Below are 56,040 nucleotides of genomic sequence, written 5' to 3'. Positions count from 1 at the left end.
ATTGCCGCGTCGAGCGCGTCCAGCCAACCTGGCGCCTCGGGTGTGATGATCGCATGGGTCATCATGCGCTTCGATCCGGCCTGGCCGTTCACCGTCTCGCGCGCCTTGGCCATTTGCGCATTGGTGAGGAACCAGTCGTCCGGAATGTCCGAAGGGGCGGAGGAGATGAGCGCGATCTTGGTGTCGCTGTCGAGGAAGACTTCCTTGAAATAATTGCCGAACTTGAGGCTCTCCAGCGTCTGCGGGCCGGCAGCGCTGAGCTGCGGGTTCCAGCCTTGCGCCGCGACGCCCTCGCGCATCTTCACGAAGCCGGTGAGCTTGGTGTCGTCGCGCAGGAAATGCGTGTGCATGTCCATGATGAACTGGCCGGAGAGCGCTTTGGCACGCTCGTCGGCCGCTTCGGGCGTCTGCGCTTCGGCGCGGCCGATTTCGAACAGATCGCCGAACGTGCCGTTGAGCGCGGCGAAGCCGGCGGCCATGCCGGCCGAGGTCTGGAAGAAGCGGCGGCGCGTCAGGCCGAGCTTCGGCGCGATCCCGTCCGCCAGCGCATAAAGCCGTGCCTCGGTCTCCCGCTGGCGCGCCGTCTGGGGAATCGGCAGATATTCCTCGCTGGCCACCATGCGCACCGGCAGCGGCGTGCGCGGCTCGGCCTCCTCCGCGGGCGTGAGGCCAGTGCGATCGCTCTCTCCAAACAAGGCCATGGCATGTCTCCGCCAAGCATCTGATTTTGGGCTGAGATCAGCATGACAGGACTGCGCGGCGGGGCAAGCGGATTTCGTGCGAAATGCCGGTAGTCAGCCCGGCAACGCATTAAGCATCATTAGGGTGGACAGGGGCATACGCTCTTGCCTATAGCGCTCGCCTTCGCCCGGTCCTCCGCGGCGCCAGACCCGTGCCCGGGTAGCTCAGTTGGTAGAGCATGCGACTGAAAATCGCAGTGTCGGCGGTTCGACTCCGTCCCCGGGCACCATTAACCCGTCCATCGCAGTCCATCTGATCCTTTACAAATGGCAGAAATCTGCCATATTTGGCCGGCCTTCATCTTGCTGCATCCACACGTGAACATCGACAGCCGGAAATTTTGGGGGCCAGATTAGGGGCCATTTTGATCGTGGCCCCCTGCTAGAGGGAAAGTGGCCCCCAAATGGCATTAACGGATGTCTCTGTTCGGAAAGCGAAGCCACGCGAAAAGCCCTATAAAATGGGCGATACTGGGGGCCTTTTTCTTCTGGTGCAGCCAAGCGGCGGGAAGCTCTGGCGGCTCAAATACCGCGTGGACGGCAAGGAGAAGAAGCTCGGCATCGGCACATATCCCGAGGTCAGCCTCGCCGCGGCGCGATCTGCACGGGACGTGGCTCGCAGGTTGCTTGTTACCGGCGCCGACCCCTCACTGGAAAAGCAGCGGGCAAAGTCGCTGGCAAAGTCGAGCGTCAGCTCCAAGTTCGGGGATGTCGCGAAGGAGTTCGTTGCGAAGCGGACACGCGAAGGCTGGTCCGCATCCACCATCGCCAAGGCGAACTGGCTGCTCGAGCATTTCGACGGCAACATCGGCAAGTTTCCGGTCTCGGAGATTCGGCCCGCCGATGTGTTGGCGATCCTGCGCCGCGTCGAAGCCAAGGGCAATCTCGAGACAGCACGACGTCTCCTGCAGCTGGCCGGCAATGTGTTTCGCTACGCGGTTGCGACCGCGCGGCTCGAAGCTGATCCGACGCGCGATCTTCGCGGGGCCATCACAGCGCCGCGATCCAAGCATCTTGCGGCGATCGTCGATTCGAAGGGGGTGGGGGCGTTGCTTCGCGCGATCGACGGTTATGAAGGCAATTATCTGACCAAATATGCCCTGCAGCTCTCGCCGCACGTCTTTTTGCGTCCCGGCGAACTGCGCATGTCGACTTGGGACGAGATCGATTTCGCCGCAGCGGTCTGGTCCGTCCCGGCCACGCGGATGAAAATGCGTCGACCGCATCACGTGCCGCTGTCGCGGCAGGCGATCGAAATCCTTCAGCGGCTGCATGAACTTCGGGTCGGTCCCGCAGGTCTCATCTTCCCTTCCATTCGTTCGACCGCCCGACCGATGAGCGAGAACTCCTGGAAGCGCAGGCTAATCGCGACGGCCAAGCCGGGATCATCGTGTTCGACGCCTCGCTCGTCGATAACAGCATCCTGGTTGCGGTGCAGGATCTGAAGTTTTTGCCCGGTGTCGGTCTGATCGCGATCATCGATTCCCAGAAGGGTGATTATCGCAACCTTGCCATCGCCTACATGCTCGCGCGCGACATCGCTCTCAATGCGAAGACGATGGAGCTCGACACCGACGTGCTCAAGATCATCGTCAATCGACTGATCAAGGATGCCCGCGACATGGCGCTGGTGAAGACTCTCATCACTGCCAATATCGACAATATGAAGCAGATTCTCGCGCAGATCGAGAAAAGCATCCTCCTCGCCGAATTCAATCAGCGCTATCTCATCAAGTTCCTCGCCGAGGGAACTCTCACTAAAGAAGACATGCTCGCTTTTTACGCGGGTGAGGAGATCAAGGAGCGTTTCCGGCTCGTCGAACGCGAGATCGGCGACCTTTGTTCATGAGTGGCCTAAATGCCGCCCCTGCAGGCCGCCTTCCGCAAGTTAGCACCTTAAAACTGCAAGTAATTGTCAGTGAAATTTCTGTCACCTGTTGACGCCGGTTAGACAACCCCGATTGTCGGCTCCTGATAACAGCGGCCATTCGACCTTACGCTTCGGAGCGACAGGTTTGTCGCAGTTCGCGCCCTTCTGAGTGGAATGAACGGACGGCCGCTTCCGGGCAGTTGAAACTTGATCATGAATGTCCGGGTTCGGGGCGAGAGCTGTTACGGCTTGCCAGCCTTCTATCGTTCAGCCTCCGACCAGTGGGGATATGTCACATAGGCGGTCTGGGCCCCCTCTGCGTGCGAGCGGATGACCACCGAATTGCCTTTTGGCATGTAGATTATCTCGCCAGGGCCGGCAGTCAGTATCTCGCCGTGCGCTTCCACGGAGACCTTCCCCTTGAGAACCACCATTACGTCATCGACGACGATGTCGGTCTCGAGAACCTGATCAGGTCCGTATCGACCGTAGCCAATCGTCATTGGGCCTCCATGGCGCTGATCGGCGAGATTTCCGGCGAAGATGTCGGCATCCTGTCCGGGCGAACGTTCGAATTTTGCGTCGGTCTGATCGTATTTGCGGACTTTCATGTCGTTCCTTTCCAATCATGCGAGGATGGGGGACCCTAGCTCTCTGCGGGCCCGGCTCCTGCATCCGATCAAGCGGCGATCAGTCGTCAGAGGCATTCAGTTGCTCGATCCATGCGGACCTCATGTTGTAGCAGTGGAATGCCTTCACCTTTCCATTTTTGACGACAAGCACGTCGCAGCAGGGCACGTCGAACTTTTTTCCGGAAGCGGGCAGCATGCCGCCGCCCGGAATCGGGAAGTCGCCCTGTTGGGTGCCCTGCAGCCTGAGTTCGACCACGACCACGCCGTCGGCGGCGGAATGAATATTCAGCAGCTCGCGATGGAAGTCGGGGAACGGCTTTTCAAGGCCCTCCATCGGCTGGCGGACATCCGCTCCGATCCACTTCATGCCAGAGGCCATGTCGAGGAAGTAGCCGTCATCCCCGAAGAGGGAGGCGAACTTGTCGAGATCCAGGTTCCTGGCTTCGGCAGCCGCGTAAACCTCTCTCACTATTTCTTCGTTGGTGGGCACTTTGGTTCTCCATCTGGATCTTGTTATCGAGCGCGCGCATGGCGATTTGGTTGCTCGACGCAGACCGAGGTTCCGCGCATGGCGCCCTCCGCGTCGATCAACCGCGTAGCCTTCTGGGGGTCGACACGCCCTCCCACCCCAGCTAGGAGGACGGTGGATTTTGTTCCAGTACTGACTATTTTGTAAGTGCCTGAATGGGCGGTCGGAAATGAGCGAAGCGCGCTTCAACTGCGGGTTGGAAGCGGTTCTCACGATCCTCGGAGGGAAGTGGAAGCCGCTTATCGTCTATCATCTGACCGGCGGTCCGAAGCGCACCGGGCAGTTGCGCAGGCTCGTCACCAAAGTGAGCGAGAAAATGCTCATCCAGCACCTGAAGGAACTGACGGACGACGGTGTCATCCGTCGGATCGACTTCCGGGAAGTCCCACCGCATGTCGAGTACGAGCTGACCGACTTCGGGCGCAGCCTGGCTCTGACGCTGGCGCCGATGTGCGAATGGGGAACGCATCACGACGGCCAAATTGCGGCGCTCGTCTGTAAGCGAGCGAGCGCCGGACAAGCTTGAGGGCTGCCTAACCTCGTTACGCCAAACCTAATGTGAACCAGCGGCAGCTATCGGAGAGCTGACTTGAACTGCTGAACGACGACTATGAAGGCAGAACGACCATTATTGAAGTTACAGCGGCGGGCTGAAGTTGCTGCGCGCCTGCGAAACCCGGTCCCTGACTACACAGCCCATAGCGTGATCATTGACCAGTCCCATCGCCTGCATAAAGGCGTATGCGGTGGTAGGTCCTACGAATGACCAGCCGCGCTTTTTAAGATCTTTGGACAGCGCCACCGACACAGAGGATGTTGAGACAGTCTGCGGCACGGCGTCTGCTTCCGGCACTTGCTCAAACCGCCAGAAGAAAGCAGCTAGCGAACCTTCGCTTTTCACCATTTCTACCGCGCGCCTGGCGTTGTTGATGGCAGCTTCGATCTTGCGGCGATGACGCACAATCCCCTGATCGCGCAACAGGCGCTCGACATCACCCTGATCAAAGGCGGCAATGCGATGGAAGTCGAAGCCGTGAAAGGCCGTCCGAAAATTCTCCCGCTTGGTCAAGATCGTGCGCCAGCTAAGCCCGGACTGAAAGCCTTCCAGCGTCAGTTTCTCGAACAAGCGTCGATCATCTGCTACGGGAAACCCCCATTCGGTGTCGTGATAGGCCATATAGTCCGGCGTGGCGGCACACCATCGGCAGCGGGGAAGGCCGTCAGGGCCAGAGATCGTGACGCTCATCCCTCAGTCATTCAGAAAGGCGAAACGGGTGTCGGTGCGGGTAGGGGTGATGTCGAGGATCTCGGCGGTGACAACGCCTTCAGCCACGAAGGGGTCTTGGGCGACGAAGGCCTCGATTGCATCCCGCGTGACCCCATGCGCAAGGAGCGCGCCGCCGGCCGCAGGCTGAACCGTTCCCGCCAACAGCAGCAGGCCATCCTCAAAGCCGCGTTGAAGCCAGGCATTGTGCCCGGCCATCAGCGATGGAGCCTTTGCCTTGTCGGCAAATTTGAGGAGTATGACAAACATGGCGGGTCTCCGATTATAGCTTGGGATGGGACAGCCATGCGGCCAGGGCGTCAACCTCGCGGGCAATGAAAGCCTCGTCGCGAAAAGCAGTCGCAAGGCTGGCAATGCCCTGACTGCGCATCAACACATGCATGGCCAGCGCATCGGCGTTATCAGCACGGCCGAGTGCCACAAACTGGCGGGTCAGCCAGTCGCGAAACAGGGTGAAGATCGTGGCCGCCTCGTCTTGGGCGCCATGTTCCAGCTTGGCCAGTTCCGCGCAGAGCGTGCCGACAGGACAACCATGCGCCATGATCTTCGCGCGATTGGTGATGAGGATGTTGGCAAAGGCCAGCATTCGGTCCGCAGGTTCAGGAGTCTCGCTTTCCCAAACCGTCAGCATTTCGCGTGTCCGGGCCATCCTCAGCGAAATCACGGCTGCAAGGATCTCGTCCTTGCTTTTGAAATGATAATAGAAGTTTCCGCGCGAAAGACCGGTGTCGGTGGCGATATCGGCAAAGGACGTTGCCTCGAAACCCCGCTCGTAAAACAGTCGATCAGCCACTTCGACGATACGGGAACGAACTGAGGAAGGTGAGCGAATCTCCGCCATCAACTAGCCATAGGACAATTGACCTATATGCGTCTAGGTCAATTGTCCTATGGTGTCCGATCGCCTGCCGCCGTGCCATGAACGGACGGCAGGTTGCGAAGCCGCTTTCGAGCGGCGGGAGCGGCCGCTTTGTTGGCGGCAGCGGGTTGCCAATGCAAAGATGAGCGGCACAGTCGCGAAGCCGGTGCACTCATCATTGAAGCCACCACGGCGAGATCTTGCCCTTCTTATGCCAGAATAGTCGCGGCACCTATCTGTGAAGCTCGCTCGCGGCTTCGCCTTGAAAGGTCCAGCCTGAACTGACCATTTTTCGTCGGGTTTAACCGCGGCAATTGTATAGCGGGCGTGGTCGGACATGCAGAAAGGCGCTGCGACCCGCAGCCTCTGTAACCAACAAGGCCTGTCGCGAGAACCTGCTCCCGGCGATTGATCGCCGAGATCATGGGAGAGTGGAGATGCGTAGATTTATATCTTTAGCGGCACTGATGGGAGCTGGCCTGCTCGTGGCCGGCACCGGGGCGAATGCTCAAAATGTAAAACTGACGGTGAAAGTCGAAAATCTCGCGCCGACGAACAGCGTATCTTTCGCCCCGCTTCATTTCGGCATTCACAACGGGACGTTCGACGCTTTCAATTCCGGAAGCGTCGGCGGCGCAGCGATCATTTCCATCGCCGAGGGAGGCTCGGGATCGGCCTGGCTGCCGGCGTTCGCTTCTGCCGATCCAACGGCCGTCATTTCGACGATCGGTGGTGCTCTGACCCCGGGAGCCTCCCATATGAGTTCGCCCCTCCTGGTCGATTCGACAATCAATCGCTACTTCACATTCGCCAGCATGGTCATTCCGAGCAACGACCTTTTCATTGGCAACGACAATCCCGCGATGTTTCAGATATTCGATATGGCCGGCAATCTGCTGATCAACCAGATTACCCTCACTGCGAACCGGATCTGGGATGCCAATTCCGAAGTCGCCGATCCGGCGAATGCCGCTTTTGTCGTCGGCGGCAATAATGATTTGCGCACGCCTGAGAATGGCACGGTTGCTTTCGATCGTTCAGAACTCGCAGTCTTCAACGGGCTGACCACAGCGGCCGGATATACGTTCAGCGATGCCGGCCTCTCTGACTCGACGCCGATCTATCGGATCAGCTTCACGGCGAATGCAGTGCCTGAGCCTGCGACCTGGGCTATGATGATCGGCGGTTTCGCACTCGCGGGAAGTGCGCTGCGCCATCGCAGGGCCGCCGCAGTCCTGGCCTGACATTCATGCGTTGGCGGGCGAGCGTGCCGCCCGCCGATTCAACACAGGCGGAACAGTTGAGAGCAGCTCTCGTGAAATCAAGTTTCGGCGGGAATGAGGCAGATTTGTTGAACGAAGGCGACCCTGTTTCGATTGCGCGCAGCAACACATGATTGCCGACGAGGCGTCCTTGGCCCGTCTCATGAAGCAGGCGCAGGGCGGTGATGCATCGACCTATGCGGCGCTGTTGAAGGAATGCGCCAAGTGGTTGCGCCGATATTATTATCGGCGGCTGCCGCCGCAGCAGATCGACGATCTTGTGCAGGACACACTGCTGTCACTCCATAGCAAACTGGCTAGCTACGATCCCGCAAGGCCTTTTCTGCCTTGGCTCGCGGCCATCGCCCGCTATCGCTGGGTCGATCATCTCAGCCGGGCCTACCGCGCTCAGGATCTGAAAATCGCGGAGCAGGTCGATGACGGTTCGATCGAGGATGATGTCATGGCGAGGGTCAGCCTTGACCGTCTGCTGGCGGAACTCCCGGTTGCCCAGTCTCGAGCGATCATACTGGTCAAGATTGACGGCCGAAGCGTCACCGAGGCGGCGAGGATCAGCGGGCAGAGCGAGTCACTGGTCAAGGTGAACATTCATCGAGGTTTGAAAAAACTGACTGCCCTGATCGAGAAAGCACAATGACAGTAAGCCCCGATACGGATCGACTGATCGAAAACCTGGCCGCAGGCCTCAAGCCTGTGTCACCAATGACGTTCCGTAAGGGTATGGTTCGCGTCATGGGGGCTGCAACGATCAACGTAGCAATCGTTGCAGCCGCCACGGGCCTGCGACCGGATCTGTTGGCTGGCTTGTTGTCGATCAACTTCATCGTCTCGAACGGCGTGCTTCTTGTTCTCGCGCTGGCAGCAGCGTCGACTGCGGTCGGCATGGCCAGCCCTCAGGTCGGGAATCAGCACGAGGGCTGGAAGTGGGCTCTGGCCATGGCGGGCCTTCTCCCGCTTGCTGCAGTCGTAACGGCTAGCCGCGACTGGCCAGCATCACGGATATATTTTGGCTTGGATGACACGGTCTGCGCCTTGGTCGGGACATGCGCAGGCCTGTTGACCGCCATCGTTCTGATAGCCTGGCTCAGGCGCGGCGCTCCGGTGCATCCGGCGCGTGCCGGATTGCTGGTAGGAATAGCCGCCGGCGCAATCGGCATTTTCGGCTATGGTCTTCATTGCCCCATAAATTCGATCGTGCATTTTGGAGTCTGGCACGCTGTTCCGGTCGCCGTTTGTGGGGCCGTTGGGCGCCTGCTCATTCCGCGCATCTTGCGTTGGTAGGAACATGATCGGCGCGCGCTGTCGCCCACATGATCGCGCCCCAAATTCGCGCATAGCGTCACGATCTGGACGAACGGGTTTCGGGAAGACTCGAAAGCTATCGAATGTCTAAGACCCGGCGGCAGCTGCCCCAGAGAGCAGCGCACAAAAGCCTTAGCCGGATATCCTCGCCAGGTCTTTGCCAATCTGCCCACCACGGTTGGCCGGGCGCCTTGGATGGCAACTCACTCCCGCATGAAGCTCTCGGGCGGTGTCCATGTTCCGGGGATATGTTGGTTAGCCCAACGGCACATGTCGCGCAGCATTGGATGGAGCGCTCGCCCCATCTCGGTCAGGCGATAGTCGTTGCGGATTGGGCGCTGCTGGTACGGCGATCGCGCTACCAAGCCGGCGGCTTCCATCTTCTCGAGCCGGTCGGCGAGGACATTGGTTGTGATCCGCTCGGGCGAGGTCAGAAACTGCGAATAGCGTGATTTGCCCGTTAGCAGATCGCGCAAGATGACGAGTGTCCAGCGATCGCCCACGATGTCGAGCGTGGTGGCGATCGGGCAAGGCGAACGGTATATAGTCATGGAGTCCCTTGTAACTTGCAATCTTAAAGTTACTATCCGCCGGGGCGCCGATCGAATCAAGGGGAGTTGAACGATGAGCGAAGTTTTGGAGGGTGGCTGCCTGTGCGGGTCGGTCCGCTATCGGGTGACGACGCTGCCGATGATGGTAGGAAACTGCTACTGTATCGACTGCCGCAGGAGCAGTGGCACAAGCCATTGCACTCATGCGCTGGTGCCTGACGCAGCTTTCTTTGTTACCGGCGAGATCAGAATTCATGACCGGGCCGCGGACAGCGGCGCCATGGTCAGCCGTGGCTTCTGCCCAGAATGCGGCTCGGCGATCCTTTCGCGCAACGCGGGGATGCCCGGGATGACATTCCTCCGTGTGTCAAGCCTCGACAACCCCGATGAGGTTGAGCCCCAAATGACCGTATATGCCAGCCGGGCGCCGACCTGGGCGCCACTCGACCGCAGCAAGCCCGTGTTCGACACGATGCCCGACGGCGGTCCGCAGGCGGTGGTCGCGGAGCTCTGAACCATGGCCGTTGACGAGGCCGTAACTCTGCGGATGCGCGCGGCCCTTGGCGACGGGCCCGGCATTTCCGAAAAGCGAATGATGGGCGGCGTCTGCTTTTTCTTGAACCGCAACATGGTGTGCGGCGCCGACCGGTCGAAGGAGGGTGAGCCCCGCTTCATGTTCCGCGTCGGCAAGGGCAATGATGCCGCATCGGTTCTGCCCGAGGGTGTACCGATGGTTCTCGGCGACCGGCCAATGCGGGGCTTCTATTTTGTCGACGCTGAGCGCTGCGACGATGCGTTGCTACGGCGCTGGCTCGATGTCGCCCTGGCCCATGCGCGAAGCCTGCCGCCCAAATGACGCTGTTGACCTGCGACACGATCGACTTCCTCGCCGGGCTGCGCGCTAACAACGACAGAGGATGTTCGAGGCGCACAAGGCCGACTACGAAGACCATCTCAAATATCCGGCTGAGTGCTTTGCCCAGGCGCTTGCCGGCGAATTGGAATCAGCCACCGGCGAACCGCACACTTATCGCATCTTCCGTGTCCATCGCGACATACGCTTCGCCAAGAACAAGACGCCCTATAACGCTCATCTGCACATATCCCTGTCGCCAGGAGGAGGATGCAGGGACGGCGGCCCTGCGTGGATGTTCGGGCTCGATCCAGATAGACTGACGCTTGGTGTGGGCATCTTCGCCTTCTCCATGGCGCAACTGGCAGCATGGCGCGAGCGAGTGGCAGGCGATGAGGGCGAAGCGACTGCGCAAATGCTCAGTCAGCTCGACGCTACAGGCGTCCGCATAGGCGAACCGGATCTCAAGCGCATGCCCGCGCCCTACGCTGCAGACCACCCTCGAGCGCCCCTGCTTCGCCGCAAGGGGCTCACGGCCTGGATCGACAGTGCGGACACCAAGGCCGCGCTTGGCGCCGATGGCCCCGATCAGTGCGCGGGGGAGCTACTAAAGCTGCGCAGTCTGTTTGATCTCCTCCGCAGCTTGTGAACGTGGCGGCCGGCAGCTGTCAGCTAGTCAAAACGGCATTTTGGATGCCCAAGGTAGGCAGAGACCTATATTTGCCCGTTGATGGCGACTAGATTCAGTCAATGAGATCGCTGACCAGACCGTCCGCTAACCACTGACCCAACCAAGCCCCCGCAAGTGTCACGCCCTCGGCTTCGCCGACGTCTTCGACAAGGTCCGCGCACAGTCGCGCGAACGTCATACCGCCCCGCATGAGCAGGATCGCGCGCTCCTCCATTGCCTCGATCGCACGGAACCGCGGTGTTTCGCCGTCGCGCCAGACCAACAGTGCACCAGCTGTTGGTAATAATGCACTCATCGGAGGCGAAGCCTCCTCGGCAAGTGCAGTCCAGATCGCAGCAGCGTTGGTCGTCATCGGGAGGAGATCAAGCATGGGTACAAAGAGCAAAGTTACGCAGTCCCAGTCTGCCGACGCGATCTGCTCGGCCGCGAGCCTGTTCACATCTGGTCCGACAAAGGCGTCCGCCAGTGCCAGTTCGAGCGCTGCAAGTTCCGCGACTTCAGGGTCGATAGGATAGAGCATTGCCAGGGTTGCGGGGAAGTCGCGGGGATAGGCGTCGAGGGTCCAGCTGCTCGGCGGCACGCGCTCGACATGGTGAACGATGGCTTCATGAAACGCCTCGCCGCCGATCCATTGCCGAGTCTTGTCGAAGCTGTCTTCCAGACAGGTGGCAAGCTGGGCGCGGAAGTTGTTCTGATAGATGGCGAGGCCAAGCCGCGCTCGCTCGCCAAACGGCGCAGCGTCGGCTGGCTTGTCCGCCTGCAGCCATGTGCTGAATTCGCGCTGGAGCCGGGCGAGGTTCATGCCGCCAGGCGACCGGTCTGGGCGTTGATCGCGCGCGCCTGGCCAAGTTCGGCAAGCAGTTCATGCAGCGGCGGAATGGCGTCATCGCGCTCGATCATCGTCGCGACCGGGCCGAGGCGTGGCAGGATATGGCGGTAGAGATCCCACACCGAAGCGGCCACCGGACTGTCATGCGTGTCGATAAGCATAGTCTCGCCTTGAGCGTGGCCGGCGAGATGGATCTGGCGCACGCGCTCATGTGGGACGCCGTCCAGATTGGCGACAGGATCGAAGCCATGGTTGGTGGCACTGACGAACACATTGTTAACATCGAGCAACAGGCCGCAGCCGGTGCGCGCGCAGACCGCGTCGAGAAAGGCCCATTCGCTCATCATGTCGTTCTCGAAAGAAATGTAGCTCGATGGGTTCTCGATCAGCATCTCGCGACCGAGCGCATCCTGGGCGATGGAAATATTCGCGCAGACGATATCGAGCGCTTCCTGCGTGTAGGGCAGCGGGAGCAGGTCGTGCGAGTTAAAGCCGCCAGATTGCGTCCAGCAGAGATGGTCGGAGACAAACAGGGGCTCGATCTCTTCGACGAGCGCGCGAAGCCGCACGAGATAGGCACGGTCCACGCCGTCTGCCGAACCGACGGACATCGAAACGCCATGCAGTGCTACGGGATAGCGCTCGCGCACCTCCCGCAGGATGCGCCGGGGCCGCCCGCCATCGACCATGAAATTCTCCGAGATCACCTCGACGAAATCAACGGCGACGCGGTGCTCGAGAAACTCTGCGTAATGTTGCTTGCGCAAACCGAGGCCGAAGCCGGCAAAGGAAGGGATCATTGCGGGTCTCGCATCGAAGAAGGGTGGCCCGGCGGGCGGGTTCGGGAGGGGGATGCCCGCCGAGCCGAGGGGGTTACTTCGCTTCGGTCGTGGTGCCGCCAGCGGCCGAGCACTGCTTCACCGACATTTCCTTGAAACCGGTGCCCTTGCAGTCATTCATGCCCTTGCAGTCGTGCTTCGACGTCTTGCAGTCCGAAGTACCCTTGCAGGTGTTGACGCCGTAACAATGGATCTTGGTCGCCCCCTTGGCGACTGCGGCCGTCGGCACGGCGGCGGCGCTGATGGCGATGAGGGCGGCGGAAGCGGCGAAGCTGACGCCGGTACGGAAGCTGTTCATGAAGGTATCTCCGAATGATTGTGCCGGGTTGGCATCTCTTGTTCGGAGCAACGCGGCCGCCGGTTACATCACCAGCGCAAAAGACGCGGGCCGACCAGCGCGCCAAGGCTGGCGGCGAGCAATATGCCGAGCGTGTACCAGGTCAGCACGAAGATCGCCGAGACCTCGGGGCAATGTAGGCAATAGACGGTCGCGGCGAACGCACCCGCCGCCAGCCCAGCTGCGGCGCCCGCCGCGCGCAGCCGCGTCGGCGCCAGCCGGCGGAACGACCAGAGCAGCCCGATGAAGATCGGCATGGCGAGCCCGAACACATACCAGGGACATTTGCTCCAGCTGCTGCCGAGCCACATGGCGAGCCATTCGCCCGGCGGTGTATGCGCGAGTTCCAGCACGCCCACGCCCGCAAGAAGGGTCACAGGAATGGCGATCAGCCAGAGAACCCGCAAATTGCCCGGATTGGGTCGCGCCAACTGCGCCGTCGCGTAGACCGCGATGGCAGAGAGCGAAAGCGTGTAGGTCCACTTCATCCAGAAGGCGAAGCCATTCATGGCGCTTGCCAGATCCGGGCGTGCGCCAAGGAGCATGATAACGAGAGCTGCGGAGACGAGCGCGCCGATCAGCATGCCGAACCCGAGCCGCGCGCCAAGCGCGCTCCGGCGAACCGGCTTCACGTCACTCGCGAGACTGTCGATGAGCTGGTCGGTATTCATGTTTCGCTGCCTCGGATGCGCGCCGCCAATGCTTTGAGGCCGCGATGGATCGAGACCTTCACGTCTGACTCGCCATAGCCGCTGGCAGCGGCCGCCTCGGCGACGGTGGCGCCGTCTATGTGTGTTGCGCGGATCATCCGCGCTTGTTTGGCCGGCAGGGTGCCGAGCAGATCTTCGATGTCGAGTCGTGCACCGCTGCTGGCCTCGAAGCCTTCGACCATCAGTATGTCTTCCAGTTCCTCGATGGGCACGACGGAGCGGCTGCGGCGGAAATGATCGATCATCTTGTAGCGCGCGATGGAAAACAGCCAGGCGGTGAAGGCGCGATCCCGGTCATAGGTTGCGCGGCGGCTATGCACGGCGATAAGCGTTTCCTGCACCAGATCCTCGATATCGTCCGATGCGAACACGCGCCGGCTGTAGAAAGCGGACAGAATGGGCACGAGTGCGCGCAACAGGCAGGCATGGTCGGCCGCGACGCCGTCCAGTCCTCCCACCATCCAGGCCCGCAACTGATCCTCGTTCGCCCGCATTCATGCTCCTGTGACAGGTGCATTCGTCTCTGACGCTCGAAGGTTACATGTCGGGCGCATCGAACGATGAAAATATTTGTCCAGCGCCCTGCGTAACCGGCGCGTCGCCCTCCGCGAACTCCGGGGCATGTCCGGCGATTGCCCGGACACCCCTTTCAAGGAGACAGAAAATGATCAAGACCCACGCCACCCTCGCCGCGACCCTCGCTCTCGCCATTGCTGCCACCGCGACCTCGGCATCCGCCGCCGACAAGACCCCGATGGAGAAATGCTATGGCGTGTCGCTCGCCGGCAAGAATGACTGCAAGGCCGGCGCCGGCACCAGCTGCGCAGGCACCTCCAAGGTTAATTATCAGGGCAATGCCTGGAAGCTGGTCAAGGCCGGCACCTGCACGACCATCAAGACGCCCAAGGGCAATGGCTCGCTGACTCCCAAGGCCTGAAGCGGGGGGCCGGGAGGCGTTGGTCCTCCCGGCAAACGCGCCATTCGAGGATCTTCGTTATGACAACGCCCCTTGCGGCCGGCACTCTCGCCGTCCAGCGCCTGACCGCCCGCGTGCCTGATGCCCTGCCGCTTCTGGTTGCGCGCCTCGGCATCGCAGCCGTCTTTTTCCAGTCCGGCCGGACGAAAGTGGATGGGCTGCTCCACATTACGGATGGCACATATGAGCTATTCCGCACAGAATATGCGCTGCCGCTGGTGCCGCCGGAAATCGCCGCACATGCCGCGACCTACTCGGAGCATTTCTTCCCGATCCTGCTGGTGCTGGGATTGTTCACGCGAGGCGCGGCGCTCGCTTTGCTCGGCATGACAGCGGTCATTGAGATCTTCGTCTATCCCGATGCATGGGCAACCCATTTGAGTTGGGCGGGACTTTTGCTTCCCCTTATCCTGCGCGGCGGCGGAGCCTGGTCGCTCGACTGGGCGATCTTCAGGTAGCCGCTCACTATCCCGAACAAACCGAACGGCTTGTCGTGTTAATCGAAGTGGAGGAAGATGTGGCGCCGAAGGACTGTGAGATCTCATGCCCAAGCACCTCAAGATCGACTTCATTTCCGATATCGCCTGTCCGTTTTGTGCGATCGGCCTGAAGGGCCTGGATGAAGCGCTTGCCAGCCTCGCCGACGAGGTCGATGCAGACCTCATCTTCCACCCCTTCGAGATTAACCCCGACCTTCCGCCGGAGGGCCAGAATGTTGGCGAGAATCTCCGGGAAAAATATGGCGAAGCCGCCAGCCATTTGCCCTCGGACCAGCCTAGCCTGAGCGACCGGGCCAAGGAAGTCGGCGTGGATGTCGCGCTCGCCCATGATGACCGCTTCTACAACACCTTCGACGCCCATCGGCTGCTGCATTGGGCGAAGCTCGAGGGCAAACAACGGGAATTGAAACAGGCCCTGTTCACTGCCTACCTGTCCGAAAAGCGCGACGTGAGCGACCATGCAGTCCTTGCCGACATCGCGCAAAACGTGGGCCTCGAACGCGAAGGCGCTGCGGAAGTGCTCCAATCAGGGAAATTTTCGCGATATGTCCGGATGTCGGAAGAAGTTTCGATGTCACGAGGGATCAATGCCGTCCCGGCGATCATCGTGAACGACCAATATCTTATTTCGGGCGGCCAGCCTGCCGCCGTTTTCGCACATATCCTGAGACAAATCGCGGCCAAGATAGAATGACCGGCATATCAATTTGAGGCAGGCAATCTGATCACATTGCTTGTCGCTTCAAAAGCCGCGTCAATTGCCCCAAGCAATTCAGTCTGGCGGATCGGCTTGCGAAGCTTGTTGATCCCGTCGGGCACATCGGCCTCCGAGCCGGCGTACCCCGTGATCAATAGGATGGGCAGATAGGGGTGACTGTCGCGCAGTTTCAGCGCCAATGCACCACCGGTCATGCCAGGCATGAGATGATCGGTGAGAATGAGGTCAAAAGCGGCACAGTCATCAACCAGGGACAGTGCTTCGCGTGCACTTTCAACTTCCACGATTTCATGACCAGCCTCTCGCAACATCTCGGCCAGGCCAGCGCGGACCAGGGGTTCGTCATCCACCAGAAGAATCCGGAGATTCTGCGAGACGGAAATTTGACGCTCCTCGGCCAGTTCCGGTTCCGCAATCTGCTCATCAGTCGGCGGGAACCAGAGCTCTGCGCGTGTTCCCACACCCAGCATGCTGGACAAGACCAATCTACCGCCCGATTGCGCTGCCAATCCGTGGACCATCGACAGGCCCAGTCCCGTGCCCTGGCCCGTTTTCTTCGTGGTGAAAAATGGTTCGGTCGCTCGCTGGAGTGTTGCCTCGTCCATGCCTGTCCCCGTGTCGACCACCGATATTCTGATCTGGTCTATGCTTGCTGGATCATCGCTCGACACATCCGCCTGCGCACTAATCGTCAATGTCCCGCCGTTGGGCATTGCGTCTCGCGCGTTCACCGCCAGGTTCAGCAGGGCCAGCTCAAGTTGGTTCGGGTCAACACGGATCGCCGGCAAATCATGAGGCAGGTCCATCACCAGCCTTGTTGTCGGCCCGATCGAACGCTGGAGGAGATCAGAGAGGTCGATCAGCAACGAGGTGACGTTGACAGCGCGGGGTTGCAAGAGTTGGCGACGTCCAAAGGCAAGCATTCGGTTAACGAGCGTGCTCGCTTTCTCGGCGGCAGCGAGCGCTCCCGCTATCAGTCTTTGCGATCGCGCAGCAGGCACATCACGACTGTTGAGCAGGTCGAGCGTTCCGATAATTGGTGTGAGAAGATTGTTGAAGTCATGGGCGATTCCGCCGGTTAATTGACCAATTGTTTCAGCTTTCCTCGTTTCATGAAGCTGCTGAAGAGCCATTTCACGCTCGACAACGGTGCTGGCTACCCTTGCTTCAAGTTCGCGAGCGAGACCTTCAAGCTGGTCCGAGTTCTGAGAGAGCGCCAAAGTGATGATCGCGCTTCGCTGCAGGCTCAGTCTTAGAATATGGCCCACGATTATGATCGACCCGGCCGTCACGGCAAAAAGGCTCAGGTTCAATATGCTCGTGTGCGTGAACAACAGGCTCCCCTTGGGTGGCAGCCAAAAATAAGTCACAATAATCCCAGACCCCACGAGCGTTACGACCCCGGGCCCTGCCCCGCAACACACAGCGGAAATTAGCACGGCGGGATAAAATAGGGCGAAGGGCACGATACCGGGATCAACGGAATCGAGACTTAAGCGAAGAAGTGTGGCCGATGCCGTTACGATCAGCGCCAACGGATACGTGGCCCAAGGAGGAAGGAACAACCAACGGGTAGAAACCCTCGGCGTCTTAGCTGTGGGGCTTACCACGCTATTCATTGTCGGGCAGCCGCAGCGATGCGCCGGACATTCGTCCCGATCTGGTCATCCCGAACCCCCAATTGGCCTCGACGGTTTTGCTTTCGAAATTCCGTAGTCCGGCGGTCAGACCGGCACGGCCTGAACCAGACCAGAACGCGGGATGCTGCAGTTCGTTCCTAACAATGAGTGCGATAGTGCACGGAGCATAGCCAGAGCCTGCACGCAGATGTCGCTGCCCAAGTGCGGGGCGTCTGGATCCGGGCCGATTGATGTTCCAGGACAATTCAGATGTGTGTCGCCTTGAGCCGGAATAGGAGCCGCTTCGCGAACTCCGGAAAGCCTTCGACCGCTTGAGTGCGTACTACCCCCAAGCCCCGTCAGTTATGATTGGGGGCCGTCGACGCGTGCGAAAAGGCCTTGGCCAAGCCGTGATAGAGGCGCTCACGACAAACAATAGCGCTGACGAAGTCGGCGATCAGCGCCGTTGCGAACAAGGGGATAATCATGCCCCGGCTCGCGGTTGTCTCAGTGATGATGATGACGGCCGTCAGCGGCGCTCTTACCACGCCAACAAAATACCCAATCATACCGAGCAGAACGATCGCCCCGCGCGGATCGTCGGGGAAGATGGCCGTGAGCAGATCTCCCAGTCCGGCGCCGACTGCCAGTGATGGCGCGAAAATGCCGCCCGGAGCGCCGCTCAGAGCCGTTGCCAGTGTCGCGATGAATTTGGCGGGCCCAAACCAGAGCGAGCCATCCTTGGCCTCTACCAGGTTGCGCGTCGCCTCATACCCCGTTCCCCATGTTGCCCCCGCACTGGAGATCCCAAGGAGCGCAACGACCAGGCCGCACACTGTCGCCAAAAGGATCGGCCGCCGCTTGAGAGCGGCGAGCCAGGTGCGCCCGGGATTGGCAAAGGCGAGCAAGGCGCGGGAAAACAAGCCGCCCGTCAACCCACCGGCGATTCCGGCGACAGGTGCGACGAGCAAGACGCCGCGCAGATCGAGCGTCTGTCGCATCGCGCCGAAGTAAATATAGTCGCCCGCGATGCCCAAGCTGACGAGACCGGCGATCATCACCGCCGCCATGACAAGCACGGCGACCCGCTGCTCATAGGCGGCCGCCAGTTCTTCGATTGCGAATGCGACGCCGGCAAGCGGCGTGTTGAACGCAGCGGCCACGCCTGCCGCGCCACCTGCGATCAGAACACCGGCTGTGATCGGAACACGCAGGAAACGATGAATGGCGACCATGACGGCCGCACTGGTCTGGACAGTGGGGCCCTCGCGGCCGACCGAGGCACCGGCACCCAGCATGACTATCGTCATGACAAGTTTCAGCGACGCGGTTTTGATCGATACCAGCGGTCCCAGCGCCTCACTGCCCGGATTGCGCGAAGCGGCGATAACCTGGGGAATGCCCGATCCGCGAGCCACTGGCGCCCATCGCTGTGTAAGAAAGACCGCACCGGCAAAGATCGCCGGAGTCAGGAAGACGGATCCTAAGGGCGACGCGCTGGTAAAGCTCAGAAACAGCGTCTGGGCAAGATCGCCCAGCTTGGCAAAGGCAATAGCCAGGAGGCCGAGAAGCACGGCGCCGACGCCAGTCGCGATGCGACGGCGGAAGATTGCCAACGCGTCCTGGGTGGATGATGGCTCATCTGACGAGAAGAGTGCCTTCAGATAGGCACTCGCCTTCGCGAAAGGAGCGTTCGGTCTCACGGACGTGCATCCTCGGAGGGTGCAAATCGCAAGACAAGAAAACCGAAAATTGCAGATCCGATCGAACCCAGCAGCACTCCGAGCTTTGCGGCGTCGTTCTGGTGAGACCCATCACCAAATGCCAGGCCGCCGATGAAGAGACTCATCGTGAAACCGATGCCGCACAACAAGGCGACGCCATAAATTTGAAGCCATCCAGCATCGCGCGGCCGATCCGACCACTTCAAACGGACCAACAACCAAACCGAACCGAAGATACCGATCTGTTTTCCCACGAACAGGCCAAGTGCCACGCCGAGCGGGACCGAAGCGACCATGTCACCGCTCGCGAACCCGCCCAGAGCCACGCCGGCATTTGCAAAGCCGAAGATCGGTACGATCGCAAATGCGACCCACGGATGCAGCCCATGTTCGAGCCGATGCAATGGCGAACCATGTGCGTCCGGTCGCCCGGGCGTTCGTGTCAGGGGGATCGTCATGGCCACCGCAACGCCGGCTAGCGTGGCGTGGATGCCGGACTTGAGAACGAAAAACCAGATGATCGCTCCCATCACGAGATATGGCGTCAGCATCGTCACGCCGAAACGGTTGAGAAGCGCGAGGATGAGGAGGCCAAACGCTGCACCGGCGAGTGCAGGAAGACCCAGGTCGGCCGTGTAGAACAGGGCAATGATGAGGACAGCGATCAGGTCATCAATAATGGCCACGGCAGCGAGGAAAATCTTGAGCGACGTGGGTGCGCGCGACCCCAGCAGTGCCAGAACGCCAAGTGCAAAGGCGATGTCCGTGGCAGCGGGGATCGCCCACCCACGCCCGCCACCCGGATTGCCAAGGTTGATCCAGATATAGATGAGCGCCGGGAGTGCCACGCCTGCGGCGGCCGAAATGCCCGGCAACAGGCGATCCGACCAGCGCGACAGCTGCCCATCGAGAACTTCCCGCTTGATCTCGAGACCGACGACGAGAAAGAACAGCGCCATCAGGCCATCGTTGATCCAGTGCAGCAGGCTCAGCCCGCCAAATCTAATGTGCTGCGCCGAAAAATAGCCCTCCGACAAGGATGAGTTGGCGACAATCAGGGCCAGGGCTGCCGCGCCGATCAGGACAATGCCCCCTGCCGCTTCGGTGGCCAGGAACTTACGCATCATCGAAAAGGGGCGGATCACAAGGTCACTCGTTTGCATAGGGCAGGCCTAGCGAAAGATGCCGCTTCCGGCCACCCAAAGCCGGTCCGAGCCGTCGAGTTCTCAGCACTTAGAGCGCCTTTTGGTCAGTAGAGCAGCGACAATGTGACAGCGGCGGTCGCAACGACAAGCAGAACGAGAACGGCACCCATTCTGGCATAGTCGGTAAATCGATACCCGCCCGGTCCCATGACGAGCAGATTATTCTGGTGTCCGATCGGTGTCAGAAAGTCGGCGGACGTGCCGATCAGAACCGAGAGCAAGGCGGCGTCCGGGCTGACGTGGAGCAATTGTGCCGCATCGATCGCTAGCGGCCCCATGATGATCGCCGTTGCAACATTGTTGAGGAAGATCGACAGCAGCAATGTCACGGCACAGATGGCAGCGAGCACCAGCACGAGAGGAAGTCCGCCAAGCGCATTGCCAAGCATTTGGGCGGCGATCGCCGCCGCGCCGCTGGTCTCGAAACTCTGGCCGACCGGTATCATTGCGGCAAGAAGGACGATGACACTCCAGTCGATCGATCGGTAGACTTCGTCGGTCGGAATGAGCCTGGTCGCCGCGAGGATGACGGCGGCCGCAAGGAATGCGAGCGCTGGCGATACACCGAAACCGACGATCGCGCCGATCGAGAGGACGAACACACCGAGGATCGCTACCGCCCGCGCCTTCGCAACGGGGACTGGATCAAGCCGATCGATTTCCAGAAGGCGTGCGCTGGTTGCGAAGCGCGCCAGTGTGTCGGGCGTGCCGCGGATATAGATTTGGTCGCCGGCCTCAATGCGCAGGGTGTTGAGTGGCATTTTACGCCGAGCGGCCCGCGGCCCAACGGCCACCACCACTAGGTCACCATTGCTTCGTGTACTGATTTCCGCATGGGGCAGCCCAATCAGGAATGAGCCATGTGCGACCGCGACGCGCGCGGTCACCGCGCCCGGATTGGCCGCCTCATACGTATCAGCCTTGAGACCAAGCCGCTCCGCCGTGATCCACTGATTGTTGCGCGACAGGATAAGCAATCGGTCGCCTGCAAGGAGGGATTCTCCGTCGCCCAATACGACGCGCTGCCCGTCCCGAAATACGGACAGGAGGCGCGCAGCGGCGCTCCGCATGGCCGGCAGGAGCAGCGGCGAGTTTGGCATAGCTGACGTGAGGCTTAACTCATAGACGCGCCAGGGCGGTCGCCCGCGCTGGGCGGCAGATTCACGGACGGGCAACAACCTCCAGCCCATGACGGCAAGATAGCCCAAGCCTACGAAGGCAACGGCCGCGCCAACCGGGGTCATCGTGAAGAAGCCGAATGGCGCTCCCATCTCATTCTCGCGCACCGACGACAAGATGAGGTTAGCCGGCGTGCCGATCAGGGTGGTCATGCCACCCAAGATTGTTGCGAAGGCGAGCGGCATCAGCGTTGCGGCCGGCGCGAGTTTCGAAGAGCGGGCGATTTCGGTCGCGAGCGGCATCGTAATGACCAGCGCGGCGATATTGTTCATGAAGGCAGAGAGGATCGCTGCAACAATGAGCAGGGCCGACAGCCTGACGCCAAAACTTGCACGCTCGGGAATCAGGACATGCGCGAACCGTCCCGCAATGCCTGACAGTTCAACGGCTCGCCCGACGACAAGAATCGCCGCGACGGCAAGCACCGCCGGGTCGGCAAAACCCTGAAAGGCCTTCACCGGCGTTGTCAGCCCGAGCAGGAGGCATGCGAAGAGCGCCAGAAGGGCGACCAGGTCGTGCCGAACCCGCTCGGACACAAAAAGCAGCAGCGCGCCGACCAGGATGATCGCGCTCAGTGCGGCCTGCGACACGGCTATTGGTCCGCCTGCAGTCCACCCGTTAGTCGAAACCGCTGGCCGGAGGCTGGCGCGGGCACGGCAGCGATGCTTTGCTCCTTGAGAAGGGCCGCGATCGCGAGCGCGCGTCTCTGGCTCAGCGTCGGCCGTTCGGGCGCAGTGTCTGGAAGTCCTGGCACGCCGAGTTGGGGACTGTTCCAGCGCCTCGCAGCCCAGGCAGACAGAAGGACCGCCGCTCGCGCCGGGCCGTCGAGCGCATCGTCATTGTCTGGAAACGCAATCAGCGGGAGCTGCGCGAGCGGTGGAACGATCGCAACCTCCCAATCCGGCGCAGAAGTCTTGGCGCGACGCTCCAGCGCGGCGTAGGTGGAGAGATCGGCGCCCGGGAGCGGCGCAGCTGTCGCGGTGACACGGCGATGCTCCCGGTCGAGCGTCACGGCATCGGGCGCAACACCTGCCGCGAGTGACACAAGGTTGACGATCGTGCCGGCGATCCGGCTTTCGACCTCGGCCGCCTCGCTCGCCTGCCGCAACTCCGCGCGTTGCGCTTCGACCGATCCGGATCCCGGATCGAGCAGGACTTGATCCACCTGAAGCGCAACCGGGCGACCGAGCCGGTCGCTGAGATCGCTTTGCAGCAATGCGTTGCTTTCGGCGCGCGAGCGCGGCGCAATGACGACCGTCCTGACGCCCAGGGGCGCGCGCTCGAAGTCGACGTCGAGCTGGCTTACGCGCGATGATGCGCCGAACCGGTCCGACAGGAAGGACCGAATCTGGCCAACCGTAACTGCTTCGCGGGCAATGCGGCTTAGCGAGATTCCAAGCGGCACAGCCATCACCACGAACACCAGCGCGAGCAAGATTGTCTGGGTCCAGCTCTGCTGGCTGGAGAGATAATGGCCAAAGCCGTAGAAACGTGCCATGATCATGGCAGCGAGCGCGATGGTCACGAAGTTGGTGACGAACAGCGCCAGCGCGCCACCCATGATCGGCATGTTCCAGGTCGCTAAACCATAGCCCACCACAGCGAGGGGCGGCATCAGGGCTGTCGCGATCGCAACGCCAACAATTGTCTCACCACGGCCGCGGATGATCGCGAATGTTCCGGCCAGCGCAGCAAACAGCGCGACCAGCAGATCGAAAAGATTGGGACGCGTGCGTGCCAGGATTTCCGCCGTGGGCGCCTTGAGGGGTGAAGCCAGCACGATCAGCGCGGTGAAGAGAAGAGCGGCAATGGCACCGACCGCCAGCGCCGAAAGCGACCGGCGCATCTCGGCAAAGTCGAACAGCGCGAGACTGAAGCCCAGACCCAGAATCGGGCTCATCAGGGGCGAGATGAGCATCGCGCCGATCACGACGGCCGGCGACGACAACAGCAGCCCGAGAACGGCGATGCCAGCGGACATCATCGTCATGAAGAGGTAGCGAGGCGACCAGCCACTCTCCTCGATGATGCGCGCACTTACCTCGCCCTGATCGACCGAGCCAACCACGGACCGACGCCACCAGCGATAGAGCGGAACATGATCCCATCGGCGGGACGCATATGGATGCTCGGTGACCGGGGCGGTCGTTGTGTCGGACATTCTATTCACTCGCCGAGTTCGGATTTTGATTGAGAAGCCGGGTTCTAGCGCATTCTCGCCGATCCATTGCAAGAATGATGGCCGTTAGCTCTCGGCGGGTGCGCCGGCGACCGCCGCGACGACGCAGATCAGGCCGACGACTGCAAAACCAACCCTTGCGGCCCAGCTCCCCGCGCCAGTCCGGAACGACACCCACAAGGCAAGGACGGCCTGCATCGCGTAGAACAGCGCGAAGGCGCGCGACGAGAGGGCGATGACAGAAAAGGGATTAGTTAGCCAGACCACGGCGATCGAAAGCGCACTGGCGGCGATGAAGGCGCTACGAACCCCGAGCTTGCGGCGGGAGACTTCGATCATGAGACCGCCCGACCCGATTGAATCCGCAATGGCGGCGCTCAGCTGGCTCGAGACCGCACCAATCAGTACGAAGATGCCCAGGATCGGCGCGACCAGTTCCATGATGTCGAGGATGCCGGCCACGCCCTCCGCATGCTGGGCTTCTCGAAGGAATGGAGTCAGAAGGGCAATGAACGCGAGATAGATGGCCGACGACAGCCATTGCGCATAGCGCATCGTGCGGACGCGCGTGAGCTGATCATAACTGCCGCCAAGATAACGCGAGGTCTCGAAACCTTGCACGGTGATCAGCAGTCCAAGAAGCAGCGGTATGCCGGAGTAAGAAAGTTGCGCCGGCGGAAGATCAAGGGGCAGGCCGGATCGCATGATCCACCATGTCCCGAGGCCGGCCAGAAGACCCGCGATAATGCCGAGCTTGACCGAGACACTGGCATGGGCAGCATGCTCGATTTTCCTGATATCGCCCGAAAACGTCAACGCTGTGAACGCGACGATGATGAGGGTGACGAAGGCGTTGGCGAGAAGGTCGTGCCAACCGACCGGAACGGCCAGCGGCTTCATCGTGAACTCGGCGAGAAGCTTGAGGTAATATGCAACCGAGACGGCATAAGCGATGGCAAGCATCACTTGCGCGACGCGCATGGCCCAAGCGATCGGGTCGTTGAGGCTCAGCGCCGGCGCGAGATTCTCAATATGGACGATATTGAAGCGGATGACCGCACCGACGGCATAGGCGATCGCCAGCAGCGCAGCCATGGCAACCACCGCGCCAGAGCCAAACTCGCGCGCGAGCAAAGGTCCGCAGATGAGGAAGCCGCTTCCGATGATCGAGGCAAGCGGCGTGACCGTGGCGCGCCAATCCGTAGATCTGGCGAACTTTCCGAAACTCAGTACGGCTGCAACGATCAGACCGGCTATGACAGCCATAGCGACGATCATCGGCGCACCTCGGGCACGCGTACGCCTGTAAGTTTGCAGGTCCGGCCTATGATGGTTGAATGGTTAATAGATTTGCCCGATCTGGTTGCGTCGCCATTCACTTAGCTCGCGAAAGCGATTTTTGTCTCAGGAAAGACGTGGCGTGAAATATTGCCCCGTCACACCTCGCCGGCCGTGCCACGCACTCCGGAACCTTTCCCGGGTCTGCGGGCTTTGAAAGATGGAGAGCCTCCGATCATGTCACTGCAATGGATACGGGACCTGGGCGTAAAACTGCCCGACGCCCCCGATCTGGAATCGATCATGGTTGTGATCGTCCTCATCGTGGGCGCGTGTGCGATTGGGTGGTTCATCGCTGCGCGCGCAGGATCTGCAGTCGCCGGGAGACTTCATCGCTTTGGAGCCTCGAGGAACGTCCTGACGTCTGGCTTGGTAACCTCGATCATTCGCTGTACGATTGTCGCGTTGTTGCTGCTGATCGTCGGCAACGCGGTACGCTTGAGCCCGCTGGCGCTGATGATCCTGGCATTTGCGCTGGGCATGTCCGTTGCAATCCTTCTTTTCCGGCTGTTCGTCGCGTTTCGGATCAGCCGCATGATCGCAACCGGTCTTGCTTTGCTTGGCCTGGTCGCGACGACAGCGGCGACACTTGGCGGCCTGACGCCACTCATCGACAGTCTCGATGCGGTCGGATTTACGGTGGGCGCGCGACGCTTCTCGTTGCTCGCGGTTTTCAATGGGATCGCAATCGTCGCGCTTCTTTATGTCGTCGCCAAGGCGGTCAATCATGTGTTGGTCCATTTGATCGGCCGGTCGAGCGCGCTCGACGTCGCGCAGAGCGTGCTTGTGCAAAAACTCGCCGGTATAGCAGTCATCGTCGTTGCGATCCTCTTGGGCATCGACCTGCTCGGGATCGATCTCACGGCCCTCACCGTCTTCTCCGGCGCCGCCGGCCTCGCAATCGGTTTTGGCCTGCAAAAGACGTTCGGCAATCTCATTGCAGGGCTGATCCTGCTGATGGACAGGTCGGTAAAGCCGGGCGACGTGATTGTCGTTGGAGACACGTTCGGCGCCGTGAGCAAGATCGGGGTTCGCGCCGTGTCCGTCGTCACGCGCGACGGAAAGGAACATCTCATCCCCAACGAGCAGCTGATGACCGAGCCGGTCGAGAATTGGTCCTATTCCAGCAAAAATGTCCGCGTCCATGTGTCGGTCGGCGTCAGCTATAATTGCGATCTTGCCCTGGCACAGCGGCTGATGATCGAGGCAGCAACGGCGGCAAAGCGGGTTCTTGCCGATCCCAAGCCGTCCGTCTGGCTGAAGGCGTTTGGAGACAGCTCCGTAGATCACGATATTCTCGTCTGGATTATGGATCCCGAACTTGGCGTGGGAAATGTTCGGTCCGACATTCTCAATCGAATCTGGGTGTTGTTCGCCGAACATGGAATCGAGATCCCATTCCCGCAGCGCGACGTGCATATTCGAACCGCGCCTGGCGAGAGCACGACAGCCTGATGGTCGTCGGAAATCGACGGAAGCTGGAGGGCACCGCCGCTTTCAGTCCCTCGACATTGCCTTGACGAAGGTCTGGAGCCACCAAAGCACATCCTCCCGCTCGACATTATCCATCAGCGCGCGCCATCTTGCCAGTCGCTGCTCGATGGGCATTTCGAGGGCCTGTGCCAACGCGTCGGCTATGTCCTCTGCGCTATAGGGGTTGACCAAAATAGCTTCTTTGAGCTGCGCTGCGGCGCCGGCGAACTTCGAGAGGATCAGGACGCCCGGATCGCCAGGATCTTGCGCAGCGACAAATTCCTTGGCCACAAGGTTCATTCCATCGCGCAGGGGTGTGACGAGCCCAACCTTGGCAGCGCGATACATTCCGGCCAGACGATCACGAGGATAGCCCTTATTCACATATCGGATCGGCACCCACTCAGCGCTGGCATATTCGCCGTTGATCCGGCCGGACAGCGCGTCGAGGCCTGCGCGGATCTCCTGGTAGCTTTGAACATCGGCGCGCGATGGCGGCGCAATCTGCAGGAGGAACACTTGTTCGTGAAGGTCTGGCCGCGACGCCAGGAAACGATCATAGCCAAGAAAGCGCTCTTGCAGGCCTTTCGAATAATCGAGGCGGTCCACCCCGATGATCATTGCGCGGTCATTTGCGCTGACCATCATTGCCTTGCAGGTTCGTGCCGCGACTTCTCCTTCTGCCTGCGGCACAAAATCCGAAACGTCGATGCCGATCGGGCAGACGACTGCGCGGATTGTTCGTCCAGCAAAGGAGATTTCGCCATCGTCGCCGACCTCGAGCGCCAGCTCGCCACGGACATAATCGAAGAAGGATTGCATCCAGTCATCAGTCTGGAAGCCGACCACATCATAAGCAAAAAGTGATTCCACCAACTCCCTGTGGCTCGGCAACGTCAGCAGCAGGCGCATGGGTGGCCAGGGTATGTGCAGGAAGAAGCCGATCCGGTTGTCGCAACCGCGCCGCCGCAACTCCCGACCCAGTGGAATGAGATGGTAGTCGTTGACCCACACCAGATCGGCCGGCTCGATCAGCGGCAGGATGGTGTCGGCAAAGCGGGCATTGACGCGCTCATAGCCTCCTGCGAAGCCGCGCTCGAACTCTGCCATATCGACGCGATAATGAAATAATGGCCATAATGTCCGGTTGGCATAGCCATTATAATATTCCTCGACGTCCTGTGGCTCGAGATCGATCGTCGCGGTCGTGACGCCATCTCGCTTCTGCAGATCGATGCTTCCGGAGAATGTTTCAGTTTCCTTCCCGGACCATCCAAACCAGATTCCATTGGTTTGTCGCAACGCCGATGAGAGCGCGACGGCCAGGCCACCCTGGTTCGCGGTGGCGTCTGCCGAGGTCGCCTGGACTCGGTTGGACACGATGATGAGCCTTGTCACGGCAACTGCCCGAAGGCGCATATGATGTAGCGCGGTCGGCGACGCTTGCGGGGTCGCAGCATCATGCGACGAAAGCCTCCAGCCATGCCCGCACGGCGACAGGACCGCTCAAGCGATACTGCGCTCGCGTCCCCTGCCGATCGCCAACCACAATCCCGGCCCCACCAAGGTCGATCGCGGTGACAAAGGCGGGTTCGTCGGTCAGATCATCTCCAACGAATATGGGCTTCGTACCTGCCATGGGCGCTCGGCCCATGAGGCGACGAAGGGCTCCGCCCTTGTCGCCTCCGCCGACACGCAGTTCGATCATCATGTTCCCGCCCTGTACCTGCAATTCATGCCGATCTGCGAGTGCCTGCGTTATTTTTCGAAGCTCCTCTGCGACGTGGGGCGCCCGCCGGAAATGCGCCGCGACGCCGAAACTCTTTTCCTCGATCAGGATACCGTCCGTACCGGCAAAACGCTCCGCAAGTCAGCGGTCGCCAGATCGAGCGATGGCGGGCGAATGGGATGCGCTTCGATCCCGCGCCATCGATGTTCGTTACCATGGCTCCCAGACAGCGCAACCAGCTGGGCAACCGGCCCGAACATGGCCTCGATCTGCGCGAGCGAGCGCCCGCTGATGATCGCGACACGCCCCGCAAGCGCGTCAGCGACGTGCAGGATCAAAGACCGCAGCACGTCATCTGCCACGACAGAATCCGGATCATCGACCAGGTCTAGCAACGTCCCATCGATGTCCAGGAAGAGACTCGCGCCGGTCAGCAATGAGACCGGTGGCAGTGGCAGCTCTGGGGTAAACGGACTCGTCACGCCGCACCCATTTGCGGCGAGAGGGCGGACAGGATGCGCTTGCGGGAGATCGCTTGCGGCATCTCCCGGGCAATATAAGTCGTCATTTTCTCCCGGACGTCGCACCGAAGATCGAAGGCGGTCGAAGCGTCGCGCGCGGTCATCAGGAGACGCAATTCCAGCGCTTCAGCCTTGGCATCGGTCACCATGAGGTTCCAGAAACGGCGATCCCACAATTGATTTTCGGTGATCACGGCCTCTGCTTTGGAGCGCAGCTCGTCGATATCACTCGCCGGGTCGACATAGAGATAGACCGAGCCCAGGATTTGAGCGCTCGACCGTGTCCAGTTCTGAAAACTCTCCTCAAGGAATTTGCTGACGGGCACGATCAAACGTCGATCATCCCAGATCTTGATCACGACATAAGTGAGGCGGATCTCCTCGATACGTCCCCATTCACCGTCCATGATCACGACATCGTCGAGGCGGATCGGCTCGGTAAATGCGAGTTGAATGCCTGCAATGAGATTCTTGAGCGCGGGCTGGGCGGCAGCGCCGACAGCCAAACCGGCGAGCCCGGCGGACGCCATCAAGGTCACGCCGACGCTTCGTATCGCCGGTATGCTCAAGAGCATCATGGAAAGAGTCAGAAAGGCGACCAGGAAAATGCCAATGCGGGCCATGATGGCGACACGCGTGCGCCGGCGGCGTGCATGAAGATTATCGGCGACACTCACGTCATTGCGCAAAATGACGATGTCACTCATGGCCTTGATGATCGCAATCGCCAGCCAGCCGACGAGACCCGGGACGATGAAGCCGGCCGCCCGCTGCCACAATGCCGCTGACCAAGGGGCAAGGGACAATCCCCGCGCAGAAAAACTGAGCGCGACGGCGATCGCTATCCAGAGGGCCGGTGTGGTGACGCGATTGAGCACAATCTCGTCTGCTTTGGTCTCGCTTCGACTGGAAATTCGATAGAGCGCGGACATAGCGACGCGATGAAAGATGATGGCAGTCGCGATCGCGATGGCGAGCACGAGAATATTGGCGACAATGTCAGCACCGGTGGCCGGCAATCCCAGGCTACCGGTCAAAAAGCTACGCATAATGTGTTCCGTTAACCAGACCGATCTTTATCTGTGCGACACTTTGGCACGGTCGTGCGATCGGTCGTTCATTCATGTAGTTTTATTGTTTGCCGGGTCGCTTCGCTTCGCCGGGCTTGTCTGCCTGTGGATGATCGCGTGCCCGTTCTGACTGCAGAAATTCCGACGAAACATCGTCGAAGGCGGCAGCCATCTCGTCGGACAGCCCGCTACCGGCCGGCCTGACGGACGGACTCCGCTCCGATCGCGTCCGCAGCCAGATGAAACTGAACGCTAGCATGGCCGCGATGCCCATCACGACAAATTTAAGGGTCATACTCATTGTAAATCCTTCGCATTGGTGTCGCCCCCTATGCTTTGCATTCTCAGCTAGCCGGTTTCGCGGCTATTCCGGGCGCATCGGACAGGCCCTAGCGTCCGGCGCCGGCAAGAACTTGCGCGGAAGGTTTGTTGGCTGCATCGACGCTGCCATTCGCGATCATGGCCTTGGACATTGCCGCAACTTCGCTCTTGATGGCAGGATCGTCGCCTGCCTGGCTCGCACCGATCAAAGCCCCCAGAAGAAGATTCTTGCTGGCGTTGTCAGGCTTTTCCGCCAGCGTCTGCCGCGCTAGTCTGATGGCTTCCGCATAAAGCGGCAAGGCGCCCGCCTTGTCCTGCTTTCCCAATTTGGCGTTGCCCATCTGGGTCAGTATGTTGGTAAATACTGTTTGGCTTTGGACGTCGGAGCCTTCCTGCGCCACAATCTTGCGCCATTGCGGCAGACTCTCCTCCAGCAACGGTACGGCCGCGTCGAAACTCTGCGTAGAGGCTTTGGCGATGGCGGTTACGTAGAGCACGTTCGCCAGAAACTTCACATTCGCGAGATTGTCGGGCTGAACCTCGACGACCTTTCGAATTGCGGGGAGCGCACGCTCATAGCCAGAAAGTGCCCCTGCATTGTCGCCGGCCTGCTGGGCCTTTTGCGCCGCCATGAAGTCGTTGATCGCAGCGTTGAAGGCGTTTGTCTGATCGGCGCTGAGCGAAGGCTGGGACGTGGCTTCCTGGGCTGATGCCGGCAGTGCCGCCGCAGTCAATAGAACAGCCATCAAAAGGCGTTGGGTCATGCGGTCATTTCTCCTGTTCGGGAACAATCTGCCGTGTTGAGAAGGCATATCGCGGTCATTTCCATCAGCCGTGAGCAACCACGATATGGCGCGCGAACAGCAGGAAGCCGCCCAAAAAGGCCGGCGCGCTGGCGACCGCGAAGATGAGCAGGGATTTGCCAATCGACAGAGCCGGCCACCGATGAAGGAACCAATTTGCGCCAAGCATCAGGACGATTGAGGTCAGGATCAGTAACAAAGCCAAAAGCATGGGCGCTAATCCTTCCTGCTGTCTGCATCGAAATGTCGCGGGCCAAGTGCGACACCGCCGGATCGGCTGGCTTGGTGCCTGGAGCTGAAAGTGACCGTCGCAAAGCGCGCATGTTCTAGGGATCGTTGCGCCAGTTCAGCGCATTTAGGCATCACACCGGAGGCCGGTGAAACGATGCGAGCATCGACGCGGCGTCCATCCCTTAAGCGGGCGATGCGAACCAAGTTGGAAATGGAGACGATGTCGCCGTCGACCCGAAATTCGCAGCGACCGGATTGATCGGTTACGAAGACGCGGAACGCCTGGACAGGAATGGGGTCGCTGCAGGCAGACAGGCCGACATTGGCGACAAGAGAGACCGCGCTTGCCAGCATCCCGCCGGGTCCCGGCAAATAGGGCGAAGTTTGTGCCGTCATCAGTCTCTCTGCGTTGGCGGACGCCGGGTCCGGTGGTGAGCCAAGCCGCCATTTTCGGCCTGCGTTTTTGACAGGAGACGGCAAATGGACAGAAGGCGGACGACAATATTCAGTCGCTCATCGGCCGCCTGATCCCAAGTTCGCTCCGCGGCATCTACGGCCTCTTTCGCGTCGGATTGCGAAGCCGACGCTGAACGCGAGCGCCTGAGATGCGCCCGAGCCCGAATGAGATCGTGATATCGTGCCAAAAGCCGTTGCTCGGCCTTCACCCGCAGCTTTTCCAGCCGATTGATTTCGGCAAAGCCGGCGAGGCGCGTGCGCTGGAGTTCTTGAATGGTGGCGGAAGCAGGACGGTTTGACGCAGAGATCTTTCCGACCAGCATTGCAAAACCTCCATCTCCACTTCTGATTTTGGCGTCGGCTCCGCCCCGTCCGGACGGGGGCTACCCAACCGACCGCAGGGCAGCCATCCCCTCCTAAGGTCTCCCAAACCTGCGATCTCTTGGGCTCTTGAACGAGCAAGCTGACCATAGCGGACGATGAGCATTAGCCGTCACGAAATTGTTATTATTTACAATTCATGATATCCAAATTCATGGACATTCAATCGGCTCGCACCTTTTTAGCCGCTGCATCGACAGGGAGTTTCCTGGGAGCGTCCAAGCGCATTCATGCAAGCCCGTCGACCGTGACCGAGCGGATCAAGCAACTGGAGCATTTGCTTGGGGCTAGATTGTTCGTGCGGGACAAGCGGGGCTGCAGCTTGACGCCGGCGGGACGTCGGTTTGTGGAGACGGCTCAAGCCATGGTCCGTGTCTGGGATCAGGGGCGCGCGCGCCTCGCCCTGCCATCGAGATTTCGCAACACGATCCGTATAGGCGGACAACATGCTTTGTGGCCGTCGCTGCTCATCCCCTGGCTGCAGGCCATCAAGGATGCCTATCCGGATCTGGCTCTCATTGCTTCTGCCGGGGCATCAGGTCAGCTCAATCGCGCTTTGGAAGAGGAAGATCTCGATATCGCTTTTCTCTACGATCCCATTTTGCGCAAAGGCATCAGGGTGGAGCGCATCGCGTCCGATCGCCTCGTCATGGTCACGGCTGACCAGGGACTGGACTGGCGGGAGAATTTCGTTCGTATAAACTGGAGCGAGGCCACAAGTCTCGAACTCACCGGCCTCCTCGGCGACCTGCCCGCCGCGGGCCTCGAGTTAGACCTCGGCGTGCTGTCTTTGAACTGGCTTGTTGCCACTGGAGGCTGCGGCTTCGTTCCAGAGCGCCTGGCAAGGCCGCTTCTGCGACAAGGCCGACTTTCGATGATTGAAGACATGCCGACCCTGGACTTCTCTCCGTTTGCCTGCTGGCGCGCCTCCATGAACGAGGAAGTCGTGAGTGTCATGATAAACAGCGCTCGCGAACGGATGGATGCCGACCTTGGTTGACGAGCAGTATCAGCACCAACCCTGATGTGAAGGGTCGATTTAAGCCTGTTCCATCTTCGGCTCTGATCAGCAATTCCCGCGTGCGCCTAGACCTCCGCCGACGAATGGTTGACACGATCGGCCTGGATATCTGGAAATATGGAACGCTCTCACTTCTTTGAACAAGGCTGGATGAGAAGGTAGTTGGATGAACACGCTCGGTCGACGGAAGTCGCAGACCCGCTCGTCAAACTCGTTGGGAAACCTCGCTCAAAATCGCGCTTAGCGGCGCCCAAATCTCTGTTTTTGGGGGCCATTCTCGCTGACCAAAATGCGAGATCTTCATAAAACCGCGAATAACTCGATAATTTTCGACTCCGTCCCCGGCACCATTTGTTCTCTTTCCCTCGTCCATCAGCGTCCATAGCGGGCCGCAAAAGCATTGGAAAACGAGGGTTTTTGATGGCCCACTGTCCGGTGCTGGTCGAGCAGGCGCGACTGAAAGAAGGGCAGAAAATTCTCATTCGCGGCGGCTCCGGTGGCGTGGGGACATTCGCCATCCAGCTGGCCAAGCATTTGGGCGCTGAGGTTGCGACCACGACCAGCAAGGCCAACGTCGATCTGGTCAAGCGTCTGGGAGTCGATGTGGTCATCGATTACAAGAGCGAGAAATTTGAGACGCTTCTGTCTGGCTACGACGTAGCGTTGAACAGCCTGGCCGGCGATAAGGGCGTTACCCTTTTCCGGAGGACGATGTCACGGCTGATGAGGGAAGCTGATAGGTCCTGAAAGAGCCATCTTGACCGAAAACGTTCGCGTCGTTGCCTTCAATTCAAGCCGTCGCGGTCCACTCGGCAAACAATATGCGGCGGTTCACTGAACCACAGCCGGAAGCGGGGTTGAAGACTCTTGCAAAGTCCGTGGTCTGATACACCCCTGATTTCGGACATTCATGATCGAATTTCGCCTGCCCGACAGCGGCCGATGTATTCTCGCCGTCCACCTTGTACGAAGTATTGCTGCCGCCGCATCACGATCTACGTTTCATCTCCGCCACCGAGGGCGCGGTAGAGACCGGCCGCGCTGGAGAGCTCCTGCCGCCGCAGGTCAAGCAGGGCCTGACGCGCGACATAGTCGCTGCGCTGGGCGTCGAGCAGTTCGAGCCGGCTGTCGAGGCCGGCGCGATAGCGCAGGGTCGAAAGCGCGACCCGCCGTGCCGCTGCCGCTGCCGCCTGACGCTGCGCATCGGACTGGCGGGTGAAGGTCGCCCGTCCGGCGAGGCCGTCGGCGACTTCGCGGAACGCGGCCTGGATGGCACGCTCATATTGCGCGACGGCGATCGACTTGCGGACTTCGGCCAGCCGCAATTCGCCGCTCAGGCTGCCGCCGCGAAAGATCGGCTGGGTGATCTGCGGCGAGAAGGACCAGGTCCGGTTGCCGCCATCGAACAGGCCGTCGAGCGCGAGGCTGGTGAAGCCGAACATCGCGGTGAGCGAGAGGCGCGGGAAGAAGGCCGCCCGCGCCCCGCCGACATCGGCATTGGCGGCGACCAGCTCATGCTCGGCCTGCCGGATGTCCGGCCGGTTGCGCAGAAGGTCGGACGGCAGGCCGGCGGCGAGCATTGTCTTGATCGGCTGTTCCATCAGCGCGACCGGCGCCGGCAGGTCCGCCGGCAGCGGCGCGCCGAGCAGCAGCTGCAGCGCATTGCGCGCCTGACCGAGTGCGCGCGTCCGCATCGCCAGATCGGCCTCGGCCTGCTTCACCTGCCCCTCGGCCTGCGCCAGATCGAGACCGCTCGCCTGCCGCGCCGCATGGCGCTTCTGCGTGATGTCGAGCGAGGTCGTCCAGTCGCGGAGGGTCTGCTCGGTCAGCGCCAGTTGCTCCTGCGCCAGCCGCTCGTCGAGATAGGCGTCGACCACAGATCCGATCAGCGCGATCCGCGCCGCGCGCCGCCCCTCGTCGGAGGCGAGATAGCGCTCGAACGCTGCCTGACTCTGCGATCGCAGTCGCCCGAACAGGTCGATCTCGAAGCTCGTGAGCGCCGCGCTTGCCGTATATTGCTCGAACTCGACGCCGCCCGGCGTGGCCTCGCCGCCCGTCGCGGCGGCCGCCGAGGTGCGCTGGCGCGCATAGCTCGCCGTCCCGTCGACCTGCGCGAATTGCGCGCCCCGCGCCACGCGGAACTGCGCCCGCGCCGCCTCGACGTTGAGCGTGGTCACGCGCAGGTCGCGGTTGTTCTCGAGCGCCAGCGCGATCAGCCGCTGCAGGCGCGGATCGCCGAACATGGTCTTCCAGTCGATCCCGGCCACGCTCGCCGCCTCGGCGGCTTCCGCATCCGGATAGGCCTGCGCGACCGGTGCCGCCGGCACGTCCAGCTTCGGGTTCATCGAGCAGGCGCCGGTGAGGAGCAGTGCGACGAAGGCAAGCTTCCACATGATCAGCCCTCCACCACAGGCGTCACCGGCGTGTCGTCGCCCTTGCGCCGCCGCCGGACTTTCTCGACCAGCCCCAGCACGACCACGAAGAACACCGGCACGAAGAAGATGGCGAGCGCCGTGGCGGTGATCATGCCGCCGAACACGCCGGTGCCGATCGCCTGCTGCGTCTCCTTGCTGGCACCGCCGGCAATCATCAGCGGCACGACGCCGAGGGTGAAGGCGAGGCTGGTCATCAGGATCGGGCGCAGGCGCAGCTTCGCCGCATGGATCGTCGCCTCGACGGTCGACATGCCTTGCTCCTTCGCCGTCTTGGCAAACTCGACGATGAGGATCGCATTCTTGGCGGACAGGCCGATCAACGTGATGAGGCCCACCTTGAAGAACACGTCATTGGGGAAGCCGCGCAGCAGCACCGCCAGCACCGCGCCGATGAGGCCGAGCGGCACGACGAGCATCACCGAGAGTGGGATCGCCCAGCTTTCGTAGAGCGCGGCAAGCACGAGGAAGACGACCAGCATCGAGAGGCCCATGAGGATCAGCGCCTCATCGCCGGCGAGCCGCTCCTGCAGCGACTGACCGCTCCATTCGACGGCGAATCCGGGCGGCAGCTGCGCCGCCAGGCGCTCCATTTCGGCCATGGCCTCGCCGCTCGACGTGCCGGGGGCGGCGGCGCCGGAGATGCGCATCGCCGGATAGCCATTGTAGCGCACGAGCTGCAGCGGGCTCTTCTCCCATTTCGGCGTCACCACCTCGGCGAGCGGCACGGGCTGGCCCGCGCTGTTGCGCACATAGAGCTTGAGCACATCGTCGAGATGCATGCGGGCTGTCGCCTCGGCCTGCACGATCACTTGCTGCATGCGGCCCTTGTTGGGGAAGTCGTTCACATAGGTGGAGCCCATGGCCGTCCCGAGCGTGGCGGCGATGGATTCGAAGGGTACGCCGAGCGCTTGCGCCTTCTGCCGGTCGATCTCCAGCTTGATGCTGCTGCCGGGCGGCAGGTTCTCGGGATAGACGCCGACCAGCGCCGGGCTCTGCGCCGCCATGCCGAGCAGCTGGAACTGCGCTTCCATCAGCTTCTGCGTGCCATGGCCGGCGCGGTCCTCCAGACGCAGCGAGAAGCCGCTGGTTGTGCCGAGGCCGTCGATCGAGGGCGGCATGACGCTCATGATCATGCCTTCGCGCACCACGGCGGTCGCCTGATTGGCGCCGCCGACTTCGCCCGCCGCGGTTGCGCCCTCGCGCTCACCCCAGGGGCTGAGGATGGTGAACGCGATGCCGACGTTCGAGCCCGCGCCGTTGAAGCCCCAGCCAGCCACCGCCTCGATATCGGCGACGCCCTTGCGGCCTACATTATGCTTTTCCAGCACGTTGATGGCTTCCAGCGTGCGCTCGGACGTCGAGTCCGGCGGCAGCTGGAATAGCGTGAGATAATAGCCCTGGTCCTCTTCGGGCAGGAAGGCCGAGGGCACGTTGAGGAAGCCGACGCCGAGCAACACGAGCACCACGGCAAACGCCGCCATCATCCGGCCGGTGCGCTTCAGGAGCTTCGTGACCCAGCTCTGATAGCCATTGGCCATCGCATCGAACTTGCGGTCGAACCAGCCGAAGAAGCCGCGCTTCTCCTCATGGCCGCGTACGGGCTTCAGAAGAGTGGCGCAGAGCGCCGGGGTCAGCGTCAGGGCGAGGAACGCCGAGAACAGGATCGAGACCGCCATCGAGATGGTGAACTGGCGATAGATCGCGCCCACCGATCCGGAGGAGAAGGCCATCGGAATGAACACGGCGGTGAGCACGAGCGTGATGCCGATGATCGCACCCGTAATCTCGCCCATCGCCTTGCGCGTCGCTTCCAGCGGCGAGAGCCCTTCCTCGGCCATGATGCGCTCGACATTCTCGACGACGACGATCGCGTCGTCGACGATGATGCCGATCGCCAGCACCATGCCGAACATGGTGAGCACGTTGATGGAGAAGCCCGCGAGCAGCATGATCGAGAAGGTGCCGAGCAGCGCGATCGGCGCGACGATGGCGGGGATCAAGGTGTAGCGGAATTTCTGGAGGAACAGGTACATCACCAGGAAGACGAGCACCATCGCCTCGACCAGCGTGGTGAGTACCTTCTCGATCGAGATCTGGACATAGGGCGCGGTGTCGAACGGGATGCGATAGGTGATGTTGTTCGGCATCGCCTTGGCGAGCTCGATCATCCGCTCCTTGACCAGCGCGGAGGTGGCAACCGCATTGGCTCCCGGTGCGAGCTGGACGGCGACCAGCGCCACCGGCTTGCCGTTCGAGCGCGTCTTGAACCAGAAGGCCTGCGAGCCGAGCTCGACCCGGGCGACGTCACCGAGCTTCACGCTCGATCCGTCGGCGTTGGCGCGCAGCACGATCTGCTGGAATTGCTCGGGCGTCTGCAGCTGGCCGTCGATGAGCAGGGGCACGGTGACGCGCTGGCCGTTCGCGGTCGGCTCGCTGCCGAGGGCGCCCGGTGCGATGAGGGCGTTCTGCGCCGCGATTGCCTGGGTCACGTCGTTCATCGCGAGGTTGACGGAGGCGAGCTTGGCCGGATCCACCCAGATCCGCATGGCGCGCTCGGAACCGAAGAGCTGGACGCGGCCGACGCCAATCACGCGCTTGAGGTCTTCCACCACGTAGCGCGCAGCATAGTCGGTCAGCGCGGTCGCATCGAGGTCGCCATTCCTGGATTCGATGTTCACGAGCTGGAGGAAGTTCGGGTTCGCCGCCTCGACCACGATGCCGAGCTGACGCACTACCTGCGGCAGGCGTGGCTCGGCGGTTTTCAGACGGTTCTGCACATCGACCTGCGCCAGCTCCGGGTCGGTGCCGGGCTGGAAGGTCGCGGTGATCGTCGCTTGCCCGGAGGTGTCGACCGAGCTCTCGAAATAGAGCAGCTTCTTCACGCTGGAGAGCTCGCGCTCGATCAGGCTGACGACGCTGTCGTTCATCGTCTGCGGCGTCGCGCCGGGATAGGTCGCGGTGATGCTGATGCTGGGCGGCGCGATGCTCGGATAGCGCTCGATCGGCAATTGGGGGATGGAGATGACGCCGAGCAGCACGATGACGATCGCGATGACCCAGGCGAAGACGGGCCGGTCGATGAAGAAACGGGGCATGGGTGTCGCCGCTCAGCGTTGCGCCGGCGCGGCGCCGCGCCAGGGTTGCGGCTTGACGACCGCGCCGGGCTGGACGCGGTCCTGCCCTTCGACGATCACCGTCTCGCCCGGCTTGAGGCCGCCGGTCACGATGACCTTGCCGTCGCGCGTGTCGCCGGTCTGGATGGGCCGGGGCGAGACCTTGCCGTCCTTGCCGACGACGCTGACGCTGGCCTTGCCGGCCGGATCGCGCTGCACGGCCTGCTCGGGCACGGTCAGGGCATCGGGAATGGCGAGGCGCGGCAGGCGCGCCCGCACGAACATGCCGGGCAGCAGCGCGCGATCCTGATTGGGCACCTCGACGCGGGCGATCACCTCGCCGGTGCTGGGGTCGACGCTGATGCCGGAGAAGAGCAGCCGTCCCTTGACCGGCAAGGTACGGCCGTCGCTGGAAACGATGTCGACCGGCGCGCCCTGATCGACCGTGCCGGCACGCGCCGCCTCGCGCAGCATTTCGAGGCGGGCGGCCGGCTGACGCACGTCGACATAGACGCGGTCAATCTGCTGGACGGTGGCGAGCGGTTGCTCGCCGGTCATGCTGGCGAGCGCACCTTCGGTGAAGACCGCCTGATCGATGCGACCGCTGATCGGCGAGCGCACCGTCGCGAAGCCGAGATCGACCCGGCGGCGCGCCAGCTCGGCGCGGCTCATCGCGAGGTCGGCGGCTGCCTGATCGCGCGCGGCGACGGCATCGTCATAATCCTGACCGCTCACCGCGTCGGCCTTCACCAGCGGGGCCAGGCGCCTTTCCTGCAGGCTGGCGCGGGCGAGCGCGGCCTGTGCGCGCTGCACGGTCGCGGCCGCGCTGTTGGTATCGGCGGCGAACGGGGCGGGGTTGATCTGGAAGAGCGCCTGTCCGGCACGGACTTTGCTGCCCTGCTCGAACAGCCGGCGCTGGATCACGCCGCTCACTTGCGGCCGTATCTCGGCCACGCGGAAGGCGACGACCCGGCCCGGCAGTTCGTCCGCCACGGCCATCGGGCTGGGGGCAACCTTGACGACCGACACGTCTGGCGGCGGAGGCGCGGGGGGCGGTGCGTCTCCGGAGCAGGCAGAAAGCGCCAGGGCCGCTGCCATGACGAGCAGGGCGTAAGGGCGCCCGGGGAGGGTATGTGCTATCATGTGTGGCTCAGAGCTTCCTGTCGACACGGCCTCTGGATGAGCATTGTCGAACGAGTGTCGGCGTTTTGTTGAGCGAGTGTGGAGATGCATGGCGCCACGCTGCCGTCTCGCGCTAGATAGCCGAGATGGAAAGCCACGGGTCATGAATTCCAACAATGCTCTGATTTTGGTCGCGGAAGATGAACCGGAGATCGCAGACGTGATCGCCGCCTATCTGGAGCGCGAGGGATTTCGCACCGTTCGCGCGTCGGACGGGCGCGCGGCACTCGACCTGCATCTGGCGCTCAAGCCCGATCTCGTCATGCTCGACGTGCAGATGCCGCGCGTCGACGGTTGGGAAGTGCTGGCCGAGTTGCGCCGGCGCGGCGATACGCCGGTCATCATGCTGACGGCGCTGGATCAGGATATCGACAAGCTGCAGGCGCTGCGCATCGGCGCGGACGATTATGTGGTGAAGCCGTTCAACGCGGTGGAAGTGGCGGCGCGCGCCCGTGCCGTGCTGCGCCGGGCCGGCAACAGCCATGGCTCCATCCTGCGGGTCGGGCCGATCGAGGTCGATCTGGAAAGCCATGTGGCGAGTGTGGTTGCGGGCGCCGAGCCTGATCGCACGACCTTGCCGCTCACGCTCACCGAGTTTCGCATTCTCGCCCATATGGTGCGGGCGCCGCGCCGGGCCTTTTCGCGCGGCGAACTGGTCGACGCCTGCCTTCCGGGCGGCGACGCGCTGGATCGGACCGTGGACACCCATTTGAGCAAGCTGCGCCGCAAGCTCGAAGATGCCGGCGCGCCCGGCTTCGTCAACAATGTGCGCGGCGTCGGCTTCCGGCTGGCGGATCTCTCGTGAAGCGTCCGTCCGGCGGGCTTGGCCGCGAGATCATCCTGTCCACGGTGATCGCCACGGTTGCGTCCGTCCTCGTCGCGATCACGGGCCTCTATATCTTCTATGGCGTGGTGATCCGGCTCGCGCCCGAGCTGCTGTTCCCGCTCACCGATCAATGGCTGCCACGCGGCATCGAGTGGATCATGATCGTGGTGCTGTGCATTTCCGCAGTCGGCATCGCCATGTTCGTCTCGACGCGCGTTGCCCGGCGAATGGTGCAACCGCTCGTCTCGGTCGCGCAGAGTGCGCGCAGCATCGTTGCTGGCGACCTTGCGGCGCGCGCGGAAACCGGGGATCGCGCCACGTCCGAAGCGACCATGCTGGTCGAGGACTTCAATCATCTGGCCGATCGCCTCGAGCGCGCATCCGAAGCGCTGACACGCTGGAACGCAAGCATCGCGCACGAACTTCGCACGCCGGTGACGATCCTGAGCGGCCGTCTGCAGGGACTTGCCGACGGCGTGTTCAAGCCGGATCCGACGCTGTTCCGCTCCCTCGTGGCACAGGTCGATGCGCTGGCGCGCCTCATTGAGGATCTGCGCACCGTCAGCCTGCTCGAAGGCGGGCGCATGGAGATGCGGTTCCGGTCGGTGGAGTTGTCTGAGGAGGTCGAGGCTGTCGTCCGCCTCATGCAACCTGGTCTCGAAGCTGCCGGCTTCGCGGTTACGACGCGGCTCGACAAGGGCTTGTGCGAGGTTGACACGGCGCGCGTGCACCAGGCGCTGATCGCCCTGCTCGACAATGCGCGGCGCCACGCGAGACCCGCGCACATCGACGTGGCGCTCCAGATCGACGAGCGGCATGTTCGCCTCAGCGTCACCGATCGCGGCCCGGGCCTGTCCCCAGACTTCGCCCGGCATGCCTTCGAACCGTTCCGGCGCTACATGGAACAAGGTGACAGCGCGAAGGGCAGTGGCCTTGGCCTGTCGGTCGTTCGCGTGATCGCCCAGGCCCATGGCGGTGACGCGACCTATGAAACGATCAATGGCGGTGCCTGCTTCTGCATGGAAATCCGTCGGCGTAACTGAGATGCCGAACCGGATGGACGGATGGGGAATGACTTTGCCCTCTATTTCGGACGTCCGAGGTCGTGATCGAGCTTCCCGAAGGCCGTTAGTCGTTCATCAGTCATGGGACGGCTGCATAGGTCGATGCACCAGCTGAGATGCCAACACGCGGTGGCGACGTCCGTCATGCTCGATAGTGATCTCCAGCCATCAGCCATGCGTATCAACTACAATAGTCATTGCAGCGAATACCACTCAGGGAAGAATGCATTTCCTGACTGGCACTAGCGAACGCGCCACAACGCGGAGGCGAATGTGATGCCGTGCATTGCCAAGACGACCTACAAATGGCGCCACGAGATGATGTCCGCCGCGATGCCGATCCTGCTTCATTCGAAAAGTTCAAGATCGATCGATTCTGCCAAAACGCGATAGCCCGCGTCATTCCCGTGCAGCATGTCTCCGCTCTGATATTCTTCGCGGATGAATGCGTGTTGTGCGGGATCTCGCCAGACCGCGTCAAAGTCGATGACGGCATCGAATTCGTTGCTCGTGCGGATCCAGCTGTTGACTGCCTGCCTCATCTCTTCGGCAGCGGGCGTATGCAGGATCGCCCCGCCGAATGGGGTCAAAGTGGCTCCGTAGACCATGATCCCCCTGGCATGAGCGCGGGCGATCAATTGGCGATAGCCGGCGATGAGCGTTTCCGGGTTGATCGCCCCCGCATCGGGAAACATCGAGCGCAAGAGATCGACGATCGGCCCGCTCTTCTTGCCAAGCTGGGAAGCGCCGATGTCGTTGATGCCGATCGACACCACCAGATAGCGCACGCCGGGCTGTGAAAGCACATCTCGGTCAAAACGGGCTAGAGCACTTTCACCCGCGCCCGGGGCAAGCAGGCGATTTCCGGAAATTCCGAGATTGGCTATCCCACGCACCGCTCCGCCCCTCGAGCTCAGGCGTTGGGACAGGAAATCCGGCCAGCGATGATTTGCATTCTCGCTCGATCCCATCCCGTCCGCGAGTGAATCGCCCAGAACTGCAATGGTTGCGCCCGAGCGCGGTGCTTCGACATCGACCGCGGCAATGAACGCCCGCCCGCCGGAAAGGTTCGCCGCCATGCCGGGAGCGCTGACGGACGTGGTCCGATTGCCCGCCAATACCCAGCCGCCCTGAAGTGCCGTCATGTGGCAGGTGCAAGGCCCGGTCGCTTCAGGCAGATGGATGCGAATTCCGATAAGGGTTCCTGCGTCGGCCGCCAGTTCGATCGGATCGCTCACCAGCGGTGTGCCGGCCGGCACCGACATCTGGTCTAGCCCGGAAAAGGTCACCGTCCGTTCCGTGCCTGAGACGAACGCTCCGTCCGCTGTCGCAACGCCAACCGTAACCCGGCCAATCGCAAGCGGGTTTGTGCCAAATGCGTTGGTGAGCCGCAATCGGATGCGCGCGCCCGGCGCGGCGAGTCTTACGATCTGGACAACGGTCTGATCACCGAACGACGGGCTTGCCGGCAGAGGTCCGCCCGCCGCGAGGGGAGGCTGCGGCGCGGCGCTCCAACCGGTCACCCATTGCCTTACGGCCGGCCGCGCTTCCGATGGAGAAGGAACAAGGGAGACGAGGCAGGCGAGCGTGCCAACCAGCCTGGACGGCATGCGACGTGATGCATTCATGAGGCGCTCCGGTCGTTCGGATTGCGGCGAGGCTGGGACGCATGTCGTCCCGACGATAAGCGCAGATATTCGGCGCGGCCGGAAGAGAGACGGTGGGCCGCGCCGATCGTTCCAAATCTGTCAGAACGATTTCTTGACCCTTAGCTGCCAGGTTCGCGGCATGGCCGGCTGGCCAGAGGCGTAGCCATTGCCGATACCGGTGAAATCGGAGATGGTGAGATAATACAGCTTGTTGGCGATATTGCGCACCTCCAGGCTGATCTGCCAATCGTCGGCCTCGGATCGCCATGTGATCTGCCCATTCAGCAGGACTCGGCCATCAATCCTTGAAAGCGGGGTGTTGATGGCGTTCGTGAACACTGCGGACTGATAGTCCATGTCGAGCCGCGGCGTCAGCGATCCCGCACCGGGAAGATCGAAGCGATACTGAATGCCGGCGCTTGCCTTCCATTCCGGGGTGAAAGGCGTAACCGCCGAAATCGGGATGCCCGAGAGGGGATCGACAGCGCGATAGGCAAAATCGAGATAGCTGAGCGAACCGTCGATGCTGAGGTGGGAATCCGGCTGAAGTGTCGCTTCCAGCTCGAAACCCTTGACGTTCGCACTACCGGCATTGGCCGTCAGCAGACACGGGAAACCGAAGCCTGCTCCGGCCTGCGCGCTGCATTCGAGCAGGCCCAGCTGGATATCCCTATAGCGACTATAGAATAATGCGGCGTTCAATCTCAGTTTGCGATCGAACGCCTGGGACTTGAAGCCGGCTTCGAAAGCGGTCTGGGTTTCGGGACCGAAGGGCAGAATCTGCGCGACATAATAGGGCGTGGGATTGATCCCACCGCCCTTGATGCCGGTGGACACCTGCGCGTAGGTCATGAACGAGGACGACCATTTGTAGCTGAGTACCGCCCGGTAATCGATATGCTCGTCCTCGAACCGTGCGGTCTGGCCGTTGAGGCCGATGAGCGAGCAATTATAGCCGCCGGTGCAAACCGGGCTGCCATCGGGGTTGCTGCGACCGAACCTATAGTCCTTGCTGTCGTGCGTATAGCGGACGCCGAGCGTGACATCGAGCTTGTCGGCCAGATGCCATTCGCCGTGCGCGAACAGCGCCCAGGTCGTCGCCGGGATGCTGTCCGGGCCGGACGTGAAGTCGATGCCGGCTCCCGGCAGATCGACTCTGGAAACGGTGTCCGTCTTCTGGTCGAAGTAGAACCCGCCGATCGTGTAGTCGAGCAATGTGCCCGCACTTCCGCCCAATCGCAGCTCCTGGCTGAACTGTCGGTGGGCATAGTCCTGCACGAGGATGTCGCCGGGCAACGGTGAGCCGTCGGCATCGTCGGAGAAATTGCTGGTATAGTGCCGATAGGCCGTGATCGACTTCAGGGACAGAGTATCGCTAAGGCGCAGTTCGGCGGCTGCGGAAAAGCCATAGGATTCCAGCGTCTGCTGCGGCTTCGCCATAAAGGGCGTATAGCCGCTGGCGCCCAGCCCCCCGGTGCCGGCCACGCGCGGGTCCATGTAGGTGGAATAATTCATGTAGGGATTATTGGGGCTGGCCGGATCGCAGCTGCGCGGACCAGCGGTGATGAAACGACAGGCTCCGAGCGCGCCGGGGGCATTCCAGGACACATCATAGCCGCTCAGATAGGGGAACAGGCCGAAGAACGAACCGATTTCCCCGGTATTGACGTTGTTGTCCGTATCGATCCCGACCGAAAGCGCGCTGTTGGCAACCGCGATCAGCGTGTTGGCGGGCGGCTCATCCTGCTGATCGACATAGTCGGCCGAGAGGTTGAGTTCAAAGGCGTCCGAGGGAACCCAGCGCAGCGCCAATCGTCCGCCGATATGCCGCGTGCCGCCTTCGCTGCCAAGCGAGCAATCCGTTCCATTGACGAAACTGGGTACATTCGAACCCGGATGCGTGCAGGCATAATCGACCCGCTCCACATAGCCGTCGCTCTTGCTGGCTGCTGCTGAAACGCGGGCGAACAGCCGATCGGCCAAGGCGAAATCGGCCGAACCGCGAAACATCATCGCCGAATAGGAACCATATCCAGCTTCGACCGAGCCGCTGCCGTCGCCCACCGGCTTGCGCGAGAACAGCTTGATCGCCCCGCCGATGGAATTCTTCCCGGCAAGCGTGCCTTGGGGACCGCGCAGCACCTCGACGCGATCGAGATCGAGCAGGTCGAGAACAGAGCCGACCAGCGTCGAATAATAGACATCATCGACATACAGGCCGACGCCGGGTTCGAAGGATGGATTGAGATTGCCCTGTCCCACGCCGCGGATGTAGCCGATCAGCGACGGCCCACCGGCAGCGCCAGCTGGCGCGAGTGTCACGTTGGGCGCCTGCGCGGCGACTTGATACACGCTGGTCTGGCCGCGCGCATCCAGTTGCTCCCCCGTGACTGCGGTAATCGCGATCGGGGTGTCCTGCAGCCTTTGCCCGCGATATTGCGCAGTAACAATGATCTCATCGTTGTTGGGCGCGCTATCCGCCTGCTGCCCTTGGGTGCCCGTATCCTGGGCCGCGACCGGTGTCGCGGCCCAGGCAAGGCATAATGCCAATGCCGACCACGACGTTGCCCGCGCATTCCTGCGTATCTTCTTCATCTGCAATCCTCCCCCTGTCCGCGTGCCTTTAGATGGCGCTACGTGACTCGTTAGACGGCAGGTAAATTGCGCGATGATCGAGGTCTTGCAAGGAGGCACAACCGTGTAACCTTAATGTTTGGTCGAACAGGCAAGGTTACATGGGCGTCACCTGGTAAAAATAAAGTCCATCATTGCTATATGTTTCGGACAGTTATATCAAATAATATTGGTAATATATTTGGAATAAGTCATTAATTTATATCGAAGATATCGGAATTATATTTAAAATATTGGAATATTGATGGGAAATTTTGAGGTTCTGCAATAGGGGTCTGCCCGCGTCAAAAATAGTCGAATGGCTGCTCAGGCGCCCTGCCGTGGCTCTCGCGGAACTGGCCGATATCTGGCTGCGGCACCGCTGGCTGTTCAAAACGACATCCATGCAAGTGAAGGATAATCACATGAAAAAAATGCTTCTTTTGGTCGCCGCTGCGGTTGGAATTGGTGCATTGCCAGGCGCTGCTCACGCCCAATCCTGCCAATACACCCCACGGCAGATCGTCGAACAGTTCTTCGACACCTTCTACGTGCAAAAGCAGGTTCGGCGGGCGTTCGAGACGTGGGTTTCACCCGCTTATATTCAGCACAATCCCATGGCGCCCAACGGCCGGGACGCGGCGATCGCATTCCTCGAACCGTTCTTCACCGCCAATCCGGGCATCGATTATTCGATCAAAAGGATCATCGCAGAAGGCAATCTGGTCGCTGTCCATTCGCATGGGCGCTTTTCCCAGGCCGACCGCGGGATGGCCATCATCGACATCGTGCGAGTGGCGGACTGCAAGGTCGTCGAACATTGGGATGTCGTCCAGCCCGTGCCCGAAACCTCGATGAACGAGAACACGATGTTTTGAATTGCATCGGAGCGAGGCGCCGACGGAAGCCGGTCGCCTCGCTCGGGACCCGGCAAGCGCAATTCCTGATCCGATCGTTCCAAGGCGCTCGCAAGAAATCGCAGTTCCCAGTCTTGGCTTCACTCTCGCCCGAATGAGGGTTATGACCAATGCGGAACCTGGTTGCACATCTGCACCCTACTTCTTCGAGGGCATTCCATGGAATCGGACAGCGAATTTGGAGATCCCTGCAACTGTCCCATCCGGGACGTCCTAGATAGAATCGGGAGCAAGTGGGCCATGGTCGTGGTCTTCATGCTGGAGGCTGAACCCCAGCGGTTCAACATGCTCGCGCGGTCGATTCCGGATGTGTCCAAGCGCATGCTGACCCGGACGCTTCGGGACCTGGAACGTGATGGCATCATTGCGCGAACGGTGTTTCCGACCAATCCTCCCAGCGTCGAATACAGCCTTTCGGAGATGGGGCGATCCATTCTTCCGTTGTTTTGGAAGCTCATCGACTGGTCGGTGGAAAAACACGCGAACATCCGTGAGTCACGCAGGCGTTTTGACTCGGGTTTCGCTTCCGACGCCCTGCTCAACTGACCGCTGCATTTTCTTCGGAAACATAGTGGCGCCTTGATGCGTGAGCCAATGATCTTCACCGAAATTGCCCCCGACAGACCATCGCGCGGGAAGAAATCTTCAACTCCAATCAGCTTTGATCTTGCCAAAAGTCCCTTACTCCAAAAGGATATATTTTACGGGATAAGGTCACACCCTATTTCTGCGACCCGAAGGCAGTCCGCAGAAAATCAATGATGCTATCGATGCTCGGCGTATACAGGTCTGGCATCTTGACGGCGCATCCGGCGTTCGCAGTCGATCGGATTGTAGCGCCGGCTCTCACTGTATCGTCCGTCAGGAAGGCAGGAGCAGGTCCATGACCGGCCTTTGGGAGGCTTATGAATACCGCGTCGTGACATGCTTTGTTCAGGGCCTGGTAGAGCAGTTCCCCTTGCGCATGCGGAACAAGCGGATCGGATTCGCCATGCAAGATCATGATGGGCGGATCGTTGGCGCTGATATAGCGGGTTGGGTCAGCGAGCAGCGTCTTGTCCTTGCAACTCTGGATCGCGCAGCCGATGAGCCGGCTCTCCGGCGAATCTGCATCGTCATGGCAGAAGCCCCCACCCATGCCCGCGCGCATGACCCCGAGGCCGGGCGTGCACGGCTTGGTCGCCCACGCATCCATCTTCGTGAGGCGGGTAGGGGGATAGAAGGCGACGGCGGCCTGTATCGCGCTTGAAACGCCGGTGGTCCCGATCGTGCCTTCCAGATCCGGCACGTCGCCGGTCACGGCCGCCATGGCAGCGGTCCAGCCGCCCGAGCTGTCACCCATCACGGCGATGCGGCTGCCGTCCACGCCGTATTTGGCGCCATTGGCGCGTAGCCAGCGGATTGCTGCTTTGATGTCATGGAGTTGGCCGGGAAAAACCGTCTGAAAGCTGGAGCGGATAGACACGCCGGCAACGGCGAAGCCCGCCTTGGTGAGCTGTGGTGCGATCCAGCCGGCGAAATCCTTGCCGTTGTCCATCATCCAGGCCGAACCTCCCGTCCAGATGACGATCGGCACCGGTCTCTTCGGTTGCGACGGCAAGTAAAGATCCAGCAGATGACCCTTGCCATCGGCGGGTTCGGCCGGTGCGTAGGCGATGTTGGCATGTGTCGGCGGCGGCCCCGGCGGCGGCCCGAAGAGTGGGGGCGGGGCGGGCGCCTGCGCCGCGGCAAGCGCAGGTAGGAGGGCGAGGAGAGCGCCCATCAACTGTCTCCACATATACGATTGTCCTTTCTTGTTGATACGCGCGGCGGCGCGAGGATCCGCGCCGCCGGATTGAACAATGTCTGGCTTGAACATGCCCTCGTTCAGAACTTTCGCGATACGCGCACGCCGAAGGTCCGCGGCGCGGCATAGAAGGCCGCCGCATTATTGAGGCCGGTCACATAGTGGCGGTCAGTCAAGTTGCGCACGAAGCCTTCCACGTCCCAATCGCCCGCGCGCAACAACAGGGAGGCATCCAATTGGGTGCGGCCCGGGATGAGGAAATAATCGGTGTTCTGGAAGATCGAGGCATATTGGCTGCTCAGATGCGACACGCTGATCCGAGGAGTCAGCTTCGCTTCGCCGCCAATCGCGATGTCATAGGCAATGGAGGCATTGAGCGTGATTTCCGGTGAATAGGGATTCTTCTGACCGGACAGGTTCACGATGTAAGACGTATAGTCGAAACAACCGACAGACTGGCCGGGTGCGCACTGCGGTGGCAATTGCCCGGCAGGGAGCTGGTATGCGGCAACGGCAGAGATGTTGCCGAGCTTCGAGTGATTATAGGCGAAGCCGAAGTCGAGGCTCAGCCCTCCGAACCGCGCCTGCGCGGAGATCTCGGAGCCGTAGATGGTAGAATCGCCGATGTTTGCAATCTGCTGGGTGGTCGTGATGGGATTGAGTACAGGCTGCTGCATGGCCTTGTACTCCATGTAGTAAACGCCAGCTTGCAGCAGGACATGATTGTCAAACAGTTTGGATTTCCATCCCGCTTCGAAATCATCGACGATTTCCGGCGCGAAATTCGGGCTGGGCGGATTGATGCCGCCATCTTTGAAGCCGCGGGCATAGAAGGCATAAAGGAAGTTGCTGTCGTTCACCTCCCAGTTCAGCGTCGCCTTCCAGGTCGGGCGCTCTTCAGCATAACGGCCAACCTGTGGCAGCGTGATCTTGAAACCAGGGAAAATCGCGAGCTGCAGAGCGCCGTCGCCCGTATTTTTGCTGAAGGAGTAACGGCCGCCGAACTGGACTTGCAGGCGCGGCGTAATCTGGTAGCCGACCTGTCCAAACAGGCCGATCAATTCTTGCCGCGAAACCGAGTTCAGGATGAATGTCGCGTTCGTGCCGGCCGCATCGGGCAGCGCGCCAAACGGGTAGAAGGAAAGCCCAACTGGCGTCTCGCGATGGAAATAGGAGGCGCCCGCCAGCCAGGTGAGCACGCCTTCATTGGGTGAGATCAGGTTGATTTCCTGGCTATAATAGTCATTTCTCGGGCCGATGATGTGATAGGCGACGGAGCCCTGCGGCACGGAGCCCACGGGTGCAGCCGATCCATCGAGATCATCGACACGAACCTCCTTGAGATGCTGATAGCCGCTGAGCGAACGTAGAACGATGCCGTTGTCGAACGTGTAGCGCATATCCAGGCTGAACCGATTGGCGGTGTCCTGCTGCATCGTCGGGCTATTGTAGACGAGATCGTAGGTGCCCGGAGTCCGGAACCCGTTCAATGCGCTCGGTCCGTCATAGCCGAAGCCGTAGAAGCTGCTATTGGGGGTACAGCTTGTGCAGGCCGGTCGTGGGCGCGACGTGAGGCCTCCAGTGTCGAGATAGTTTAGTTCAGCCTTGAGGACAGCCTGGAACGCGCTGCTCGGACGCCACAAGAGACTTAAACGCATGTGCCGCGCGTCAACACGGCCGGGTTGGGAAACTCCTTCATAGCCGGCAGCCGGAACGACCGGTCTCAGATTCCGATAAAAGCTGTTGCGCCCCTCAATGTAGAAAGCCGCCCGTGCAGCCAGCGTCTCGGAAATCGGTAGATTGACGGCGCCGCTCAGCCGCTTGAGCGCATAGTTGCCGGCCGTCGCTTCAACATAACCGCTGATACCGTCGTTCAGCTCCGGATTGCGCGAGTTGACCTGGAGCGAGCCGCCGGTCGAGTTTTGGCCCACAATGGTTCCCTGCGGCCCGCGCAGCACTTCCACCGATGCGATGTCGTAGAAGGGCGTGTTCAACAGGATAGCTTCTGGCTGGTAGAGGCCATCATGAAACACTGCCACGCCGGTGGTGATGTTGGGCGAGGTGGTCGTATTGCCGAGTCCCCGCAGATTGATGTTCGAAGTGAAGCCGTTCTGGGTGAAGGAGAGGCCCGGGGTCTGCGTTTCCAGATCCTGAATCTGGGTGACCTGCCGCTCCCTCAGCGTATCGCCGCTCAGCACGCTGACCGAAATGGGGGTCGTTTGGATGTTACTGGCGCGGCGCTCGGCCGTGACGACGATCTCTCCGACTGTGTCCTCTTCCTGAGCCTGTGGAGCCGACTGCGCTGCTGCAGAACTCGCTGCGAGCGATGCTGATAGCAAGGCCAGTGTTTTGATCGGCAAAATCGAAAGAGACCATTCCTTGCCATCAGCCGTTTGCTTGACAGTTCGACCGGCGCGGTGCCCCTCATGGACGTGGGCAATTTTTCTCATGATTTCTCCCCCTCCTCATCGGGTGTCGTTGACACCTCCGAATCAATCAATAGATCGAACGTTCGTTCTATTCAAGAGGCTGGCTATTCGGTCAGCGGATACTGCTATGAGGGGCCCCGCGAAGGTTGCAGAGGATGTGATGGCGAAGACGGCAAAGAAGATTGGCTCGTCAGCAGAACGGCTGCTCAAGGTCACAGAGGCACTATGTGCCGAGCATGGTCTGGAAAGCGTTTCGATGCGCGACATCGCCAAGGCCGCAGGCGTCAGCCCCTCGGTGATCTATCACCACTATGAATCGAGAATAGACCTGTTGATGGCCGTATTTCGGCAGCGTTTTGGCATGCTTTTGGCGCTTCGAGCGCCGCTGGTCGCCGAACTTGAGGCACAAGCAGTGCCCGATGTCGACAAATTCCTATACTCCATCATGGCGCCCATCGCATTTATGCGGAGCAAGGGCGAGGATGGGGCGATGGCGAGCCGCTTTATAGCGCGCGCACTGATGAGTTCTCTGCCGGAAATCAAAGCCGAGGTTGACGCAGGGATTCGCGGGATGCGGGAAACCGTCGACATCGCGCAACGCGCATTTCCGCATCTCAGCAGGGAGGAGATTTGCTGGCGCCTACATTTTACCTTCGGCGTCGAGCACATGACACATTGGGACAATGAGCGGCTCGAGATCATGTCCGATGGACTTTGTAACGCTCGCTCGGTCGAAGAGTCGATCACTCGTGCAGTAGCTTTCGCCAAGGCCGCCTTCCTCGCCCCATGAGGGCACTGGCTTGAAATGCTTTCGACTTACTGCGCCTCATGCCGAGGGATCAGCTTCATACTATCGCCAAAACTGATTTTCGAAAGCCGTCGAGATTGCAGATACATTTCGCCGTTGCTGTTCGTATCGCGGCTCAATCTCGCCACCTCAGCAGCGCGATGAGCTCAGAACGATAGGGCCACAGGAGCACCGCATTGCAAGCGACTGTTGCGGTACCGAACAGATATTCCACGACGCCGGGGTCGAGAACGAAGTTCCAGTACGCAATCACGACCGTGAGCGGCGCCGTTGCCAGTGCGGCGGGCAAGATGGCGCGATTGATCAGCAACAGAACGCCGATCACGATTTCCATGGCTTTGATCCATGCAAAGAGGCCGCTGTGAATCAGCGCCAGCGTGAACTCCTTCGCCAGCGGCGTATTGCCGAGCGGCTGCAGATCGAATGGCGAGAAATATTCTGCGCCGGAGAAAAGAAACCAAGCGCCGAATACGAGGCGTACGATCATGAAACCGAACGTCCGGTCGCCGGATCGCTCGGAATTGGCGGTCGTCAAAGACATTGGGATCTCCTGATGTGACGGCCTGCTAAATCAGATCCGAACTCGCACTGCCCGGCTCCCTCTTGTCGCCGGCGAGTGCGATGGACCAGCTTCCCGCACCAAGCAGGCTTTGGCTGATGAGGGCGAGCGCCCAGAATGCCGGATATTCCCATCCGCCGCCTTCATTGGTGAAGAGAAAGCCGTTGGCACCATGAACGAGGACCGTTGCGCCGATCAGAACGACGGCTCCAACCAGCGCCGCGATCCTCACACGCCAACCGATGATCAACAGGACACCGACACATGTTTCCGCGATGGTGACTGCGTAGGCCATGAACCAGGGCAGTCCCAGAGATTGGAAGAACTGCATCGCCGCAGGCCACGTGATGACCGTCAATCGAACACCGACATGCCCGAGAAACAGAGCGCCCATGCTCACCCGAAGCAAGGCGGCGCCCATGGCGAAGGTTCCTGGCGGATACGCATTCAAAGACTGTCGAACGACGGTCGCCCGATCAGGGAGTACCGCCGACTCTGGGGCTCGCGCTTGTTTCATCTGGTTTCGAACCGCAGTGTGACGCCATAGGTCCTCGGCGCCAGCGGATATCCGCGCCCGCCGAAGTAGGAATATATTACGGCCTCATTTTCCAGGTTACGAACCCAGCCTGTCAGGCTCCAGCCACCATTGGCACTGAGGTAGCGCAGGCTCGCACTTGTCTGGGTGTAACTCGCCTGCTGGCCTGCAACGGAATTGATCGCGTCTGTGTAATATTTGTCCGAGATCACGGTTTCGATCCGCGGCGTCAGTTCACCGGCCGAACCGAGGCGGAAGCGATGCTGATAAGCCACATTGGCGGTTACAGGTGGCGCGTTGCGCAGCTCGTTGCCCGAATAATCGGCGCCGCCGAAGGATGTCAGGTCGAACCGGGTGAACCGCGTGTCGAGCAAGGCAAGCGACGCCTCGAAGCGATCGTCTGGGCTGGGCATCGCCACCACCTCGATTTCTCCGCCGTAGACGCGCGCCTTTTGAGAGTTGACGGTGTAAAAGGCCAGATATCCCGGCGCGAAGATGTTCAGCAGTTCCTGGAAGCCCGTGTATCGATAGTAGAAGACCTCGGCATTCACCTGCAGCTTGTTGTCGAGGAAACGGTTCTTCACACCTGCTTGATAGGCTGTGATCCGCTCGGGCGCATAGCTGGAGGGAATGCCGAAACCCGCCGGAGTTTGGTTGACCCCGCCCGACTTGAATCCGGTGCTGACGCTTGCATAGGCAAGCGACGCGCGGGCGAGGTCGGCTTCGATACCTGCCTTCCAGGTCAGGCCAGAATGAGATTCCGCGCCGCCCGTCGCGATACTTGCAGCCGGAACCACGAAATAGTTCGTCGCCACCCCGGACGCCGATTTTTCCTCATCGGTGAAGCGAAGGCCGCCTGTCAGACGAATGCGGCTTCCGAGAGGCACCGTCACCTGGCCAAACAGTGCGCGCGAGGTCGCACGATAACGGTCAAGGACTTCAGATACGCCAAGCAGCGTATCGGACAAGAAAGTCCGATCGATCCGGTTGGTCATTTTCTCGCGGGAATAATAGGCGCCCACCACCCATTGCACCGGTGACGAGGCCAGCGAATTCAGCCGCACTTCACCCGTGAACAGCTGGTTGGCGTTGCTGGGCTTGTACCCGAAATCGCCGAAGGGGATATTCGCGTCTCCGGTGGTGGTCAGGCTCGCATAATCGACCCTCCGCCAAGACGCGATTGCAGTCAGCGTCGCCCATGTGAAGTCATGCGCCAGTTGACCGTTGATTCCGATATTCTCCACAGATCGGAAGTCGTCCGGCACTGGCGTTTCGTTGCCGGCATAGGCGTCCCATCCCTTCCGGTTGCATCCGGCGACTGCAAACGTGGCGAGACATGGCGAGGATCCGCCGGCGCCAAGGCCGGATTGGTTCGAATATTCGCCGGTCAGCAGCAGCTCCGTGCCTTGATCCGGCGCGAACAGGAGCCGGATGCGGCCGGCATATATATCCGCGTCGTTGTGGCCATCGCGCATGTAGCCGTCATGCTTCTGTGTCGCGCCGCTGATCCGAACGGCGACGGTCTCGCCCAATGGCAGGTTGAGCATCGCCTCCGTTGCAATCAGGTCGTAATTGCCCGCTTGCACTTGAGCAGCAGCAGAAAGCCGACCAAGTCTCGGCCGATTGGTGATGATATTGATCGCGCCGGCATTGGTATTGCGGCCGTAGAGCGTGCCTTGCGGTCCGCGCAGGGCCTCGATGCGGGCAAGATCGAAGAAGACCGGTGTGAGGCCTGTCGCATGAGCTATGTAGATGTCATCGACATTGTAGGCGATCGCTGCATCTGCACCCGGCTGCAGATTGAACGTGCCGATACCGCGAATATTGGCGAGCACGTCGCCGACCGGCTGAAATTGAACGGCGGGGAGAGAGCCCTGGAGCGCCGCTGGATCGGAGATGCCCCGCGTCGCGAGCTCTTCTCCGCTCAGCAGTGCGACTGACACCGGCGTGTCCTGGAGTCTGCCCTCGGTACGTTGAGCAGTCACGATGATATCGGCCAGTCCGTGCTGTGGATCATCCTGTGCCGACGCCGGAGTCGTCATTACGGTGGAAACCAGAAATCCCCCGGCAATGCCGGCAAATATCCGCCGCGACGATGTGCCACGATCGTTCGTCATTGTCCTCCCCCTCTATATTTTCACAGAAGCTTTGCGCTCTATCGTGAATGTTACTTACCGGTAACACCTCTTGTCAACTGATGATCGCATCGCCTATGAAATCGGCATGGAAACCCGGGTGAAGATCAATCCGAAGGACGCCCCCCGGGAGCGCATACTCAGCGCGGCAAGCCAGCTTTTTTACCGTCATGGCATTCACATGGTGGGAGTGGACGAGATCGCCGCGGCGGCTGGTTCCAATAAGATGACCCTCTACCGAGGGTTCGGATCGAAGGAGCGGCTCATCGTCGAATGGCTGCGCGCGACATCCGCAGCCGCGCAGGAAAAATGGCGCGAGGTGGAAGACGCCTATCCCCATGATGCCCTGGCGCGTTTGCATGGCCTGGTCGATATGATGGTGTCCCAGATCTCCGTCTGGATGCGCGGGTGCCCGTTCGGCAACAGCATGGCGGAGCTCTCCGATCCGGCCCATCCGGCCCACGACGTCATTCGGGAATATTACCACTATCAGCGTGATTGGCTGGAACGAGCTTGCCGCGAGGCTCAGCTACGCGAACCCGATCACATCGCAGATGCGATGTTCTTCATCATTCGCGGAACATCGACGGGCCTCGCGCTCGATGATGCGGCGGAGTTCGCAAAAAGAGAGCGTCGCGCATTATCGGCAGTCATTGATGCGGCCCGCGGAGGCGTGTGATCCTATTGACGCTGGGTTTGGCCAGGATCGCACCCACGAGCATATGCTTCCGTCGCAAGCGAGATCTGAACCAGAATATAGCAACCGAGCGTCGGTGTAGCGATGACTCCACCCCGGATTCCGGTCATTCGGCGGTGATTTGGCGCTGCCCGAAAGCGACCGTTGGTTCAATGTCGAGTCCAAGGCAGTCAGAGTTGATGTTTGTTCGTCAAAGAGCTGGAGTGTCTCTCGTTTGTTTGATGGTCCCGATCACCGCGCTCCCGCTAAGCAATCGCATCGACCATCGGACGGTCGCCAATTTCCCGTGGAATTCGGATGATATGGTGAGCTTTGAGGTCGCGGTTCGCGATGGCCATTTCGCCGTGATCAGCGACGATGTTGAACGTCTCACTGGGGGACTGTCAGATATTTTGTGCGCGAGGCCGGTTATCGTCATCAGATGACGAACCGCTCGCCGAAGATCACGGCGAACTGGGTTTTTGCCTCGGCCCACTCGCGCGGTGGCCGTTTCCATTCATCGGCGGCCTTGTTGAGTACGAGGTATAGCAGCTTCATC

General features: G+C 61.1%; 57 protein-coding genes and 1 tRNA gene (1 of these 58 only partly in view). 22 read left to right on the top strand and 36 right to left on the bottom strand.

All coding sequences use genetic code 11. The features are described from left to right. Positions 1 to 701: the beginning of an amidohydrolase family protein gene (locus tag KM135_RS17660; RefSeq protein ID WP_221715392.1), read on the bottom strand. The gene continues 787 nt to the left of window position 1, outside the view; only the first 701 of its 1,488 coding nucleotides appear in the window; its start codon is at positions 699 to 701; its stop codon lies beyond the left edge, outside the window. A gap of 193 nt (positions 702 to 894) precedes the next feature. Here KM135_RS17660 and KM135_RS17655 point away from each other — a divergent pair. From KM135_RS17655 to KM135_RS17645, 3 genes are all read left to right on the top strand, one after another. Next, positions 895 to 970, top strand: a tRNA-Phe gene (locus KM135_RS17655). A 174-nt stretch (positions 971 to 1,144) separates the two neighbouring features. Then, positions 1,145 to 2,185 carry a tyrosine-type recombinase/integrase gene (locus KM135_RS17650; protein WP_221715391.1) on the top strand — a complete coding sequence of 347 codons (1,041 nt, stop codon included), beginning with the start codon at positions 1,145 to 1,147 and terminating at the stop codon, positions 2,183 to 2,185. Further along, the gene (locus tag KM135_RS17645) at positions 2,131 to 2,589 is read left to right on the top strand and encodes a hypothetical protein (protein WP_221715390.1); all 459 of its coding nucleotides are present in this window, start codon (positions 2,131 to 2,133) and stop codon (positions 2,587 to 2,589) included. The genes KM135_RS17650 and KM135_RS17645 overlap by 55 nt, the downstream gene beginning before the upstream one ends. A 281-nt stretch (positions 2,590 to 2,870) precedes the next feature. Here KM135_RS17645 and KM135_RS17640 read toward each other — a convergent pair whose 3' ends face one another. Then, complete coding sequence (locus KM135_RS17640; RefSeq protein WP_221715389.1) at positions 2,871 to 3,221, bottom strand: hypothetical protein; 351 nt, start codon at positions 3,219 to 3,221, stop codon at positions 2,871 to 2,873. 79 nt (positions 3,222 to 3,300) lie between these two features. After that, on the bottom strand, positions 3,301 to 3,732 hold the full coding sequence (locus KM135_RS20075; protein ID WP_221715388.1) for a nuclear transport factor 2 family protein: 432 nt from the start codon (positions 3,730 to 3,732) through the stop codon (positions 3,301 to 3,303). A 208-nt stretch (positions 3,733 to 3,940) separates the two neighbouring features. On the opposite strand from KM135_RS20075, the gene KM135_RS17630 reads away from it, so the two are divergent. Then, positions 3,941 to 4,297, top strand: a complete 357-nt coding sequence (locus tag KM135_RS17630) for a winged helix-turn-helix transcriptional regulator (RefSeq protein WP_221715387.1) — start codon at positions 3,941 to 3,943, stop codon at positions 4,295 to 4,297. A 111-nt stretch (positions 4,298 to 4,408) separates the two neighbouring features. On the opposite strand, the gene KM135_RS17625 is transcribed toward KM135_RS17630, so the two are convergent. Genes KM135_RS17625 through KM135_RS17615 form a run of 3 tightly spaced genes read right to left on the bottom strand, consistent with a single transcriptional unit; the run spans position 4,409 to position 5,897 of the window. Beyond that, positions 4,409 to 5,017, bottom strand: coding sequence for a DNA-3-methyladenine glycosylase I (locus KM135_RS17625; RefSeq protein ID WP_221715386.1), 609 nt, complete (start codon positions 5,015 to 5,017; stop codon positions 4,409 to 4,411). Positions 5,018 to 5,020: 3 nt separating this feature from the next. Then, positions 5,021 to 5,305, bottom strand: coding sequence for a YciI family protein (locus KM135_RS17620; RefSeq protein ID WP_221715385.1), 285 nt, complete (start codon positions 5,303 to 5,305; stop codon positions 5,021 to 5,023). Between the two features lie 13 nt (positions 5,306 to 5,318). Further along, on the bottom strand, positions 5,319 to 5,897 hold the full coding sequence (locus tag KM135_RS17615; RefSeq protein ID WP_221715384.1) for a TetR/AcrR family transcriptional regulator: 579 nt from the start codon (positions 5,895 to 5,897) through the stop codon (positions 5,319 to 5,321). A 485-nt stretch (positions 5,898 to 6,382) separates the two neighbouring features. Between KM135_RS17615 and KM135_RS17610 the strand changes: the two genes are divergently transcribed. The 3 genes from KM135_RS17610 (at position 6,383) to KM135_RS17600 (ending at position 8,479) form a co-directional block, all read left to right on the top strand. After that, positions 6,383 to 7,159, top strand: a complete 777-nt coding sequence (locus KM135_RS17610) for a spondin domain-containing protein (protein ID WP_221715383.1) — start codon at positions 6,383 to 6,385, stop codon at positions 7,157 to 7,159. A 148-nt stretch (positions 7,160 to 7,307) separates the two neighbouring features. Continuing rightward, positions 7,308 to 7,835, top strand: coding sequence for a sigma-70 family RNA polymerase sigma factor (locus KM135_RS17605; RefSeq protein WP_221715382.1), 528 nt, complete (start codon positions 7,308 to 7,310; stop codon positions 7,833 to 7,835). Beyond that, the gene (locus KM135_RS17600) at positions 7,832 to 8,479 is read left to right on the top strand and encodes an NrsF family protein (protein ID WP_221715381.1); all 648 of its coding nucleotides are present in this window, start codon (positions 7,832 to 7,834) and stop codon (positions 8,477 to 8,479) included. Before KM135_RS17605 ends, KM135_RS17600 begins: the two co-directional genes overlap by 4 nt. Positions 8,480 to 8,703: 224 nt before the next feature. On the opposite strand, the gene KM135_RS17595 is transcribed toward KM135_RS17600, so the two are convergent. Next, positions 8,704 to 9,051 carry a winged helix-turn-helix transcriptional regulator gene (locus KM135_RS17595; protein WP_221715380.1) on the bottom strand — a complete coding sequence of 116 codons (348 nt, stop codon included), beginning with the start codon at positions 9,049 to 9,051 and terminating at the stop codon, positions 8,704 to 8,706. A 73-nt stretch (positions 9,052 to 9,124) separates the two neighbouring features. Here KM135_RS17595 and KM135_RS17590 point away from each other — a divergent pair, with 73 nt between their 5' ends. The 3 genes from KM135_RS17590 to KM135_RS17580 all read left to right on the top strand — a co-directional run bounded on the left by KM135_RS17590 (position 9,125) and on the right by KM135_RS17580 (position 10,553). Beyond that, a complete protein-coding gene (locus KM135_RS17590) occupies positions 9,125 to 9,565 on the top strand; it encodes a GFA family protein (RefSeq protein ID WP_221715379.1) in 441 nt (146 codons plus the stop codon). Positions 9,566 to 9,568: 3 nt separating this feature from the next. Beyond that, positions 9,569 to 9,907 (top strand): TfoX/Sxy family protein, encoded by a 339-nt coding sequence (locus KM135_RS17585; RefSeq protein WP_221715378.1) that lies wholly within the window; start codon positions 9,569 to 9,571, stop codon positions 9,905 to 9,907. 61 nt (positions 9,908 to 9,968) lie between these two features. Beyond that, positions 9,969 to 10,553, top strand: coding sequence for a DUF2461 domain-containing protein (locus KM135_RS17580; protein ID WP_221715377.1), 585 nt, complete (start codon positions 9,969 to 9,971; stop codon positions 10,551 to 10,553). Positions 10,554 to 10,647: 94 nt separating this feature from the next. Here KM135_RS17580 and KM135_RS17575 read toward each other — a convergent pair whose 3' ends face one another. The 5 genes from KM135_RS17575 to KM135_RS17555 all read right to left on the bottom strand — a co-directional run bounded on the left by KM135_RS17575 (position 10,648) and on the right by KM135_RS17555 (position 13,804). Then, positions 10,648 to 11,397 (bottom strand): HvfC/BufC N-terminal domain-containing protein, encoded by a 750-nt coding sequence (locus KM135_RS17575; protein ID WP_221715376.1) that lies wholly within the window; start codon positions 11,395 to 11,397, stop codon positions 10,648 to 10,650. Continuing rightward, positions 11,394 to 12,224 (bottom strand): MNIO family bufferin maturase, encoded by an 831-nt coding sequence (bufB, locus tag KM135_RS17570; protein ID WP_221715375.1) that lies wholly within the window; start codon positions 12,222 to 12,224, stop codon positions 11,394 to 11,396. The genes KM135_RS17575 and bufB overlap by 4 nt, the downstream gene beginning before the upstream one ends. 73 nt (positions 12,225 to 12,297) lie before the next feature. Then, positions 12,298 to 12,561, bottom strand: a complete 264-nt coding sequence (gene bufA2 / locus KM135_RS17565) for a BufA2 family periplasmic bufferin-type metallophore (protein WP_221715374.1) — start codon at positions 12,559 to 12,561, stop codon at positions 12,298 to 12,300. Between the two features lie 68 nt (positions 12,562 to 12,629). Further along, positions 12,630 to 13,271, bottom strand: a complete 642-nt coding sequence (locus KM135_RS17560; protein WP_221715373.1) for a DUF1109 domain-containing protein — start codon at positions 13,269 to 13,271, stop codon at positions 12,630 to 12,632. Then, on the bottom strand, positions 13,268 to 13,804 hold the full coding sequence (locus tag KM135_RS17555) for a sigma-70 family RNA polymerase sigma factor (RefSeq protein WP_221715372.1): 537 nt from the start codon (positions 13,802 to 13,804) through the stop codon (positions 13,268 to 13,270). The genes KM135_RS17560 and KM135_RS17555 overlap by 4 nt, the downstream gene beginning before the upstream one ends. A gap of 170 nt (positions 13,805 to 13,974) precedes the next feature. Here KM135_RS17555 and KM135_RS17550 point away from each other — a divergent pair, with 170 nt between their 5' ends. From KM135_RS17550 to KM135_RS17540, 3 genes are all read left to right on the top strand, one after another. Beyond that, on the top strand, positions 13,975 to 14,247 hold the full coding sequence (locus tag KM135_RS17550; protein ID WP_221715371.1) for a BufA1 family periplasmic bufferin-type metallophore: 273 nt from the start codon (positions 13,975 to 13,977) through the stop codon (positions 14,245 to 14,247). 59 nt (positions 14,248 to 14,306) lie between these two features. Next, complete coding sequence (locus KM135_RS17545) at positions 14,307 to 14,744, top strand: DoxX family protein (RefSeq protein WP_221715370.1); 438 nt, start codon at positions 14,307 to 14,309, stop codon at positions 14,742 to 14,744. A gap of 85 nt (positions 14,745 to 14,829) precedes the next feature. Beyond that, a complete protein-coding gene (locus KM135_RS17540; RefSeq protein WP_221715369.1) occupies positions 14,830 to 15,480 on the top strand; it encodes a DsbA family oxidoreductase in 651 nt (216 codons plus the stop codon). Positions 15,481 to 15,488: 8 nt separating this feature from the next. Here KM135_RS17540 and KM135_RS17535 read toward each other — a convergent pair whose 3' ends face one another. The 6 genes from KM135_RS17535 to KM135_RS17510 form a co-directional block, all read right to left on the bottom strand. Further along, entirely contained in the window at positions 15,489 to 17,123 is a 1,635-nt protein-coding gene (locus KM135_RS17535; protein WP_246606303.1) for an ATP-binding protein, read from the bottom strand. 359 nt (positions 17,124 to 17,482) lie between these two features. Beyond that, on the bottom strand, positions 17,483 to 18,787 hold the full coding sequence (locus KM135_RS17530) for a chloride channel protein (RefSeq protein ID WP_221715440.1): 1,305 nt from the start codon (positions 18,785 to 18,787) through the stop codon (positions 17,483 to 17,485). 35 nt (positions 18,788 to 18,822) lie between these two features. Further along, the gene (gene nhaA, locus KM135_RS17525; protein WP_281422202.1) at positions 18,823 to 19,974 is read right to left on the bottom strand and encodes a Na+/H+ antiporter NhaA; all 1,152 of its coding nucleotides are present in this window, start codon (positions 19,972 to 19,974) and stop codon (positions 18,823 to 18,825) included. 122 nt (positions 19,975 to 20,096) lie between these two features. Next, entirely contained in the window at positions 20,097 to 21,821 is a 1,725-nt protein-coding gene (locus tag KM135_RS17520; RefSeq protein WP_221715366.1) for an SLC13 family permease, read from the bottom strand. A 2-nt stretch (positions 21,822 to 21,823) separates the two neighbouring features. Next, entirely contained in the window at positions 21,824 to 23,392 is a 1,569-nt protein-coding gene (locus KM135_RS17515; RefSeq protein ID WP_221715439.1) for a DUF389 domain-containing protein, read from the bottom strand. Positions 23,393 to 23,476: 84 nt separating this feature from the next. Then, positions 23,477 to 24,544, bottom strand: coding sequence for a hypothetical protein (locus tag KM135_RS17510; protein WP_221715365.1), 1,068 nt, complete (start codon positions 24,542 to 24,544; stop codon positions 23,477 to 23,479). A gap of 381 nt (positions 24,545 to 24,925) precedes the next feature. Here KM135_RS17510 and KM135_RS17505 point away from each other — a divergent pair, with 381 nt between their 5' ends. Further along, positions 24,926 to 26,203, top strand: a complete 1,278-nt coding sequence (locus tag KM135_RS17505) for a mechanosensitive ion channel family protein (RefSeq protein ID WP_246606302.1) — start codon at positions 24,926 to 24,928, stop codon at positions 26,201 to 26,203. Positions 26,204 to 26,245: 42 nt separating this feature from the next. Here KM135_RS17505 and KM135_RS17500 read toward each other — a convergent pair whose 3' ends face one another. From KM135_RS17500 to KM135_RS17470, 8 genes are all read right to left on the bottom strand, one after another. Beyond that, on the bottom strand, positions 26,246 to 27,619 hold the full coding sequence (locus KM135_RS17500) for an alpha,alpha-trehalose-phosphate synthase (UDP-forming) (RefSeq protein ID WP_221715364.1): 1,374 nt from the start codon (positions 27,617 to 27,619) through the stop codon (positions 26,246 to 26,248). 61 nt (positions 27,620 to 27,680) lie between these two features. Next, positions 27,681 to 28,055, bottom strand: coding sequence for a trehalose-phosphatase (otsB, locus tag KM135_RS20070; RefSeq protein WP_343228226.1), 375 nt, complete (start codon positions 28,053 to 28,055; stop codon positions 27,681 to 27,683). Beyond that, the gene (locus KM135_RS20065) at positions 28,055 to 28,432 is read right to left on the bottom strand and encodes a trehalose-phosphatase (RefSeq protein WP_343228224.1); all 378 of its coding nucleotides are present in this window, start codon (positions 28,430 to 28,432) and stop codon (positions 28,055 to 28,057) included. The genes otsB and KM135_RS20065 overlap by 1 nt, the downstream gene beginning before the upstream one ends. Further along, positions 28,429 to 29,520, bottom strand: a complete 1,092-nt coding sequence (locus KM135_RS17490; RefSeq protein ID WP_221715362.1) for a mechanosensitive ion channel family protein — start codon at positions 29,518 to 29,520, stop codon at positions 28,429 to 28,431. Before KM135_RS17490 ends, KM135_RS20065 begins: the two co-directional genes overlap by 4 nt. A 410-nt stretch (positions 29,521 to 29,930) precedes the next feature. Continuing rightward, complete coding sequence (locus KM135_RS17485) at positions 29,931 to 30,626, bottom strand: tetratricopeptide repeat protein (protein ID WP_221715361.1); 696 nt, start codon at positions 30,624 to 30,626, stop codon at positions 29,931 to 29,933. 64 nt (positions 30,627 to 30,690) lie between these two features. Then, complete coding sequence (locus tag KM135_RS17480) at positions 30,691 to 30,876, bottom strand: hypothetical protein (protein WP_221715360.1); 186 nt, start codon at positions 30,874 to 30,876, stop codon at positions 30,691 to 30,693. Between the two features lie 5 nt (positions 30,877 to 30,881). Beyond that, on the bottom strand, positions 30,882 to 31,292 hold the full coding sequence (locus tag KM135_RS17475; RefSeq protein ID WP_221715358.1) for a hypothetical protein: 411 nt from the start codon (positions 31,290 to 31,292) through the stop codon (positions 30,882 to 30,884). Beyond that, positions 31,292 to 31,675, bottom strand: coding sequence for a hypothetical protein (locus KM135_RS17470; protein ID WP_221715357.1), 384 nt, complete (start codon positions 31,673 to 31,675; stop codon positions 31,292 to 31,294). Before KM135_RS17470 ends, KM135_RS17475 begins: the two co-directional genes overlap by 1 nt. Before the next feature lie 197 nt (positions 31,676 to 31,872). Between KM135_RS17470 and KM135_RS17465 the strand changes: the two genes are divergently transcribed. Both KM135_RS17465 and KM135_RS17460 read left to right on the top strand, forming a co-directional pair. Beyond that, positions 31,873 to 32,733, top strand: a complete 861-nt coding sequence (locus tag KM135_RS17465) for a LysR family transcriptional regulator (RefSeq protein ID WP_221715356.1) — start codon at positions 31,873 to 31,875, stop codon at positions 32,731 to 32,733. Positions 32,734 to 33,189: 456 nt separating this feature from the next. Then, complete coding sequence (locus KM135_RS17460) at positions 33,190 to 33,501, top strand: zinc-binding dehydrogenase (RefSeq protein WP_343228223.1); 312 nt, start codon at positions 33,190 to 33,192, stop codon at positions 33,499 to 33,501. Positions 33,502 to 33,749: 248 nt separating this feature from the next. On the opposite strand, the gene KM135_RS17455 is transcribed toward KM135_RS17460, so the two are convergent. Genes KM135_RS17455 through KM135_RS17445 form a run of 3 tightly spaced genes read right to left on the bottom strand, consistent with a single transcriptional unit; the run spans position 33,750 to position 39,445 of the window. Beyond that, positions 33,750 to 35,147 carry an efflux transporter outer membrane subunit gene (locus KM135_RS17455; protein WP_221715353.1) on the bottom strand — a complete coding sequence of 466 codons (1,398 nt, stop codon included), beginning with the start codon at positions 35,145 to 35,147 and terminating at the stop codon, positions 33,750 to 33,752. Between the two features lie 2 nt (positions 35,148 to 35,149). Next, on the bottom strand, positions 35,150 to 38,284 hold the full coding sequence (locus tag KM135_RS17450; protein ID WP_221715351.1) for an efflux RND transporter permease subunit: 3,135 nt from the start codon (positions 38,282 to 38,284) through the stop codon (positions 35,150 to 35,152). Positions 38,285 to 38,296: 12 nt separating this feature from the next. Next, positions 38,297 to 39,445: an efflux RND transporter periplasmic adaptor subunit gene (locus KM135_RS17445; protein ID WP_221715349.1), complete on the bottom strand. Its 1,149-nt coding sequence runs from the start codon at positions 39,443 to 39,445 to the stop codon at positions 38,297 to 38,299. Positions 39,446 to 39,587: 142 nt separating this feature from the next. Between KM135_RS17445 and KM135_RS17440 the strand changes: the two genes are divergently transcribed. Both KM135_RS17440 and KM135_RS17435 read left to right on the top strand, forming a co-directional pair. Beyond that, positions 39,588 to 40,289: a response regulator transcription factor gene (locus tag KM135_RS17440; protein WP_246606300.1), complete on the top strand. Its 702-nt coding sequence runs from the start codon at positions 39,588 to 39,590 to the stop codon at positions 40,287 to 40,289. Further along, complete coding sequence (locus KM135_RS17435; RefSeq protein WP_221715347.1) at positions 40,286 to 41,353, top strand: ATP-binding protein; 1,068 nt, start codon at positions 40,286 to 40,288, stop codon at positions 41,351 to 41,353. The genes KM135_RS17440 and KM135_RS17435 overlap by 4 nt, the downstream gene beginning before the upstream one ends. 368 nt (positions 41,354 to 41,721) lie before the next feature. On the opposite strand, the gene KM135_RS17430 is transcribed toward KM135_RS17435, so the two are convergent. Further along, positions 41,722 to 43,002, bottom strand: a complete 1,281-nt coding sequence (locus KM135_RS17430; protein WP_221715345.1) for an SGNH/GDSL hydrolase family protein — start codon at positions 43,000 to 43,002, stop codon at positions 41,722 to 41,724. 120 nt (positions 43,003 to 43,122) lie between these two features. Beyond that, entirely contained in the window at positions 43,123 to 45,618 is a 2,496-nt protein-coding gene (locus KM135_RS17425) for a TonB-dependent receptor (protein ID WP_221715344.1), read from the bottom strand. Positions 45,619 to 45,977: 359 nt separating this feature from the next. Between KM135_RS17425 and KM135_RS17420 the strand changes: the two genes are divergently transcribed. Next, positions 45,978 to 46,514, top strand: coding sequence for a nuclear transport factor 2 family protein (locus KM135_RS17420; protein WP_221715343.1), 537 nt, complete (start codon positions 45,978 to 45,980; stop codon positions 46,512 to 46,514). Between the two features lie 198 nt (positions 46,515 to 46,712). After that, on the top strand, positions 46,713 to 47,099 hold the full coding sequence (locus tag KM135_RS17415) for a winged helix-turn-helix transcriptional regulator (protein ID WP_221715342.1): 387 nt from the start codon (positions 46,713 to 46,715) through the stop codon (positions 47,097 to 47,099). 175 nt (positions 47,100 to 47,274) lie between these two features. Here KM135_RS17415 and KM135_RS17410 read toward each other — a convergent pair whose 3' ends face one another. Then, positions 47,275 to 48,411 carry an alpha/beta hydrolase gene (locus KM135_RS17410; protein ID WP_221715341.1) on the bottom strand — a complete coding sequence of 379 codons (1,137 nt, stop codon included), beginning with the start codon at positions 48,409 to 48,411 and terminating at the stop codon, positions 47,275 to 47,277. 8 nt (positions 48,412 to 48,419) lie between these two features. Beyond that, positions 48,420 to 50,789 carry a TonB-dependent receptor gene (locus KM135_RS17405; RefSeq protein ID WP_221715340.1) on the bottom strand — a complete coding sequence of 790 codons (2,370 nt, stop codon included), beginning with the start codon at positions 50,787 to 50,789 and terminating at the stop codon, positions 48,420 to 48,422. Between the two features lie 139 nt (positions 50,790 to 50,928). Here KM135_RS17405 and KM135_RS17400 point away from each other — a divergent pair, with 139 nt between their 5' ends. Beyond that, positions 50,929 to 51,558: a TetR/AcrR family transcriptional regulator gene (locus KM135_RS17400; RefSeq protein WP_221715338.1), complete on the top strand. Its 630-nt coding sequence runs from the start codon at positions 50,929 to 50,931 to the stop codon at positions 51,556 to 51,558. A gap of 133 nt (positions 51,559 to 51,691) precedes the next feature. Here KM135_RS17400 and KM135_RS17395 read toward each other — a convergent pair whose 3' ends face one another. The 3 genes from KM135_RS17395 to KM135_RS17385 form a co-directional block, all read right to left on the bottom strand. Continuing rightward, on the bottom strand, positions 51,692 to 52,117 hold the full coding sequence (locus KM135_RS17395; protein WP_246606295.1) for a DoxX family membrane protein: 426 nt from the start codon (positions 52,115 to 52,117) through the stop codon (positions 51,692 to 51,694). Between the two features lie 25 nt (positions 52,118 to 52,142). After that, positions 52,143 to 52,556 (bottom strand): DoxX family protein, encoded by a 414-nt coding sequence (locus KM135_RS17390; protein ID WP_221715336.1) that lies wholly within the window; start codon positions 52,554 to 52,556, stop codon positions 52,143 to 52,145. 92 nt (positions 52,557 to 52,648) lie between these two features. Beyond that, positions 52,649 to 54,787, bottom strand: a complete 2,139-nt coding sequence (locus KM135_RS17385) for a TonB-dependent receptor (protein ID WP_221715334.1) — start codon at positions 54,785 to 54,787, stop codon at positions 52,649 to 52,651. Between the two features lie 70 nt (positions 54,788 to 54,857). Between KM135_RS17385 and KM135_RS17380 the strand changes: the two genes are divergently transcribed. Further along, on the top strand, positions 54,858 to 55,484 hold the full coding sequence (locus tag KM135_RS17380) for a TetR/AcrR family transcriptional regulator (protein ID WP_221715331.1): 627 nt from the start codon (positions 54,858 to 54,860) through the stop codon (positions 55,482 to 55,484). Positions 55,485 to 56,040 lie beyond the last annotated feature (556 nt).

The organism is Sphingobium xanthum, from assembly GCF_019737615.1.
GTDB classification, from domain to species: Bacteria; Pseudomonadota; Alphaproteobacteria; order Sphingomonadales; family Sphingomonadaceae; genus Sphingobium; species Sphingobium xanthum.
This window is presented reverse-complemented; position numbering and strand designations above follow the sequence as displayed.

Excerpts from the sequence above, each read along its gene's own strand:
- KM135_RS17485 (WP_221715361.1), bottom strand. The coding sequence starts at position 30,626 with ATGACCCAACGCCTTTTGATGGCTGTTCTATTGACTGCGGCGGCACTG.
- KM135_RS17425 (WP_221715344.1), bottom strand. The coding sequence starts at position 45,618 with ATGAAGAAGATACGCAGGAATGCGCGGGCAACGTCGTGGTCGGCATTG.
- KM135_RS17490 (WP_221715362.1), bottom strand. The coding sequence starts at position 29,520 with ATGCGTAGCTTTTTGACCGGTAGCCTGGGATTGCCGGCCACCGGTGCT.
- KM135_RS17445 (WP_221715349.1), bottom strand. The coding sequence starts at position 39,445 with ATGATAGCACATACCCTCCCCGGGCGCCCTTACGCCCTGCTCGTCATG.
- KM135_RS17455 (WP_221715353.1), bottom strand. The coding sequence starts at position 35,147 with ATGTGGAAGCTTGCCTTCGTCGCACTGCTCCTCACCGGCGCCTGCTCG.
- KM135_RS17600 (WP_221715381.1), top strand. The coding sequence starts at position 7,832 with ATGACAGTAAGCCCCGATACGGATCGACTGATCGAAAACCTGGCCGCA.
- KM135_RS17480 (WP_221715360.1), bottom strand. The coding sequence starts at position 30,876 with ATGCTTTTGGCTTTGTTACTGATCCTGACCTCAATCGTCCTGATGCTT.
- KM135_RS17550 (WP_221715371.1), top strand. The coding sequence starts at position 13,975 with ATGATCAAGACCCACGCCACCCTCGCCGCGACCCTCGCTCTCGCCATT.
- KM135_RS17515 (WP_221715439.1), bottom strand. The coding sequence starts at position 23,392 with ATGTCCGACACAACGACCGCCCCGGTCACCGAGCATCCATATGCGTCC.
- bufB (WP_221715375.1), bottom strand. The coding sequence starts at position 12,224 with ATGATCCCTTCCTTTGCCGGCTTCGGCCTCGGTTTGCGCAAGCAACAT.
- KM135_RS17540 (WP_221715369.1), top strand. The coding sequence starts at position 14,830 with ATGCCCAAGCACCTCAAGATCGACTTCATTTCCGATATCGCCTGTCCG.
- KM135_RS17605 (WP_221715382.1), top strand. The coding sequence starts at position 7,308 with ATGATTGCCGACGAGGCGTCCTTGGCCCGTCTCATGAAGCAGGCGCAG.
- KM135_RS17405 (WP_221715340.1), bottom strand. The coding sequence starts at position 50,789 with ATGAGAAAAATTGCCCACGTCCATGAGGGGCACCGCGCCGGTCGAACT.
- KM135_RS17535 (WP_246606303.1), bottom strand. The coding sequence starts at position 17,123 with ATGAATAGCGTGGTAAGCCCCACAGCTAAGACGCCGAGGGTTTCTACC.
- KM135_RS17395 (WP_246606295.1), bottom strand. The coding sequence starts at position 52,117 with ATGTCTTTGACGACCGCCAATTCCGAGCGATCCGGCGACCGGACGTTC.
- KM135_RS17640 (WP_221715389.1), bottom strand. The coding sequence starts at position 3,221 with ATGAAAGTCCGCAAATACGATCAGACCGACGCAAAATTCGAACGTTCG.
- KM135_RS17475 (WP_221715358.1), bottom strand. The coding sequence starts at position 31,292 with ATGACGGCACAAACTTCGCCCTATTTGCCGGGACCCGGCGGGATGCTG.
- KM135_RS17440 (WP_246606300.1), top strand. The coding sequence starts at position 39,588 with ATGAATTCCAACAATGCTCTGATTTTGGTCGCGGAAGATGAACCGGAG.
- KM135_RS17615 (WP_221715384.1), bottom strand. The coding sequence starts at position 5,897 with ATGGCGGAGATTCGCTCACCTTCCTCAGTTCGTTCCCGTATCGTCGAA.
- KM135_RS17625 (WP_221715386.1), bottom strand. The coding sequence starts at position 5,017 with ATGAGCGTCACGATCTCTGGCCCTGACGGCCTTCCCCGCTGCCGATGG.
- KM135_RS17630 (WP_221715387.1), top strand. The coding sequence starts at position 3,941 with ATGAGCGAAGCGCGCTTCAACTGCGGGTTGGAAGCGGTTCTCACGATC.
- KM135_RS17390 (WP_221715336.1), bottom strand. The coding sequence starts at position 52,556 with ATGGGCGCCGCCTTGCTTCGGGTGAGCATGGGCGCTCTGTTTCTCGGG.
- KM135_RS17430 (WP_221715345.1), bottom strand. The coding sequence starts at position 43,002 with ATGAATGCATCACGTCGCATGCCGTCCAGGCTGGTTGGCACGCTCGCC.
- KM135_RS17465 (WP_221715356.1), top strand. The coding sequence starts at position 31,873 with ATGATATCCAAATTCATGGACATTCAATCGGCTCGCACCTTTTTAGCC.
- KM135_RS17595 (WP_221715380.1), bottom strand. The coding sequence starts at position 9,051 with ATGACTATATACCGTTCGCCTTGCCCGATCGCCACCACGCTCGACATC.
- KM135_RS17610 (WP_221715383.1), top strand. The coding sequence starts at position 6,383 with ATGGGAGCTGGCCTGCTCGTGGCCGGCACCGGGGCGAATGCTCAAAAT.
- nhaA (WP_281422202.1), bottom strand. The coding sequence starts at position 19,974 with ATGATGCGTAAGTTCCTGGCCACCGAAGCGGCAGGGGGCATTGTCCTG.
- KM135_RS17470 (WP_221715357.1), bottom strand. The coding sequence starts at position 31,675 with ATGCTGGTCGGAAAGATCTCTGCGTCAAACCGTCCTGCTTCCGCCACC.
- KM135_RS17590 (WP_221715379.1), top strand. The coding sequence starts at position 9,125 with ATGAGCGAAGTTTTGGAGGGTGGCTGCCTGTGCGGGTCGGTCCGCTAT.
- KM135_RS17580 (WP_221715377.1), top strand. The coding sequence starts at position 9,969 with ATGTTCGAGGCGCACAAGGCCGACTACGAAGACCATCTCAAATATCCG.
- KM135_RS17415 (WP_221715342.1), top strand. The coding sequence starts at position 46,713 with ATGGAATCGGACAGCGAATTTGGAGATCCCTGCAACTGTCCCATCCGG.
- KM135_RS17505 (WP_246606302.1), top strand. The coding sequence starts at position 24,926 with ATGTCACTGCAATGGATACGGGACCTGGGCGTAAAACTGCCCGACGCC.
- KM135_RS17650 (WP_221715391.1), top strand. The coding sequence starts at position 1,145 with ATGGCATTAACGGATGTCTCTGTTCGGAAAGCGAAGCCACGCGAAAAG.
- KM135_RS17385 (WP_221715334.1), bottom strand. The coding sequence starts at position 54,787 with ATGACGAACGATCGTGGCACATCGTCGCGGCGGATATTTGCCGGCATT.
- KM135_RS17450 (WP_221715351.1), bottom strand. The coding sequence starts at position 38,284 with ATGCCCCGTTTCTTCATCGACCGGCCCGTCTTCGCCTGGGTCATCGCG.
- KM135_RS17560 (WP_221715373.1), bottom strand. The coding sequence starts at position 13,271 with ATGAATACCGACCAGCTCATCGACAGTCTCGCGAGTGACGTGAAGCCG.
- KM135_RS17410 (WP_221715341.1), bottom strand. The coding sequence starts at position 48,411 with ATGTTCAAGCCAGACATTGTTCAATCCGGCGGCGCGGATCCTCGCGCC.
- KM135_RS17555 (WP_221715372.1), bottom strand. The coding sequence starts at position 13,804 with ATGCGGGCGAACGAGGATCAGTTGCGGGCCTGGATGGTGGGAGGACTG.
- KM135_RS17575 (WP_221715376.1), bottom strand. The coding sequence starts at position 11,397 with ATGAACCTCGCCCGGCTCCAGCGCGAATTCAGCACATGGCTGCAGGCG.
- bufA2 (WP_221715374.1), bottom strand. The coding sequence starts at position 12,561 with ATGAACAGCTTCCGTACCGGCGTCAGCTTCGCCGCTTCCGCCGCCCTC.
- KM135_RS17545 (WP_221715370.1), top strand. The coding sequence starts at position 14,307 with ATGACAACGCCCCTTGCGGCCGGCACTCTCGCCGTCCAGCGCCTGACC.
- KM135_RS17585 (WP_221715378.1), top strand. The coding sequence starts at position 9,569 with ATGGCCGTTGACGAGGCCGTAACTCTGCGGATGCGCGCGGCCCTTGGC.
- KM135_RS17620 (WP_221715385.1), bottom strand. The coding sequence starts at position 5,305 with ATGTTTGTCATACTCCTCAAATTTGCCGACAAGGCAAAGGCTCCATCG.
- KM135_RS17400 (WP_221715338.1), top strand. The coding sequence starts at position 50,929 with ATGGCGAAGACGGCAAAGAAGATTGGCTCGTCAGCAGAACGGCTGCTC.